The sequence below is a fragment of the Mycobacterium sp. NPDC050853 genome (assembly GCF_040653875.1).
Lineage (GTDB): Bacteria > Actinomycetota > Actinomycetes > Mycobacteriales > Mycobacteriaceae > Mycobacterium.
This window is the reverse complement of the sequence record NZ_JBFAGW010000009.1, coordinates 1-56,036: the sequence shown is the minus strand read 5'-3', so window position 1 is coordinate 56,036 and position 56,036 is coordinate 1. Positions and strand designations below refer to the sequence as shown.

General features: G+C 62.2%; 56 protein-coding genes and 1 pseudogene. 31 read left to right on the top strand and 26 right to left on the bottom strand.

Features of this window, described 5'->3' with window-relative positions; genetic code table 11:
* Window positions 1-311 precede the first annotated feature (311 nt).
* The 3 genes and pseudogenes from AB0H22_RS22615 to AB0H22_RS22605 form a co-directional block, all read right to left on the bottom strand.
* On the bottom strand, window positions 312-890 hold the full coding sequence (locus AB0H22_RS22615; protein ID WP_358149381.1) for an arsenate reductase ArsC: 579 nt from the start codon (window positions 888-890) through the stop codon (window positions 312-314).
* Window positions 794-1,840, bottom strand: a pseudogene (gene arsB, locus AB0H22_RS22610) (ACR3 family arsenite efflux transporter); the annotation flags it as partial. The gene AB0H22_RS22615 and the pseudogene arsB, both read right to left, overlap by 97 nt.
* Window positions 1,825-2,265: an ArsI/CadI family heavy metal resistance metalloenzyme gene (locus AB0H22_RS22605; protein WP_358149379.1), complete on the bottom strand. Its 441-nt coding sequence runs from the start codon at window positions 2,263-2,265 to the stop codon at window positions 1,825-1,827. The gene AB0H22_RS22605 and the pseudogene arsB, both read right to left, overlap by 16 nt.
* A 102-nt stretch (window positions 2,266-2,367) precedes the next feature.
* Between AB0H22_RS22605 and AB0H22_RS22600 the strand changes: the two genes are divergently transcribed.
* A complete protein-coding gene (locus AB0H22_RS22600; RefSeq protein WP_358149161.1) occupies window positions 2,368-2,727 on the top strand; it encodes an Rv2640c family ArsR-like transcriptional regulator in 360 nt (119 codons plus the stop codon).
* A 50-nt stretch (window positions 2,728-2,777) separates the two neighbouring features.
* On the opposite strand, the gene AB0H22_RS22595 is transcribed toward AB0H22_RS22600, so the two are convergent.
* Entirely contained in the window at window positions 2,778-3,761 is a 984-nt protein-coding gene (locus AB0H22_RS22595) for an acyl-ACP desaturase (protein ID WP_358149159.1), read from the bottom strand.
* Window positions 3,762-4,201: 440 nt separating this feature from the next.
* On the opposite strand from AB0H22_RS22595, the gene AB0H22_RS22590 reads away from it, so the two are divergent.
* Window positions 4,202-4,561 carry a DUF5994 family protein gene (locus AB0H22_RS22590; protein WP_180750384.1) on the top strand — a complete coding sequence of 120 codons (360 nt, stop codon included), beginning with the start codon at window positions 4,202-4,204 and terminating at the stop codon, window positions 4,559-4,561.
* 24 nt (window positions 4,562-4,585) lie between these two features.
* Here the strand turns inward: AB0H22_RS22590 and AB0H22_RS22585 are convergent, their stop codons facing one another.
* The 3 genes from AB0H22_RS22585 to AB0H22_RS22575 are packed head-to-tail and all read right to left on the bottom strand — an operon-like array spanning window position 4,586 to window position 8,174.
* Entirely contained in the window at window positions 4,586-6,073 is a 1,488-nt protein-coding gene (locus tag AB0H22_RS22585) for a glycoside hydrolase family 130 protein (protein ID WP_358149156.1), read from the bottom strand.
* Window positions 6,070-7,080: a glycosyltransferase gene (locus tag AB0H22_RS22580; RefSeq protein ID WP_180750218.1), complete on the bottom strand. Its 1,011-nt coding sequence runs from the start codon at window positions 7,078-7,080 to the stop codon at window positions 6,070-6,072. Before AB0H22_RS22580 ends, AB0H22_RS22585 begins: the two co-directional genes overlap by 4 nt.
* The gene (locus tag AB0H22_RS22575; protein WP_358149154.1) at window positions 7,077-8,174 is read right to left on the bottom strand and encodes a glycosyltransferase; all 1,098 of its coding nucleotides are present in this window, start codon (window positions 8,172-8,174) and stop codon (window positions 7,077-7,079) included. The genes AB0H22_RS22580 and AB0H22_RS22575 overlap by 4 nt, the downstream gene beginning before the upstream one ends.
* 363 nt (window positions 8,175-8,537) lie before the next feature.
* On the opposite strand from AB0H22_RS22575, the gene AB0H22_RS22570 reads away from it, so the two are divergent.
* The 5 genes from AB0H22_RS22570 (at window position 8,538) to AB0H22_RS22550 (ending at window position 15,639) form a co-directional block, all read left to right on the top strand.
* Window positions 8,538-9,623, top strand: a complete 1,086-nt coding sequence (locus tag AB0H22_RS22570) for a glycosyltransferase family 4 protein (RefSeq protein WP_358149152.1) — start codon at window positions 8,538-8,540, stop codon at window positions 9,621-9,623.
* Between the two features lie 142 nt (window positions 9,624-9,765).
* Window positions 9,766-13,893, top strand: a complete 4,128-nt coding sequence (locus AB0H22_RS22565) for a bifunctional nitrate reductase/sulfite reductase flavoprotein subunit alpha (RefSeq protein ID WP_358149149.1) — start codon at window positions 9,766-9,768, stop codon at window positions 13,891-13,893.
* A gap of 28 nt (window positions 13,894-13,921) precedes the next feature.
* Window positions 13,922-14,302 carry a nuclear transport factor 2 family protein gene (locus AB0H22_RS22560; RefSeq protein ID WP_180750221.1) on the top strand — a complete coding sequence of 127 codons (381 nt, stop codon included), beginning with the start codon at window positions 13,922-13,924 and terminating at the stop codon, window positions 14,300-14,302.
* A 63-nt stretch (window positions 14,303-14,365) separates the two neighbouring features.
* Window positions 14,366-14,830: an SRPBCC family protein gene (locus tag AB0H22_RS22555; RefSeq protein WP_180750222.1), complete on the top strand. Its 465-nt coding sequence runs from the start codon at window positions 14,366-14,368 to the stop codon at window positions 14,828-14,830.
* A complete protein-coding gene (locus AB0H22_RS22550) occupies window positions 14,827-15,639 on the top strand; it encodes an SDR family oxidoreductase (RefSeq protein WP_358149146.1) in 813 nt (270 codons plus the stop codon). Before AB0H22_RS22555 ends, AB0H22_RS22550 begins: the two co-directional genes overlap by 4 nt.
* Before the next feature lie 9 nt (window positions 15,640-15,648).
* On the opposite strand, the gene AB0H22_RS22545 is transcribed toward AB0H22_RS22550, so the two are convergent.
* Together AB0H22_RS22545 and AB0H22_RS22540 are read right to left on the bottom strand one after the other, a co-directional pair.
* The gene (locus AB0H22_RS22545) at window positions 15,649-16,260 is read right to left on the bottom strand and encodes an FKBP-type peptidyl-prolyl cis-trans isomerase (protein WP_358149144.1); all 612 of its coding nucleotides are present in this window, start codon (window positions 16,258-16,260) and stop codon (window positions 15,649-15,651) included.
* A 145-nt stretch (window positions 16,261-16,405) separates the two neighbouring features.
* Entirely contained in the window at window positions 16,406-16,699 is a 294-nt protein-coding gene (locus AB0H22_RS22540) for a hypothetical protein (protein WP_358149409.1), read from the bottom strand.
* Here AB0H22_RS22540 and AB0H22_RS22535 point away from each other — a divergent pair.
* The 6 genes from AB0H22_RS22535 (at window position 16,683) to AB0H22_RS22510 (ending at window position 22,066) form a co-directional block, all read left to right on the top strand.
* Window positions 16,683-17,594 carry a hypothetical protein gene (locus tag AB0H22_RS22535; RefSeq protein ID WP_358149141.1) on the top strand — a complete coding sequence of 304 codons (912 nt, stop codon included), beginning with the start codon at window positions 16,683-16,685 and terminating at the stop codon, window positions 17,592-17,594. The genes AB0H22_RS22540 and AB0H22_RS22535 overlap by 17 nt on opposite strands.
* A 103-nt stretch (window positions 17,595-17,697) precedes the next feature.
* Window positions 17,698-18,150 carry a TIGR03618 family F420-dependent PPOX class oxidoreductase gene (locus AB0H22_RS22530; protein WP_180750226.1) on the top strand — a complete coding sequence of 151 codons (453 nt, stop codon included), beginning with the start codon at window positions 17,698-17,700 and terminating at the stop codon, window positions 18,148-18,150.
* Window positions 18,151-18,280: 130 nt separating this feature from the next.
* Window positions 18,281-18,508: a hypothetical protein gene (locus AB0H22_RS22525; RefSeq protein ID WP_180750227.1), complete on the top strand. Its 228-nt coding sequence runs from the start codon at window positions 18,281-18,283 to the stop codon at window positions 18,506-18,508.
* Window positions 18,509-18,814: 306 nt separating this feature from the next.
* Window positions 18,815-19,576, top strand: a complete 762-nt coding sequence (locus tag AB0H22_RS22520; RefSeq protein WP_358149136.1) for an alpha/beta hydrolase — start codon at window positions 18,815-18,817, stop codon at window positions 19,574-19,576.
* A 244-nt stretch (window positions 19,577-19,820) separates the two neighbouring features.
* Window positions 19,821-20,945, top strand: coding sequence for an acyl-CoA dehydrogenase family protein (locus AB0H22_RS22515; protein WP_358149376.1), 1,125 nt, complete (start codon window positions 19,821-19,823; stop codon window positions 20,943-20,945).
* Complete coding sequence (locus AB0H22_RS22510) at window positions 20,945-22,066, top strand: CaiB/BaiF CoA-transferase family protein (RefSeq protein WP_358149134.1); 1,122 nt, start codon at window positions 20,945-20,947, stop codon at window positions 22,064-22,066. Before AB0H22_RS22515 ends, AB0H22_RS22510 begins: the two co-directional genes overlap by 1 nt.
* Here AB0H22_RS22510 and AB0H22_RS22505 read toward each other — a convergent pair.
* Window positions 22,063-23,055: an AraC family transcriptional regulator gene (locus tag AB0H22_RS22505; protein ID WP_358149132.1), complete on the bottom strand. Its 993-nt coding sequence runs from the start codon at window positions 23,053-23,055 to the stop codon at window positions 22,063-22,065. The genes AB0H22_RS22510 and AB0H22_RS22505 overlap by 4 nt on opposite strands.
* A 141-nt stretch (window positions 23,056-23,196) precedes the next feature.
* Here AB0H22_RS22505 and AB0H22_RS22500 point away from each other — a divergent pair, with 141 nt between their 5' ends.
* From AB0H22_RS22500 to AB0H22_RS22470, 7 genes are read left to right on the top strand one after another with little or no spacing between them, the layout of a single operon-like run.
* Entirely contained in the window at window positions 23,197-24,051 is an 855-nt protein-coding gene (locus AB0H22_RS22500) for a MaoC/PaaZ C-terminal domain-containing protein (RefSeq protein WP_358149129.1), read from the top strand.
* Between the two features lie 13 nt (window positions 24,052-24,064).
* The gene (locus tag AB0H22_RS22495; RefSeq protein ID WP_180750233.1) at window positions 24,065-25,264 is read left to right on the top strand and encodes a lipid-transfer protein; all 1,200 of its coding nucleotides are present in this window, start codon (window positions 24,065-24,067) and stop codon (window positions 25,262-25,264) included.
* Window positions 25,265-25,311: 47 nt separating this feature from the next.
* Window positions 25,312-25,746, top strand: coding sequence for an SRPBCC family protein (locus AB0H22_RS22490; RefSeq protein ID WP_180750234.1), 435 nt, complete (start codon window positions 25,312-25,314; stop codon window positions 25,744-25,746).
* A gap of 33 nt (window positions 25,747-25,779) precedes the next feature.
* The gene (locus AB0H22_RS22485; protein ID WP_358149125.1) at window positions 25,780-26,667 is read left to right on the top strand and encodes an SDR family oxidoreductase; all 888 of its coding nucleotides are present in this window, start codon (window positions 25,780-25,782) and stop codon (window positions 26,665-26,667) included.
* 4 nt (window positions 26,668-26,671) lie between these two features.
* Window positions 26,672-27,532 carry an alpha/beta fold hydrolase gene (locus AB0H22_RS22480; protein ID WP_358149123.1) on the top strand — a complete coding sequence of 287 codons (861 nt, stop codon included), beginning with the start codon at window positions 26,672-26,674 and terminating at the stop codon, window positions 27,530-27,532.
* 8 nt (window positions 27,533-27,540) lie between these two features.
* Window positions 27,541-29,064, top strand: a complete 1,524-nt coding sequence (locus AB0H22_RS22475; protein ID WP_358149121.1) for an aldehyde dehydrogenase family protein — start codon at window positions 27,541-27,543, stop codon at window positions 29,062-29,064.
* Window positions 29,061-29,897, top strand: coding sequence for an SDR family oxidoreductase (locus tag AB0H22_RS22470; RefSeq protein WP_358149118.1), 837 nt, complete (start codon window positions 29,061-29,063; stop codon window positions 29,895-29,897). Before AB0H22_RS22475 ends, AB0H22_RS22470 begins: the two co-directional genes overlap by 4 nt.
* Window positions 29,898-30,106: 209 nt before the next feature.
* Here the strand turns inward: AB0H22_RS22470 and AB0H22_RS22465 are convergent, their stop codons facing one another.
* The gene (locus tag AB0H22_RS22465) at window positions 30,107-30,961 is read right to left on the bottom strand and encodes an alpha/beta hydrolase (protein ID WP_358149116.1); all 855 of its coding nucleotides are present in this window, start codon (window positions 30,959-30,961) and stop codon (window positions 30,107-30,109) included.
* 25 nt (window positions 30,962-30,986) lie between these two features.
* Complete coding sequence (locus AB0H22_RS22460) at window positions 30,987-31,823, bottom strand: alpha/beta hydrolase (protein WP_358149114.1); 837 nt, start codon at window positions 31,821-31,823, stop codon at window positions 30,987-30,989.
* Between the two features lie 116 nt (window positions 31,824-31,939).
* On the opposite strand from AB0H22_RS22460, the gene AB0H22_RS22455 reads away from it, so the two are divergent.
* Window positions 31,940-32,530 carry a TetR/AcrR family transcriptional regulator gene (locus AB0H22_RS22455; RefSeq protein WP_180750241.1) on the top strand — a complete coding sequence of 197 codons (591 nt, stop codon included), beginning with the start codon at window positions 31,940-31,942 and terminating at the stop codon, window positions 32,528-32,530.
* A gap of 27 nt (window positions 32,531-32,557) precedes the next feature.
* A complete protein-coding gene (locus tag AB0H22_RS22450; protein ID WP_358149111.1) occupies window positions 32,558-33,559 on the top strand; it encodes an NADP-dependent oxidoreductase in 1,002 nt (333 codons plus the stop codon).
* A gap of 96 nt (window positions 33,560-33,655) precedes the next feature.
* Here the strand turns inward: AB0H22_RS22450 and AB0H22_RS22445 are convergent, their stop codons facing one another.
* The 3 genes from AB0H22_RS22445 to AB0H22_RS22435 form a co-directional block, all read right to left on the bottom strand.
* Window positions 33,656-35,059, bottom strand: a complete 1,404-nt coding sequence (locus AB0H22_RS22445; protein ID WP_358149109.1) for an aldehyde dehydrogenase family protein — start codon at window positions 35,057-35,059, stop codon at window positions 33,656-33,658.
* 170 nt (window positions 35,060-35,229) lie between these two features.
* Complete coding sequence (locus AB0H22_RS22440; RefSeq protein WP_358149106.1) at window positions 35,230-37,233, bottom strand: fatty acid desaturase; 2,004 nt, start codon at window positions 37,231-37,233, stop codon at window positions 35,230-35,232.
* A gap of 120 nt (window positions 37,234-37,353) precedes the next feature.
* Window positions 37,354-38,604 (bottom strand): helix-turn-helix domain-containing protein, encoded by a 1,251-nt coding sequence (locus tag AB0H22_RS22435; RefSeq protein WP_358149104.1) that lies wholly within the window; start codon window positions 38,602-38,604, stop codon window positions 37,354-37,356.
* A 452-nt stretch (window positions 38,605-39,056) separates the two neighbouring features.
* Between AB0H22_RS22435 and AB0H22_RS22430 the strand changes: the two genes are divergently transcribed.
* Window positions 39,057-39,485, top strand: coding sequence for a cellulose-binding domain-containing protein (locus tag AB0H22_RS22430; protein WP_358149102.1), 429 nt, complete (start codon window positions 39,057-39,059; stop codon window positions 39,483-39,485).
* Window positions 39,486-39,530: 45 nt separating this feature from the next.
* Here the strand turns inward: AB0H22_RS22430 and AB0H22_RS22425 are convergent, their stop codons facing one another.
* A complete protein-coding gene (locus tag AB0H22_RS22425) occupies window positions 39,531-40,121 on the bottom strand; it encodes an FKBP-type peptidyl-prolyl cis-trans isomerase (protein ID WP_358149099.1) in 591 nt (196 codons plus the stop codon).
* A gap of 221 nt (window positions 40,122-40,342) precedes the next feature.
* Between AB0H22_RS22425 and AB0H22_RS22420 the strand changes: the two genes are divergently transcribed.
* Both AB0H22_RS22420 and AB0H22_RS22415 read left to right on the top strand, forming a co-directional pair.
* Complete coding sequence (locus AB0H22_RS22420; RefSeq protein WP_358149097.1) at window positions 40,343-40,948, top strand: hypothetical protein; 606 nt, start codon at window positions 40,343-40,345, stop codon at window positions 40,946-40,948.
* A gap of 310 nt (window positions 40,949-41,258) precedes the next feature.
* The gene (locus AB0H22_RS22415; RefSeq protein WP_180750247.1) at window positions 41,259-41,684 is read left to right on the top strand and encodes an SRPBCC family protein; all 426 of its coding nucleotides are present in this window, start codon (window positions 41,259-41,261) and stop codon (window positions 41,682-41,684) included.
* Between the two features lie 335 nt (window positions 41,685-42,019).
* Here AB0H22_RS22415 and AB0H22_RS22410 read toward each other — a convergent pair whose 3' ends face one another.
* Entirely contained in the window at window positions 42,020-42,202 is a 183-nt protein-coding gene (locus AB0H22_RS22410) for a hypothetical protein (RefSeq protein ID WP_358149094.1), read from the bottom strand.
* 39 nt (window positions 42,203-42,241) lie between these two features.
* Entirely contained in the window at window positions 42,242-42,793 is a 552-nt protein-coding gene (locus AB0H22_RS22405; protein ID WP_358149092.1) for a YaeQ family protein, read from the bottom strand.
* A gap of 708 nt (window positions 42,794-43,501) precedes the next feature.
* Between AB0H22_RS22405 and AB0H22_RS22400 the strand changes: the two genes are divergently transcribed.
* Window positions 43,502-43,750 carry a DUF3297 family protein gene (locus tag AB0H22_RS22400; RefSeq protein WP_358149089.1) on the top strand — a complete coding sequence of 83 codons (249 nt, stop codon included), beginning with the start codon at window positions 43,502-43,504 and terminating at the stop codon, window positions 43,748-43,750.
* A gap of 175 nt (window positions 43,751-43,925) precedes the next feature.
* Here the strand turns inward: AB0H22_RS22400 and AB0H22_RS22395 are convergent, their stop codons facing one another.
* The 4 genes from AB0H22_RS22395 to AB0H22_RS22380 form a co-directional block, all read right to left on the bottom strand.
* On the bottom strand, window positions 43,926-44,687 hold the full coding sequence (locus AB0H22_RS22395) for a hypothetical protein (RefSeq protein ID WP_358149086.1): 762 nt from the start codon (window positions 44,685-44,687) through the stop codon (window positions 43,926-43,928).
* A gap of 1,148 nt (window positions 44,688-45,835) precedes the next feature.
* Window positions 45,836-46,180 carry a heme-binding protein gene (locus tag AB0H22_RS22390; RefSeq protein ID WP_358149084.1) on the bottom strand — a complete coding sequence of 115 codons (345 nt, stop codon included), beginning with the start codon at window positions 46,178-46,180 and terminating at the stop codon, window positions 45,836-45,838.
* A gap of 957 nt (window positions 46,181-47,137) precedes the next feature.
* On the bottom strand, window positions 47,138-47,998 hold the full coding sequence (locus AB0H22_RS22385; protein ID WP_358149082.1) for a metal-dependent hydrolase: 861 nt from the start codon (window positions 47,996-47,998) through the stop codon (window positions 47,138-47,140).
* 261 nt (window positions 47,999-48,259) lie between these two features.
* Window positions 48,260-48,928, bottom strand: coding sequence for a helix-turn-helix domain-containing protein (locus tag AB0H22_RS22380; protein ID WP_358149079.1), 669 nt, complete (start codon window positions 48,926-48,928; stop codon window positions 48,260-48,262).
* 87 nt (window positions 48,929-49,015) lie between these two features.
* Here AB0H22_RS22380 and AB0H22_RS22375 point away from each other — a divergent pair, with 87 nt between their 5' ends.
* Window positions 49,016-49,423 (top strand): DUF1761 domain-containing protein, encoded by a 408-nt coding sequence (locus AB0H22_RS22375; RefSeq protein ID WP_358149077.1) that lies wholly within the window; start codon window positions 49,016-49,018, stop codon window positions 49,421-49,423.
* 70 nt (window positions 49,424-49,493) lie between these two features.
* On the opposite strand, the gene AB0H22_RS22370 is transcribed toward AB0H22_RS22375, so the two are convergent.
* The gene (locus tag AB0H22_RS22370; protein WP_358149075.1) at window positions 49,494-49,991 is read right to left on the bottom strand and encodes a DinB family protein; all 498 of its coding nucleotides are present in this window, start codon (window positions 49,989-49,991) and stop codon (window positions 49,494-49,496) included.
* A gap of 273 nt (window positions 49,992-50,264) precedes the next feature.
* Window positions 50,265-51,077: a hypothetical protein gene (locus tag AB0H22_RS22365; protein ID WP_180750254.1), complete on the bottom strand. Its 813-nt coding sequence runs from the start codon at window positions 51,075-51,077 to the stop codon at window positions 50,265-50,267.
* 129 nt (window positions 51,078-51,206) lie between these two features.
* Between AB0H22_RS22365 and AB0H22_RS22360 the strand changes: the two genes are divergently transcribed.
* The gene (locus tag AB0H22_RS22360) at window positions 51,207-51,428 is read left to right on the top strand and encodes a hypothetical protein (RefSeq protein ID WP_180750255.1); all 222 of its coding nucleotides are present in this window, start codon (window positions 51,207-51,209) and stop codon (window positions 51,426-51,428) included.
* A gap of 42 nt (window positions 51,429-51,470) precedes the next feature.
* A complete protein-coding gene (locus AB0H22_RS22355) occupies window positions 51,471-52,148 on the top strand; it encodes a response regulator transcription factor (protein WP_180750256.1) in 678 nt (225 codons plus the stop codon).
* Here AB0H22_RS22355 and AB0H22_RS22350 read toward each other — a convergent pair.
* Both AB0H22_RS22350 and AB0H22_RS22345 read right to left on the bottom strand, forming a co-directional pair.
* The gene (locus AB0H22_RS22350; protein WP_358149072.1) at window positions 52,109-53,521 is read right to left on the bottom strand and encodes a HAMP domain-containing sensor histidine kinase; all 1,413 of its coding nucleotides are present in this window, start codon (window positions 53,519-53,521) and stop codon (window positions 52,109-52,111) included. The genes AB0H22_RS22355 and AB0H22_RS22350 overlap by 40 nt on opposite strands.
* A 112-nt stretch (window positions 53,522-53,633) precedes the next feature.
* The gene (locus AB0H22_RS22345) at window positions 53,634-53,837 is read right to left on the bottom strand and encodes a hypothetical protein (RefSeq protein WP_358149070.1); all 204 of its coding nucleotides are present in this window, start codon (window positions 53,835-53,837) and stop codon (window positions 53,634-53,636) included.
* 501 nt (window positions 53,838-54,338) lie between these two features.
* Between AB0H22_RS22345 and AB0H22_RS22340 the strand changes: the two genes are divergently transcribed.
* Window positions 54,339-54,746: a YciI family protein gene (locus AB0H22_RS22340; RefSeq protein ID WP_358149067.1), complete on the top strand. Its 408-nt coding sequence runs from the start codon at window positions 54,339-54,341 to the stop codon at window positions 54,744-54,746.
* Window positions 54,747-55,925: a sigma-70 family RNA polymerase sigma factor gene (locus AB0H22_RS22335; RefSeq protein WP_358149065.1), complete on the top strand. Its 1,179-nt coding sequence runs from the start codon at window positions 54,747-54,749 to the stop codon at window positions 55,923-55,925.
* The last annotated feature ends 111 nt before the right edge of the window (window positions 55,926-56,036 follow it).

Below are 56,036 nucleotides of genomic sequence, written 5' to 3'. Positions count from 1 at the left end.
GCGAATGAACATACTGCATATTTCCGAAGGCATTACGGCTAGCCCAATCCAGAAATGCCGACGCTCTGAAGCCCGAGCCGGACTTGCGAACCCTGACATCTTTTCTGAGATAGCACGGGCGAATTGCATTGGAACACAAGGAGCTTTACGAGTTTACGTCCGGCGGAAATCCATCGCGTTTGATTAGGCGGCATTCGACAAGATCAGGAGCGTCGAGCGCAAGATGTCACCTTTGGGCATCCGTCGGCGAACGCGAATTCCAGAAAGATGCGGCGTCGATGCATTCATTTGCTCTCGCCAGGAGAGCAGGTCTATTGGGTGACAGTGATGTTGAGTTCGGTGAGTAGGCTGCGTACCCGTTGTTCGATGTCGTCCCGGATAGGACGGATCGCCTCGATGGGCCGGCCGGCGGGGTCGGGCAGGTCCCAGTTCTCGTAACGCTTCCCGGGGAAGTACGGACAGGTGTCGCCGCAGCCCATGGTGACCACGACATCGGCGCCTTGCACGATCTCGTTGGTCCATGGCTTGGGGTACTCACCGGTGATATCGATGCCCACCTCGGCCATGACTTCGACGGCGGCAGGGTTGATTTCATTTCCGGGCTCCGAACCGCCCGACCACCCAACGGCCCGATTACCGGCCAAGTGCGCGAAAAATCCGAGGGCCATCTGCGAGCGGCCCGCGTTGTGGGTGCACAGAAAAAGCACGGTGGGCTTATCGTCAGTCATCGGGCCGCTTCCTCGCGCACGGTTTCGGGCGAATTCTGTTATGGTACAGGCATAAATCGGCGTCGCAGCGCCAGAGACACATAGACGAGGGTAACCAGAACGGGCACTTCGATCAGGGGACCGACGACGCCGGCAAGGGCCTGGCCGGAGGTGGCACCCCAGGTGGCGATCGCGACGGCGATGGCCAGTTCGAAGTTGTTGCCGGCAGCGGTGAAGGCCAGCGTGGTGGTGCGCGGGTAGCCCAGCCTCAGGGCAGCGCCGAGCAGATACCCGCCGCCCCACATGATCGCGAAGTAGGCGAGCAGCGGCACCGCGATCCGGGCCACATCCCATGGCCGGGAGGTGATTTGGGCGCCTTGGAGGGAAAACAGGATCACGATGGTGAACAACAGCCCGTACAACGCCCAGGGACCGACGATCGGCAAGAACCGCGTCTCGTACCAAACGCGCCCCTTGGCTCGTTCACCGAGACGCCGGGACAAGTATCCGACTGCGAGCGGGATACCGAGGAAGATGAGCACAGATCTGGCGATCTGCCACGGCGAGATGTCGATAGCGGTTTGCGGCAGGTGCAGCCAACCGGGCAGCACCGAGAGATAGAACCAACCAAGCACCGCGAACATCACCACCTGAAATATCGAGTTCAACGCGACGAGCACGGCAGCGGCTTCACGGTCACCACACGCAAGGTCGTTCCAGATGATCACCATGGCGATGCAGCGGGCCAAGCCGACGACGATCAGACCGGTGCGATATTCGGGCAGATCCGGTAACAGCAGCCATGCAAGACCGAACATCAACGCCGGGCCGAGCACCCAGTTCAAGGCCAGCGAGCCGATCAGTAGCTTGCGGTCGGCGGTGACGGCATCGAGGCGGTCGTAGCGCACCTTCGCCAAGACCGGATACATCATGACGAGCAGCCCGACCGCGATCGGCAGTGAGATCCCGTCAACCTGAACCTTTTCCAGCGCAGAGTTCAGTCCGGGTATCGAACGGCCCAGCAGCAGTCCGGTGATCATCGCCAACCCGATCCAAAGCGGTAAGAACCGGTCCAGCGTCGACAACCTCCCAACCGCAGCGGGCGTGGGTACTCGGTTCACCGTGCCTGGCAGCACGACGGGGCGTCCGCGGTGGCGGTTTGAGCGAGGAGCTCAGGACTCGTGCCGAAGGTCTCCGAATCGGCCAAAACCGTGTAGATTTCCCACTTCTCGTGATCGGGCGCGGTGACCCACACCTTGTCCTGCGTCGCGAAACAACACGTGGTGCCGATCTCTTCCTCGGTGAACATGCCGACCTCGGTCAAGCGGCCTATCTCAGCGTGCACCTGCTCACTGGACTCGACCTGTACCCCCAGATGATTGATCGTGCCGCCATGACCCCGGTTCTCCAACAGCACCAGCTTCAGCGGCGGGGAATCGATCGCGAAATTCGCGTACCCCGGCTTGCGTTTAGCCGGCTGCACACCAAAGAGCTTGGAGTAGAAGTCGATTGCCGCATCAAGATCGTCAACATTGAGAGCCAGCTGCACACGGGACACTGGGTCCACCTCCGGAACTAATGAGATATTCATCGAACTTGTCTGATGCGCTCAGTGTGCCACTTCTTTGACATATGTCAAACCATTCGGGATGCTGTAGCCATGCCCAAGACTCTTCCCGTGGTCGACACCACCGGTCCCGTGTGCTGCGCTCCCGTGGCGGCCGGCCCGATGAGTGACGAGCAGGCGCTAGAGGTCGCGTTGCGGCTCAAAGCGCTGGCCGATCCGGTGCGGGTCAAGATCATGTCCCAGCTGTTCGGCGCGCCCGGGGGGGAGATCATCAGCGGTGACCTCGCAGGGATCCTCGGACTCGCCGAATCAACCGTCAGTCACCACATGAACCAACTACGTAAGGCAGGGCTGGTCGAATCGGACCGGCGCGGCATGAATGTTTATCACCGACCGGTCCCGGATGCACTCACGGCGCTGTGCACAGTTCTGGATCCCACCTGCTGCCAGTGAGGTTCGCTAGTCGAATCGATTAGACGCACAATAGATTCGGCAACCCGGAGCTAAACGAGGACTTTGGCGGCGTTGCGCTCGGCGCGCTTGGCCTGACGCTCCAAGTACTTGGCCTTGACCTCCTCGAAATCACAGGAAGTCTTCTTGAGGTCACCGACAATGCGGGCGAGGTCTTCGCGGTACCACTCGCCCTCACCGGTGATGTCGTCACGCTCGAAGATGCGCCACTTGCGCAGCACCGGCAGTACGACCTCGTCGAGGTGCGACTGCGGGTCGTAGACGCCACCGGTGGCGATGGTGACGGCATTGCGGCGGAATCCCGGAATGGTGTAGCCCGGCATCACGAAGTTATCGAGCACCTTGTGGACGGACCGCACGGCCTGGTTAGGGGCCATCTCCAGACCGGCCGCCACCATGTTGCGGTAGAAGATCATGTGCAGGTTCTCATCGGTCGAGATGCGCTTAAGCAGCTCGTCAGCGATCGGTTCATTGCAGGCGCGGCCGGTATTGCGGTGCGAGACGCGGGTAGCCAGCTCCTGGAAAGTCACATAGACGACCGAATCGAACAGCCCATCCGCGGACGCTACGTTTTGCCGGTTCTGGCCGGGGGAGAACCCACTGGTCATCTGCTCGACGCGGAGCTTCTCGAGCTCCACCGGATCCACCGACCGGGTCACCACGAGATAGTCACGGATGGCGATGCCGTGACGGTTCTCCTCGGCGGTCCACCGGTTCACCCAGGTACCCCACGGCCCGTCCATGGTGAAATTCATGGCGATCTCGCGGTGATACGAGGGCAGATTGTCCTCGGTAAGCAGATTGGTGATCATCGCTACCCGGGCCAGCTCAGAGAGCTTCGACTGCTCCGGGTCCCAGTCCTGGCCCCCCAGCGCCTTGTAGTTCTTGCCATCGGACCACGGCACGTAATCGTGCGGGTTCCAATCCTTGGTAACCCCGAGATGACGATGGACATTCTCCTCGACCACGGGCTCGAGCTCATGGAGCAACTCGAGGTCGGTGAAGTCCTTCTGCATCGATATGTCCTCACATCGGGGAGCCAGACAGAAACCGCAACTAGCAGTACCCGTATCCAGCAGTTACAGAAATCTAGCATGTCAGAATCGCCTATGCGTGACTACAGGGATTGCTCGCCCAATTGAAAGCATTCCGTGACCGCCCATGGGTTCGGCGGGCAAACCCTCCGGTCGCCAAACCTAACCGGCCGATTGCCATTTCGATATCCAAATTCATTGGACACCAACCACTTACAAATCATGGCCGGCGGACCCACCAAAGGGGGGTATTGTCAGTGAAGTATCTATCGCCGTGTGGCACCTAGTTAGCGCCAACTGTTTTGGCTCATACGAATTCCGTTGTCTGAGTCCCACTGAGCAACAAGGGAGTACGTATGACACAACCTGAGTACCCCGGCCCGCCGATCCGCTTTACGTTAGGTCCGCGCAAGACCGGCAGGATGAACGGGGCGTGGTGGCCACAGGACGACGGACTGATTGCGCGGGAGCTGTCGCCTTTGATCGACGAGCTGGCCGAACACATTGGCACGGTCAGCCAAGTATCGCTGAACTGGAAGGCAGGGTCGCCTCGGTCAAGCATGAGGTCAGCGGCCATGCCTCCGCCCCTCGCGAACCGTTCGTTCCACTGGGTAGTCACGCTGCGCGGTGAGCATCGGACGATCCAGATGCTCATGGTGCCGGCGCGCACCAACCGCCTTCTCGCAAGGATGATCATGCGCCTGGCTGCGCAAATGCCTCTGCTCGACTCTCCTAAAGAGGACGAAGTCAGCGCGGCGCTCCGCATCATCATGGCGGCCTGACAGGCTAGCCTGCCATCACCAGGATCACGCCCTGAGGCTCTCCAGCAACGCGGGCAGATGGACGAAGGCGAACCGGACCGCAGAGTCGCTGCATCCGTAGGGCAGCACCAGAGTGTCTCGGTGAACCAGCGCGCCGCAGGAGTACACGACGTTGGGCACGTAGCCGTCGCGCTCGGTTTCGTTCGGCACCAACAATGGTTCGCGCAACGCGCCGACGACCGTGGCCGGGTCGTCGAGATCGAGCAGAATCGCGCCAATCCCGTAGGTCCGCATCGGGCCAACACCGTGAGTCAGCACCAACCAGCCATCCGCTGTTTCGATCGGTGGCCCGCAATTGCCGAGCTGGATAAGCTCCCACGGGCGGCTCGGACTGTAGATCGTGACCGGGTCGCTCCACACCAAAGCATCCGGTGAGCTGACGAGGCTGATGCTTTCGCGATCCCAGCGGGACAGCATGAGATAGGCGCCGTGTACCCGGCGGGGGAATAGTGCCATGCCTTTGTCCTTGGCTGCAGGACCGGTTAGTTGGGTGCTGTCGAAGGTGACGAAGTCGCGGGTATGCAGAAGCCTCGGTCCGACTTTGGAGCCGTCGAAGGCCGTATATGTCGCGTAGTAGCTGACGGTGCCATCGTCGTCCCGGAATTGAGTGAAGCGCGCATCTTCGACTCCGTGGCTCTCGTCGGGGCTTGTCGGAAAGATGACTCGCTCGGATACCGGGCGGTCGGGCGGAAACGTCAGCCGGTAGCTGCAGGAGGCAATCCACCGGATGTGTTCGATGATGGCGTCTGTACTACCGCGGGTGAGGCGATCACGGCCGACGGAGGCCAGCGCTTCCCCGAGGGCTGCCGAGTCGAACTCCTCTGGCAGCAGGCTGAGTACATGTGTGGCGGCCTCGGCGTCGCCGCGCTCGGCGAGTGCGGCATGCAGGAAGTTGCGCGATAGCGCCGCAGGGGAGTACCGACCGGCATCCGCGAAGTGCCCGGGTGCGTCGATGCGTACTGAATCGTTAGGCGCGAGCACGCCGGTTCGGAACTCGACGCTCGAAACATGTCCCTCGCCGATTGCGCGCAGGCTCATGATGAAGCGGCATTCGTCGGCCTCCAGACCTGACTGGTCGGGGTGCGCGACCATCGAAGGATTAAGCAGTGCCGCAGCTTCAATGGCGTATTCCTGGGTGAAACAGGCGCCGATCAGCTGCTGGCGTTCGTGCGTCAGCGATGCTGTCTGAGGGAGACGATGTTTGACGAGAGCAAAATGCGCCGCAAACGTGGCGTCGAGCTCGCGGTGCCGCTCGCGGAACCGACTCACGATGTCGGCAAGGGTTGTCTGAGCTTCCTCCGGCGTCAGGCGCAGCACGCGGTCGATGATGACATCGGCGCGTGAAATACCTTGGGCCCGAATCTCTTGACCGGGGAGGAACAGCTTCGTCAGCACACGGCTTGCATCGGGATAGAGGACCTGCGAGCCACGTCGCACCGATTCGTCCAGTGCGGTCGTGGCGTGGCTCGTCATCGTCCCAACTGCCGGAGGCGGCGAGCTTGTTGGAGGGTGGAAATCAGGGCCAAGGTCGACTCAGCGCCCTGGTTCTCATTCCTGCCGTATCGCTCGAGTCCGTCGCAGCCGCCCCCACTGACGGGGTCCAACAGTGAGATATTGGTGTCGTTGACGCCGAGAAACCAAGCCTCGCAAAGCATAACGGCGTCGTACCACCGACGGTCGCTAGTATCGTCGTAGGCACGAGCACAGGCGTCGGCCAAGCTTGATACCTCGATGGGCTGCTGATCGAATCCCGGTCGCGGTTCTCCGGTCGCCCATCCGCCCACCGGGGTCACCGAAAGATGGTCCCCTGAGGTCTCGATCGCGAGCAGCCAGCGCAACATCGCGAGCCCGTCAGCGTGGGTCCGCCCCAAGCCGAGCCCAGTGCCCACCGCCAGTAAGGCTTCCGCCAGCGCCGCGTTGGCGTAGTGCAGGCGTGGCTGTGGCCACCGCCAGTCGAATCGGCGGGTCGGCGCCCCAATCAGCGCACTGGCACTCTCGAGCAGGGCCCGGGCGCCTTTGTGGCGAGGGCGCGTACGCAACACTTCGGCCGCGCCCAGCGCCGCGAAAGCCATCGGCCTCGGCCACGGTGAGCGGCACGTGACACTGATATCAAAGTGCACCAACGCTTCCTCTGCCAGCTCCGGGATCTGGTTGGTCACCGAGCCCAGCGCCCAGATGGCACGGCCCCAATGATCGGCGAGGCTCGGATCGTCCTCCCAAACAAGGTCGACCGTTTGTCGGTTGCGGAACCGCCCATCCGGGCTCTGCGCACCCACGACGAAACTTAGGTACGTCCGTGCGAGTGCGCGCAGTCGCTCCGAGGGCTCGGGCTCGCGTCCTATGACAATGAGTGCACGCGACACATCGTCGAGGCAGTAGCCGTGATCAATGCGGGGCTCGGTGAACTTCGCGTGCTCGAAAATGCCGCACGTATCGCTGAGTCGGGCTAGGTGCGCATAGGAGATGGCGATGGTGCTCATGCCGACACCATGACGGAATCGGCATCATGTATTTCGGTGGCCAGCTCGCGATACTTTCGACCGACCGCAGGCCAAAAAAGTTCGGGAGCAATGCGATTAGCCTCTGCGCTCATGCGGGCCGCGAGTTGTGGCTCAGTGAGTACGCGGCGCAATGCGGAGGCTATCGCTGCGGGGTCTTGTCGATCGACCAATAGACCCGCGCCGGTTGACAGCAATTCCTGTGCATGTGGGAAGGCAGTTGATACCACCGGCTTGCCCGCCGCGACGGCTTCGATCAGTACGCCGGATGTCACCTGCTCGCGCGAGTCATAGGGGAGCAGGACAACATCTGCCTGACGAATCAACCGGCGTAGCTCTACGTGGTCAAGGTAACGAGCATCGAAGTGCACCGCGTTGGCGACGCCGCGACGGTGGGCACGCTCGATGAGACGGTTTCGGTAGGACTCGCCGTGCCGCTCCAGGACCCTGGGGTGGGTCTGGCCGACTACCTGGTACTGCGGTGCCGGTCGCAAGTTGGCGATCAGGGCCATCGCATCGATGGCCCATTCAATACCTTTGCCATCACCAAGGAGCCCCCAGGTCAAGATCACCGGGGTCCGCGGGATCGGCTGATGCTGGTCTTCGGGCTGGGATCGGATGTTGGCCGCGCCGTGCGGTATTACCCGGATTTTCGCCGGGTCAACCGCGTAGTGATCTATGAGACGTTGGCGAGCCGTGCTTGTCATTGTGACGATCGCGGTGGTCGCATCCGCGAGCTTCTCCAGGATTGTCCGCTGGTGTGCGGTCGGGGTGACCAGCACGGTGTGGAATACGGAAATAGTCGGAACCCTCAGTGCCCGAACAGTTTCCAATACATCGGCCCCGTCCCTGCCGCCGAATATCCCGTACTCATGTTGGATAATCGCGACGTCGTGGCGATTGAGCACGACCGCGGCGGCCGCGGCACCGTTCCTGGCGCTGCGTACCCATTGATGCACGACGCCGGGCGGGAGTGTCTCGAAGACCGCATCGACCAGCGCGACAACTCCGACTGAAGGCGCCCTTTCGGTCGGAGCACGATCGAAATCACCTGGCGCAGAGACGCTATCGTCCATAGCGAGTGACTCGACCAGTGACCGGGTGAAGGTCGCCAAACCGCACTGAGTAGGGGGATAAGTACTCAAAACTCCGTAGGACAGAACTGACATGTGCCGGCCTTCCTGCTGCGGACAGCACGAATCGCGCCACCGCTTGCCGCCACTCAATTGGCTGTCCGTGCCGCGCTGAAGCGCTTGAGAATCCGCCCAGGCTTCACGCGGGCAGACCGACCACCATAAATTGGGGTAGATCAGAAATTGTTGCTCCACAGAGTGAGCAACAGACGTCAGCGTAGCATTTTTTCGAGAAATGCGCTGGCAGAGAGACTGTAGAACCCGGAACTAAACCGAACTCATCACCGAGTCGCTTTCCCTGATACCGTGAATTTGGCACCCAACCTGTCGAAAATAATCCCTGTCGACAAGATCGCGCCGGAAATCGAGGATCTGGTGAAAATTGGCGTCATCGCGTCCGTGGCTCACCGTTTACCGCCGCTGAACTACGGGCCCTGGGAACAAATTGCGTCGACACTGACCGAGGGGTTTGTGGCCCATGGGCACGAAGTCACTTTGTTCGCCACCGCGGACTCAGCGACATCGGCGCGACTGGTCGGCACGGTGCCATCTGGGTATGAGGAATCCGCCGGAGTTGATGCAAAAGTCGCTGAGGCACTGCATAATTCGATCGTCTTCGAGCATGCCGGCGAGTTCGACATACTGGCCAATCACTTCGATTTCATGCCGCTGACCTACAGCCGCCTGGTGTCCGTCCCAGTGGTCACGACAATTCACGGCTTTTCATCGCCAAAAATCGTGCCGGTCTATCAAGCCTTCGACGATATTGCGCACTATGTAGCGATCAGTAATGCGAACAGACATCCGGATCTACATTATGAGTCGACGATTTATCACGGCGTAGACTTGTCAAGTTTTACGTTCAAACCTGCTGGAGGAAAATATCTACTATTTCTCGGCAGGATTCATCCCGAAAAGGGAACACATGTAGCGATCGAGGTGGCAAAACGCGCGGGCCTCCCGCTTATTATCGCGGGAATCATCCAGGACGAGGAATATTTTCGTGCCGCCGTTGAACCGCATATCACCGGCACCGAGGTGACATATGTCGGTCCGGTGGGACCCGCGAGACGTGATGAACTATTGGGTGGTGCGCGAGCGCTGCTTCACCTGATCAGTTTCTCCGAACCGTTCGGGCTATCGGTTGTCGAATCCCTCGCAACGGGCACTCCCGTTATCGCGACATCGTTGGGGTCGATGCCGGAGCTTGTCCGGCACGGCTCAACAGGATTTCTTGTTTCCGATATCGAGAGTGCCGTCACGGCAGTAGCGGATGTCGACAAGCTGGACCGCCGAGCATGCAGGGCCGATGTGAACGAGCGTTTCACCGCAGACCGATGTGTCGAGGAGTATCTGGCGCTCTTCGAAAGGATTTGTCAGCGGCGTTCCTAGGTCGGCAGGTACCAGCTGGGAGACGGTTGCAACGGGCCAATCCCAGTGCTGACATTCACCTCGAAGGCATTGTGAGGGGAGTTTTCCTCGCCCTAACATCGCCCGAAACCCCCTGGAAACACTTGCTGACGACTGTTATGGCATGGCCGGCCCAAGCGACACGGGTAATTCCACGCGGACAGCGTGCTCGTACTGCGGTGTCGGCTGTGGCATCGAGGTTCACACGAAGCCGGGTCCCTCGGGCACGGTGATCGCTCGGGTGTCGGGGGACAAGCTTCATCCGACGAACTTCGGTCGGTTGTGCACGAAGGGCGCCACCCACGCCGAACTGATGGATGCCGTCGACGGACGCATGACGAGCGCTTTGGTTCGTCCTTCGCGCGGTGCGGAGTTCGTAACGACGCCGGTGGATGCTGCGGTGACCGAGGCGGGTCAGAGGTTGCGGGCGATTCTCGACGAGCACGGGCCCGATTCGATTGCCTTGTATGTGTCGGGCCAGATGTCGATCGAAGCGCAGTATCTGGCGAACAAGCTGGCCAAGGGATTTGTTCGCACGATGCATATCGAGTCGAACTCGCGGCTCTGCATGGCCAGCGCCGGGACGGGCTATAAGCAGTCGCTGGGGTCCGATGGACCTCCTGGCTCGTACACCGATTTCGATTGTGCTGATGTGTTTTTCGTCATCGGCGCGAACATGGCCGATTGTCATCCGATCCTGTTTTTGCGGATGGCCGATCGGTTGAAGGCTGGCGCGAAGCTGATTGTCGTCGATCCACGCCGTACTGCGACCGCCGACAAGGCGGATCTGTTCTTGCAGATCAATCCTGGTACCGATCTGGCGCTCTTGAACGGGCTGCTGCATCTGCTGGTGGAGTCCGGTGCAATCGATGAGGAGTTCATCGCCGAGCACACCGAGGGCTGGGCGGCGATGCCGGAATTTCTGGCGGACTATCCACCTGACGCAGTGGCCGAGATCACCGGCATCCCCGAATCCGATATCCGTGCCGCGGCCAAGATGATTGGCGAGGCCGGCGAGTGGATGACCTGCTGGACGATGGGCCTGAACCAGAGCACGCACGGTACCTGGAACACCAACGCGATCTGCAATCTGCATTTGGCGACCGGCGCGATCTGCCGGCCGGGCAGTGGACCCATGTCGCTGACGGGTCAGCCCAACGCGATGGGCGGCCGCGAGATGGGTTACATGGGACCGGGCCTGCCCGGGCAAAGGTCAGTGGTCAGCGCCGATGACCGGGCGTTCGTGGAAGAGATGTGGGAGCTGGCTCCAGGATCCATCCGAACCGACGTGGGTCCGGGCACCGTCGCGATGTTCGAGCGCATGGCGGCAGGGGAGATCAAGGCCTGCTGGATCATCTGCACTAATCCTGTTGCGACAGTGCCAAATCGCGGAAACACCATCACCGGGCTAGAGACTGCCGAGCTTGTCATCACACAGGACACCTACGAAGCCACGGCGACGAATCGGTATGCGGATATTGTGCTGCCCGCTGCTTTGTGGGCTGAAGCCGATGCGGTGATGATCAACTCCGAACGCAATCTCACCTTGCTCCAGCAGTCCGTCGAGCCGATCGGCGAGGCACGGCCAGATTGGCAGCTGATCTGCCAGGTGGCCGCCGCGATGGGGTTCGGGGAGCACTTCACGTATGCCTCCAGTGAAGAGGTGTTCGATGAGATCAAGCAATTCTGGAATCCCAAGACCGGCTACGACCTTCGCGGCGCGAGCTACGCGCGGTTACGCCAGACCCCATTGCAGTGGCCCTGCCCTCCGGACGACACCGATGATCGACACCCGATCCGCTACCTCAACGACGGCATCAGCCAGAACCTTTTTGTCGACGAGAGCGGACAGCAACCGCGGCTCGCCTTCGCGACCCCGTCGCGCCGTGCGGTCTTTCACCCCCGCCCGCACATGGATGCTCGCGAACTGCCCGACGATGACTACCCGTTCATCCTGAATACCGGCCGCCTGCAACACCAATGGCACACGATGACCAAGACTGGACAAGTTGCCAAGCTCAACAAACTCAACAGTGACCCATTCGTTGAAGTGCATCCAGACGATGCCGCCGAACTAGGAATCGCCGACGGCCAGCCGATCGAATTGCAGTCACGACGGGGTAGGGCGGTGCTGCCCGCTGTCGTCACCGATCGTGTGCGACCCGGGAACTGCTTTGTGCCGTTCCATTGGAACGACGAGCACGGCGAATACCTAGCCATCAATGCCCTCACCAGCGATGCCGTTGACCCCGATTCGTTGCAGCCTGAGCTGAAGGTGTGCGCGGTGAGTATGCGTCCCACCAAGACTGTCCATGTACCTATTCGGACGGAGGCACCAGCTATGCACCCTGTCGCCGAGGCGATCGGCCTGACACCACAGCCAGCGCCATCACTTTCCGGCGATGAGCGGCTTTATCTCACAGGCTTTTTCGCAACTGTCGCCAGTGGTGCCGAAGGTGTCCCAGTTCTGCCACCAGCGGCACCGCTGAGTGCCCAGGTTCGGCTGTGGATCGACGGAGCACTGGCAGGGATGTACTCCCGTTCCGATGGAGCCACCATCGCGCCGACGGTCCCCGCAGTGGCTTCCGCTGTTGCACCTACGCCCCTGGTGCTGTGGGCATCACAGACCGGCAATGCCGAGGAATTCGCGGGTAAGCTTGCCGCACAGTTCGATACCTCCGGGACCCCTGCGAAAATCGTCAGCATGGACCAATGCACGCTAGATGATCTAGCCACGGTTCGTGATGTGCTGGTGGTAACCAGTACCTTCGGCGACGGCGGCCCGCCAGATAACGGTGCGGACTTCTGGGAACGACTCCACGGACCGCAGGCACCGGCGTTGCACGGAACGCGCTTCGCCGTACTGGGGATTGGGGACCGCGCCTACGACAACTTCTGCGGCCACGCCAAGTCCATCGACGAACGAATGGCAGCACTCGGCGCCAGCCGCCTGATGGATCGACTGGACTGTGAGATCTACGACGACGAGCCGCTAGCGCATTGGGCGCGACAGGTCACCACTCTGATCAAGGCACAGGAATCCAACACCGGCCAGCCCAACCCACAAGCCGTTGCCCCAATGACAGAGACGGTCGCTCCCACTTCACCGTCCAGTGCACCCGCCGTGACCACCGAGACGTTTACGCGCGCGAACCCCGTCACGGCGCGGCTATGCCGCAACATGGTCCTGACACCTCAATCCTCAACAAAAGAAGTGCGCCACTTCGGTTTCGATATCTCCGGACACGGCGTGACCTACGGTGTAGGCGACGCGCTCGGGGTCTATCCGACCAACAACGCCGAGGCCGTTGACGCATGGCTTGCCGCGACCGGCCTAGACGCAGAGGAGGTCGTCGAGGTCGACGGCACCGAACAGACATTTCGCCAGGCGTTGACCACGGCCTACGACATCGGCCGTATCACCCCGAATCTTCTGAGCTTCCTAGCCGACACAACCCAGGACACCGCAGCCGCCAAGGCTCTGCGCGCCGCGCGCGCCGACCTGAGTACCTGGGCATTCGGGCGCAACGGAGTCGACGTAGTGCACGACTTCCCCGTCCGGGCCGACGCCCAACAGTGGCAAGAAGTCCTGGTTCGCCTGACCCCACGTTCCTATTCGATATCCTCCAGCCCGCTGACCAGCCCAGATGAAGTGCAACTGACAGTTTCGGTGGTGCGCTACCGAGGGGCGAACGGGGCAGAACGTGGCGGCGTGTGCTCAACATTCCTCGCCGACCGAGCGGGTGAGTCACCCACGCCGGTCTTCCTGCAAAAATCTCCTCATTTCCGACCGCCAGAAGACTCGCGTACGCCGATGATCATGATCGGTCCCGGCACCGGTATCGCACCATTTCGCGGATTCCTGCATGAACGTCGCGCACTCGGCCACACCGGCCCCAACTGGCTGTTCTTCGGCGATCAGCATGCCGCGCAACATTTCTACTACCGTGACGACCTCACCGACATGGTCACCGACAAATTCCTCACCAAGCTTGAGCTCGCCTTCTCCCGCGATCAGAAGAAGCGGATCTACGTACAGCACAAGATGATCGACCGTGGCGCAGAGGTATGGGCTTGGCTACAGGACGGTGCTCATCTGTATGTCTGCGGTGACGCAAGCAAAATGGCCAAAGATGTCGACACCGCACTGACCACAATCATCGAAACCCACGGTCGGCTCTCACCTGAGCACGCCCGTGATTACAAACGCGAACTCGTCGCCAACAAGCGCTACCTCCGCGACGTCTACTGAAAGTTGCCAGCGGCGCTAGTGTTCTAGCGTGGACGACGACAGCGTGCGCTCCGCACTGCAGCACCATTGGGCGGCTGCGGATGCCGATGACTTTGCGGGGGAACACCAGATCTACCGAGCTGATGCGGTGCTCGAGTATCCGCAGTCCGGCGAGCGCATCCGCGGCTTGCTCAACATTCAGGCGTCACGAGTCGCTCAACCAAACAAAAAGCGCTTCACAGTGCGGCGGATAGTAGGCGCAGGCGCTCTGTGGATCAGCGAACTTGTCCTGACCTACGACGAGCAACCGTTCTACGTGGTGAGCGTCATGGAGTTCGAGAGCGGGGAAGTGGTCCGCGAGACTCAGTACTTCGCCGAGACATTCGAGCCCGGGGCATCTCGCGCTCAGTGGGTCGAGCGAATGTACTGAGAGGTGGAGCCAGCGCACAGCGCATCGCCTCAAACACGCCTGCTGGTCTGTACCCTTCAGTGCATGAAGTCATCCCAGGTGGAAACGGTCGAGCGGATGATCGCGGCCGCCCCTGGGCCGATATTTGCTTTGCTTACAGACCCCAATCGGCATCGCGAATTCGATGGTTCCGGTGCGGTCCGTGCGGCCCGAGCCGACACCGGCCCCCTCGTCCTCGGCAGCACATTCAGCATGTCGATGAAGGCCGGCCTGCCCTATCGCATGACGAGCACGGTGGTCGAATATGAGAAGGACCGCAGGATTGCTTGGCAGACGCGCGGGCCGACAGCGCTCGGCAAGTACGTTGCGGGCCGGGTGTGGCGGTATGAACTCGAGCCCGTCGACGGCGGCACATTGGTGCGCGAGAGCTGGGATATATCAAGGGAATCCCCGCTTACCCGCCCGCTGATTAGCGGACTGGGGGCTCAGGCACGTCTCAACATGGAGGCAACCTTGGCCGGTATTGAAAAGCTGGTGGCGGATCGATGAGCTTGCCTGAACCCGTAGCTGGCCGCACGGCCGTGGTCACCGGCGCGTCGTCGGGAATTGGTTCGGCGATCGCGCGTGAACTCGCCTCTCGCGGTCATCACGTGACATTGGTGGCTCGGCGTGCCGAGAAACTACAGGAGCTTGCCTCAGAGATTTCCGCATCGGGCGGCCAAGCAGAAGTGCTGCCGACCGACCTCGCCGATCGCAATGCGAGGGCGGCACTGCACGGTCGTATCGTGAATCTCGGTGTGACACCTGACATCCTGGTCAACAACGCAGGGTTATCGACGCTTGGCGCCATCGCGGCGTCCGACCCCGATGCCGAGATGAACATGATCGAGGTCGATGCCGTTGCGGTCGCCGATCTGTGCAGCCGGTTCGTGCCGGGCATGGTCGAGCGGCATCGCGGTGCAATCCTCAACGTCGCCTCAACCGGTGCGTTCCAGCCTCTGCCCGGGCAGGCAGGCTACGGCGCATGCAAGGCATTCGTACTCTCGTACACCCAGAGCCTGTACGGCGAGTTACACGGGACCGGTGTCACCGCGACGGTGCTATGCCCGGGACCCGTCCACACAGGATTCGGAGAAGCCGCCGGTTTCTCCAAGGAGGACGCCGAGGCCGCCTTGCCTCCGGTCATGTGGGTCGACGTCAAGGACGTGGCACGCGCCGGGGTCGAGGGTCTCGATAAGGGTCAGATGATTGTGATCCCCGGTGTGGCTAACCGAGCCGCAGCGCTTCTCTCGCGGTTTGTGCCCAACCGCTTGCTAGTGCCCATCCTCGCTCGGCAACACCCCGCGCTGCGCCGCTGAATACCGCGCTCAGCTCGAGGCGCTGAGGATCTTGATCGCGAAGATGAGCGTGTCACCCTTTTGGATTCCGGCGCTGGGCTGACCGTTCGGGTAGCCGTCGGCGGAGGCCATTGCGACGGCGACGGTGGACCCGACCTTCTGTCCGGCGATGGCCTTCTGGAAACCGGGCACGACGCCGTCGAGCGGAAACTCGGCCGGAGTGCCCCGCTCATAGCTGCTGTCGAACACTGTCCCGTCACGCCCGTCGACGCCCATGTAGCAGACGGAAACCGTTGCGGTGTCTGCGATGACCGGTCCGTCGCCGGCCTTCAGTGTGTGCACCTGGGTGGTGGTCACGCTGAACGGTGCCTCCACCTTGACCTGCGGCGCCGTGCTATCCGTCGATCCGGTGACCGCGACACTGCCGGTTGCCCCGGGCAGCGTCCAGTCAACCGCACCATTCGCCGGCGCTGCCGTCGGACACCCGTTGGCGGCGGTGGGGGAGGACGTGGCCACCTCCGCGCCGGAGGGCGAGCTTGCCGAGGGAGTCTTCGTATCGGAGCCGCAGGCGGCGAGCGTCATGACGAATGGCGCCGCACAGGCGAGGAGCACTGCGGAATAGGACACGCGCGAGGAGTTCACGGTCGCCACGCTACAGCCGCGTCATACACGCGGCCGCAGTAACCTTGCTCGCCGCCCGGGCTCGGACTGGACATGCTGTTCTCAGCGAGGTCTCAGTGCCTCATCGGCAGTCTTGCATCATGTCCAACACATGCCCCGCCTGCAATCATCGGAAGTTGTCCTGCGGGAAGAGGATCGGGTCAGCCGCGGAGAAGAAGGTCAGCAGCGGGGAGAAGATAATCAGCGACAACCGCATGATCATTGAGTCGGTGATGGCCTGTGGCGCAGCGACAGCAGTCGTCGCAGTCCTCGGTTTGGTTGTTGAATCGGTTCTTTTGTAGTCACTGACGGGGAGCGGTTGCACTTCCCGGGGCGGTGCCGCCTGGACTCGGTAAATACAATCGAGCAATGCCGACACCCGACCTCCATGACGCGTCAGTCCCATGCTGATCGGCATCATGGCGGCGCTGCTCGCGTGCGCCGGGTACGGGACCGCGTCGGTGCTACAGGGCTACGGTGCGCGTAAATCCGCAGCGGAGGCTCACGGACCGCCGGGAAACGGCGGCCCGACGCTGAGGTCGACCGTCGCCGCCATGCTGACTCCCGCGTTCATTGCCGGTATGGCTCTCGATGTCGTCGGGTTCGCGGGCACCCTGGTTTCGGCGCGGTTGATTCCGCTGTTTCTCTCGCAGACGATCATGAGTGCCAACCTGGTGGTCACCGCGGTGCTCGGCATAGCGGTGCTGGGCGTGAGGCTGCACCAACGGGACTGGCTGGCGATCTCCGCCGTCCTGCTGTCGTTGTGTGTGCTGGGCGTAACCGCAGGCCATCGCGGCGCGGACGCCGCGGTGTCGGCCGTTCACTGGGGCGTGCTGCTGACGTCGGTGGCTGTGCTGGTCATCGGCATCGGTCTTATTCGCTTGCTCGGGACCCGTGCCGCGATCCCGGCCGGGTTGTCGGCAGGCATTCTGTACGGGGCAATGTCTGTCGCCGTGCGGGTGGTGGACGGGATTGATCCGGTGCGTATCAAGGTGCTGCTCGCCGATCCCGCGGCCTACGCCGTGATCATCGCGGGAGTGGGCGGCTTCTACCTGTTCACCGTTGCGCTGCAGGTTGGTTCGGTCACCGGTGCCGCGGCGGCGTTGGTTGTCGGCGAGACGGTAGTGCCTGGTGTCGCCGGGGTCGTGCTACTGGGTGACACTGCACGCCCTGGGCTGGGCTGGCTGGTTGCCTTGGCATTCCTCGTCGCGGTCGTCTCAGCAGTGGCCGTCGCCGCGTTCGGCGCCGTCGAGCACACACAGTCCGCGGCGACGGAGAGCGGGCTCGCTGAACCGGTGGGACCCACCGAGAAGTAGACCCGTGCACCGGAACGGACCTCCGCCACGATGCCTGCCAGTGGAAATCTCTAAGGTTGGATGGGTGACTACTCGTAGGGGAGTAGTGAAAGGAGTTTCGATCGTGACCGACTTTTCCCGGTTCACCGAACTGCTGGACCGCGATCACGGGCTCTGCGTGGTGAACACGATCCGAGGCGATGGCAGTGTCCAATCGTCTGTGGTCAATGCAGGCGTCATGCCACACCCACGAACCGCCGATCCGGTCGTTGCGCTGGTCGCCGCCGGCGGCACCCGAAAGCTGAGCAATCTGCGCGCAGATCCTCGAATTACCATCGTCGCCCAGGCCGGATGGCAGTGGGCGACCGTCGAGGGAACCGCCGAGATTATCGGCCCGGACGACCCGCATGCCGGTGTGGACAGCGAGACCCTACGGCTATTGCTACGCAGCATCTTTCAAGCCGCAGGCGGGACGCATGAAGACTGGGATACCTACGACCGCGTCATGGCCGAGGAACGACGGGCCGCCGTACTCGTCGCGCCTCACCGCTTCTATTCCAACCCTACGACTGGTTAGCCCAGACAAGAAGAGCGTTGACGCGCTCATCGAAGAAGAAGATGCCTCTGACCAGTGTGTATCTGCGATTCGGGTGCTAAAGTCACTATCGAGTCCTACGGCCCTCGCCTCCAGGAAGGGGGTGCAGACAATGCGTCATAGCGCGTGTGCCGCAGCGATATTGGCGGTAACAGCGATCGCGGTAGCCGGGGCCGCACCGGCCCGCGCCGAGCCTAACTGCCAGTTCTCTGGGGGGCTAGGCCCCGATTCGGCGTGCACGCAAGGACCCGACGATGACGACGTCACTGCGCCATGGATGTGGCCCGGCGACGACGAATTCGGAATCGGGTTTGGCGGCCCCGGTTTTGGCCGACGCTAAGCGCTGTCTCCGCATTGTCGTCACAGCGTTGCCTCCGCCTCACCGGCGGGCAGCTCGACGGACTCTCGGTCATCGAATCCCTCGCAACAGCCACGCCTGTTATCGCGACGCCGCACCTATCGTCAAAAATGGGTGGACGGGATTCAGATCGGATTGATAGCGTGCGCGAGACCGTGACATCACGCGAGGAGGTGAGACCCATGAACGCAGTAACCATGTGGGTGCTCCCACTCGTGTTCACAGTCGGGCGATAGACGTAGGTGTCGCCGGGAGCGCCTGAACAAGGCAATCCTGAAAGGCAACACCATGCAATTCACCTCTGAGACATCGTCGAACGGTGTCATCGAACGAAACTTCATTCTGGACGAGATCACAGGCGTGCTCTGGTCACCGACATTCGGAACAATCGGCTCACCACTGCTGCTGGCGGGGCACGGCGGCGGCATGCACAAGAAGGCGCCGGGGCTGGTCGCCGCTGCACTCCACAGCGTGGCCACCCATGGGTTCACCGTCGCCGCCATCGACGCGCCCGGACACGGCGACCGACCTCGAAACCTCCAGGATCAACAGTGGGCCAAGGCGATCCACCAGACCCGGGCGGCAGACGAACCGATCGCCCCGATCGTCATCGACTACAACATATCGCTGGCGAAGCGTGCGGTGCCGGAATGGCGGGCGACCCTCGACGCCCTGCAAGCGCTGCCCAAGATTGGCGTCAAATCGCCCATCGGCTACGGCGGCGTTTCGTTGGGAGTCGTGACCGGGCTGATGTTGACGGCGGTCGAACCCCGGATCGCTGCCGTGAGCTTCGGCGGAGTCATCGTCCACGACGCCCTGATCGAAGCTGCAGGAAGGATCGTTGTCCCGGTCGAGTACCGGATTCCTTGGGACGACAAGGAATTCGACCGCACATCCGGGGTCGCGTTATTCGACGCCTTCGCCTCGAAGGAGAAGACGTTGCACGCCTACTCCGGCAAGCACTACCCGGTGCCCGAATACGAGCGCGACAGCTCGGCTCGGTTCTTCGCTCGCCACCTCGGCCAGGCAGCCGACACGGCTTCGGACTGACGCGAACGGGTGGCAGCGTCCGGTGATGGTCCCCGCAACTGCCGGGGTTAGGCGTGAAGCTTTCGACAACCCTGAGCACAGTCGGCAGCGCTCGCGCTGAGGCGCTGCGCGGTCGGGTGCGTGAGCAGTCCGGTCAAACTTGTGGTCGTCGCGGTCATTGGCCACGTGAGCAGCTCGCCATAGCGTCGGTGGAACCAAATACCGACGAAGGAGTTCTGCTGTGGCGTTGCATCGCTCACCCTGGATGGACAAGGATCTGGACGCGCTTGCCGAGCTGGCGCGGCGCTTCTTCGAAAAGGAATGCACGCCGAACGAGCAGCGCTGGGGCCAGCAGCAGTCTGTCGACCGCGACGTCTGGACGCGCGCCGGTGAACTGGGCCTGCTGTGCTTGAGCATTCCCGAGGAGTACGGCGGTGGCGGGGGAACCTTCGCCCACGATGCGGTCGTTGCGATCGAGCAGATCCGCGCCATGGCACCGAGTTTCGGCGGCCTACTGCACAGTGCCATCATCGCGCACTACATCAGCTCCTACGGCACCGAGGAGCAGAAGCAGACGTGGCTGCAGAAGATGGCCTCGGGTGAGGTCGTCAGTGCGATCGCGATGACCGAGCCCGGAACCGGTTCAGATCTGCAGGCGATCAGGACGAAGGCTGTCAAGGATGGCGACGACTATCTGATCAGCGGCGCGAAGACATTCATTTCCAACGGGCACCTCGCCGATCTGGTCGTCGTGGCGGCGAAGACCGACCTAGACAGCAACGGTGTGGACAGTGTGTCGCTGATCCTCGTGGAGACCGATCGCGAAGGATTCCGGCGGGGACGCAATCTGGACAAGATAGGCCAGCACGGCCAGGACACCTGTGAACTGTTTTTCGACGAGGTCCGGGTGCCGCAATCGAATCTGGTGGGCGCGTTCGAGGGTCTCGGGTTCATCCAGTTGATGCAGCAGTTGCCGCAGGAGCGCCTGGTACTTGCTGTCGCCGCGGCCGCGGCGATCGAGGTGACGGTCGACGTCACCCTCGCGTACACCAAGGAGCGGGAAGCCTTTGGCCGGCCAATCTTCAAGTTCCAGAACACGCAGTTCGTGCTCGCCGAGAGCGACACCATCAAGTCCGTCGCGTGGAGCTTCCTGGATGATTGCATCATCAAACATCTCGCGGGTGAGCTGGATGTGCCGATGGCCGCGAAAGCGAAATGGTGGCTTACCGAGCAGCAATGCCGGGTGGCCGACGAATGCCTGCAGCTGTTCGGCGGGTACGGGTACATGCAGGAGTATCCGATCTCCAGGCTCTATACCGATGCGCGCATTCAGAAGGTATACGGCGGCACCAACGAGATCATGAAGACGATCATCGCGAAGTCCCTCTGATGGGGCCGCTCGCAGGAGTCAAGGTCGTCGAAATCGCCAGCCTGGCGCCAGCGCCGTTCGGGTGCATGGTGCTCGCCGATCTGGGGGCCGACGTGTTGCGCGTCGAGCGTGCCGGCGCACCCGGTGACGGACTCGCCCCGCCGGACGGTCCGCTCGACCGAGGCAAACGCACCGTCAAGCTGAACCTAAAAGACCCTGATGACGTGGAAGCGCTGTATGCGCTGGTAGAGCACGCCGACGTTTTCGTCGAAGGATTCCGACCCGGGGTGGCTGAGCGCCTTGGTATCGGACCTGCAGATCTGGAGAGCCGCAACCCACGCCTGATCTACGGCCGGATGACTGGCTGGGGCCAGCAGGGCCCGCTGTCCAGCACCGCTGGGCACGACATCAATTACATAGCACTAACCGGCACCCTCGATCTCATTGGACGCTCGGGTGAGCGCCCGATACCACCGGGCAACATTATCGGCGACTTCGCCGGTGGCGGAATGCTATTGGCTCTTGGCGTGGTGTCTGCGTTGTACGAGCGTGGGCAGTCCGGCAGAGGACAGATCATCGATGCTGCGATGGTGGACGGTGCCTCGCTGTACACCGCGTTCATGCACGGAATGCATGCGGTCGGCTTGTGGAACCAGCCCCGCGGGGAGAACGCACTGGACGGTGGCGCACCGTTCTACGACACCTACGAATGCGCGGACGGTCGCTATCTCGCCGTCGGGTGTGTGGAATTTCCTTTCTATGTAGAACTTTTGGCTGCGCTCGGCATCGACGATCCGGACTTGCCGTTCCAGATGGACGCGTCCGGATGGGCGCAGCTCAAAGAGGTGATTGGGGCGAAGATCAAGGAACGCACGCGTGACGAGTGGGCCGTAGTATTCGCAAACTCCGACGCCTGCGTGACACCGGTGTTGAGCCCCTGGGAGGCACACGAACACGAGCACAACCAGGCTCGTGAGGCATTCATTGAGGTCGCGGGGATACGCCAGCCGGCCCCCGCGCCGCGGTTCAGTCGCACCCCGGCGGCCCATCCCCAACCACAGACCGCGGACTCGTCGGCAGTCGCTAAGCTGCTGTCCGACTGGGGGATTGCCGAAAATCAGATCGGGCGGCTAACCAGTTAGTGCTGGTAGGACCCGGGCGGGCTGCCGGTCCAACGACGGAAGGCGCGAGAGAAGGCGCTGGGCTCGGAGAATCCGAGCCGCCGCGAGAGCGCGGCGACCGTCTCCTCACTGCGCACCAGGCTGGTAATCGCCGCGTCCCGCAGGATCTCTTCTTTGATCTCCCGCGGAGACGTGCCCTCGTCGCGGAGCTTGCGGCGCAATGTTTGTGGGCTCATCGCCAGTTGGGTGGCGATCTCGTCGAAGCTCAACCAGTTTCCCGTCAGCCCCTGCGCAAGCAGCGTACGTACCTGGCTGGCTGTCGACGTCGCGTAGCTGCGATAGGTGAGCACGCTCGCAGGCGCGTCACGAAGATAGTTCTCCAATGAACCTTCGTCACGGACGATAGGCGCCGACAGGTGATCTCTGTCGAACACCAGTGCCGGCCGGTCAGCCGAAAAGATCACGGGAACTCCGAATATGAGGTCATAGTCATCGACCTCTACACGCTCTGTGTAGGGAACCTCGACCCGGTGCAACGGTATCCGCTTCCCGATGGCCCACCCAATGAACCGGTGCACTGTGGCGAGCAGGGTATCGATCAGAAGATCGACCGGCTGCTCAATACCGCTGATATCGACCGACAGCCGGGCGATGTCGCCCTGAACCGTGAGCTCGACGGGCGGGATTCCAGGCACCGCCCGGTTGACATCCTCGAACCGCTGCATGGCAGCACCGAGATCCGGCGCGCTGATGAGGGCATAACAGAGAAGCCGAAACGTGCCGCGGGGGACCGGGGTGAGTCCGAGTCCCAGTAGTTCGTCGTCTGTTTGGCGCCATAGCTCCCGGAACAGGACGCCGGCTTGATCCATCGTCACCCGAGAGCGGACCTCTACCAGCAGCGTCGGCGAGACTCCAGCGGTGCCCAGCATCGCCTCAACGTCCCAGCCATGGCGCAACGCCAGTCCGGCGAAGGCCTGAACCCGCTGGATCGGGAGCGTATATGCGGTCATCGCATCGACAGGAGGCACATAGATGAAACTACCGTGCCGACGCGAGCAGTTCGGTCAAGAAGGCGAGAACTTCGGTCATCGCCTCGCAGATCTCGGCCACATAGCGTCTTAACCAGATTCGATGCTGCGCAAGGAGAATGCATGGTCAACCACAATGGATTCAATCTCGACCGCCTCGGTCAGTGGACCGGTGAACAGGAATTCAAGGTCGAGCGGGAACAAACAATTGCCTATGCCCAGGCAACAAACGATCCGATCGCCGCCCATCTGGACGGCACCTATGCACCACCGGTGTTCGCGGTCGTACCAGTCACCGCGATGATGGCCGACGCGACCATGAGCGTGGTCCCCGACGAACTGATGATGCGGATCCTGCACGGTGAACATGACTTCCGCATCCACCGACCGATCGAGCCGGGCGAGATCCTGACGGTACGTGCGAAGCCGATCGGTATCGAGGGCAAGGATTCTGGCGTTGTCGTCACGAGCCTGATGGAAACCCGCAGCGACCGCGGCGATCTGGTGAACGAGCAGTACTTTATCGGCTTCTTCCGTGGCGGCTCGTTCGACGGCACCGCGGGGGAGAGAAGCCCTGAACACAGCTTCGACGCGTCGCTGCGTGACAACGAGCCGGCTTTCAGCGCGGTCCAAACGTTTGACGAGGACCAGACGTTCCGCTACAGCGAACCGGCGGGCGATCCGATGCCAATCCACCTCGATGATGACTTCGCGAAGGCAATGGGATTGCCGGGCATCATCATTCACGGCCTGTGCACGATCGCGTTCACCTCGCATGCCCTGCTGTCGCAGTTGTCCCCGGATGATCCGGCCCGTCTGAAGCGGCTCGCCGTGCGGCTCAGTAAGCCCGCGCGGCCTAACGAAACGATCACCAGCACGTTCTGGAACACACGTGAGGGCACCTACGCGTTCGAAACCTCTGGTGACGAGAAGCCCGGGAAATTCGTCATCACTGACGGCTTGGCCGAATTCGCCTAGAAAGGCAAAAATTATGAGTAACAAGGTATTTGTGGTCGGCGTCGGCATGACCAAGTTCGAGAAGCCCGGACGGCGCGAGGGCTGGGATTACCCGGCGATGACGCGGGAATCGGGCACCAAAGCGCTCGATGACGCAGGAATCGCGTACGACCTGATAGAGCAGGCCTACGCGGGTTACTGCTACGGCGAATCGTGTTCCGGGCACCGCGCGGTGTACGGCCTCGGCCTGACCGGCATCCCGGTGTTCAACGTGAACAGCAACTGTTCAACCGGTTCAAGCGCGCTATTCCTTGCCGCACAAGCGATTCGCGGTGGACTTGCGGACTGCACGCTGGCGATCGGATTTGAGAAGATGCAGCCGGGTTCGCTCGGCTCCACATACGACGACCGCGAGCAGCCGATGCAGCAGCATCTGGCGGCAATGGCCGAACTTCAGGAATTCGCATTCCCCGTCGCGCCATGGATGTTCGGTGCGGCAGGCGTGGAACACAACCAGAAATACGGTTCCACTCCCGAGCATTTTGCGCGGATCGCGGTCAAAAACCACAACCATTCGGTGAACAACCCATACTCGCAGTTCCGGGACGTGTACACCGAGGAAGAGATCGCGGGCGCCAAGATGATCTACGCCCCGGCCCAGCTCACCCGCCCGATGTGCTCGCCAACCTCCGACGGCTCCGGCGCGGCGGTCCTCGCCAGCGAGGCATTCGTCGAGAAGCACAACCTTGCGGCGCAGGCAGTCGAGATCGTCGGTCAGGCGCTGGTTACGGATGTGCCGGGGACGTTCGAATCGGGCAGCATGGCAACCCTCGTCGGCGCCGGTATGAGCCGTACCGCGGCGAATCGCGTATACGAGCAGGCGCAGATCACCCCGGACGACATCGATGTAATCGAACTGCATGACTGCTTCGCACCCAACGAGCTGCTCACCTATGAGGCGCTCGGCCTCGCAGCGGAGGGGGAGGGCCACAAGCTCATCGACAACGGTGACACCACCTACGGCGGTCGCTGGGTCGTCAACCCGTCCGGTGGTCTCATCTCCAAGGGGCATCCCTTGGGTGCGACCGGTCTTGCGCAGTGCGCCGAACTGACCTGGCAATTGCGCGGCACCGCGGACAAGCGTCAGGTCGACGGTGCGAAGGTTGCGCTGCAACACAATATCGGCCTGGGCGGGTCCGCCGTCGTCACCGCATACCGGCCCGCTAACCGCTGAATTCTGTTATCCGGCAATTGTTTCCTACCAAAGAGGAGTAATGCATCATGGCTAAGGCCAACGTGTCCAAAGAGATCGCCGCACCGCAAGAAAAGGTGTGGGCAACCATTTCCGACCCCGCGCGTTTCGCGGAGTGGCTGACTGTCCACACCAAGTGGAAGGAAGCCCCACCAGCACAGTTATCCAAGGGGGCAACCATGAGTGAAATTCTCACGATCATGGGCATGGCGAACACCATCACGTTCACCGTCGACGAGTTCGACGCCCCGAGCAGCACCAAGTTCTCGGGCACCGGTATGGCTGGCGCGAAGATCAGCTTCAAGCTGACGGTCGAACCCAAGGGTGACGACGCCTCCATCGCGACTGTCGATGCCGAGTTCATCAGTCAGATGATGGTCGGCGCCATCGGTGGAGCGATCGAACGCGCATCGACGAAGGAACTCAACGAGTCCCTCGACAAACTCGCCGCCCTCGTCTCCTGACATCCGATCATTCACTCTGAGAAGGAAACTCATATGGGTTCAATGAAGAACCGCGTCGCGGTCGTCACTGGTGCCGGGCGCGGCATCGGGCGAGAGCACGCGTTACTGCTCGCCGAGCTGGGCGCGAGCGTCGTTGTCAACGATCTCGGCGGCTCCAACGAGGGCGCCGGTACCGATGTCGGCCCCGCGCAGGAAGTCGCAAGCGAGATCGTGGCTGCCGGCGGTAAGGCCGTAGCCAATACCGACAACATTGCAACCTGGGACGGTGCGAAGGCACTTGTTGAACAGGCAATTTCGGAGTTCGGTGGACTCGACATCGTCGTCAACAATGCAGGCATTCTGCGTGACGGCTTCGTCGCGGCGATGGAAGAATCGCAGTGGGACAGCGTCATTGGGGTGCACCTGAAGGGACATTTCGCGGTACTGCGGCATGCCGCCGGGTACTGGAAGGATCAGTCGAAGTCGGGCAAGCCCGTCAACGCCTCCGTGATCAACACCGCATCCGCGTCGGGCACCTTCCTCACGAACGCGGGTCAGGCGAACTACGGCGCCGCCAAGGCCGGTATCGCGGCGATCACCCAGGTCGCCGCCCTGGAGCTCGAGCGCTACGGCGTGCGGGTGAACGCCATCGCCCCCGTCGCGCGAACTCGCCTGACCCTGGCGACTCCGGGCATGAGCGCGATCTTCGCCGAAGAGGTTCCCGAGGGTGAGTTCGATGCGTTCAGCCCGGCCAACATCGCGCCGATCGTCGCCTACCTGGCAGACGAGAAGTGTCCGCTGACCGGCAAGGTTCTCGCCGTCCAGGGCGGTGCCATCACCCTGCTCACGGGCTGGACATCCAAAGAAACCGTCGAGACCGAAGGTCCGTGGCTGCTCGACGAGCTGCCCAACCAGCTGGATCATTGGGCGGCTGAGGGCTGAACGCATGATCAATGAGCGACGCGCTGTCCACGCCGGTGTGAGCACACGCGAACTGTTCGTCGAAGGGGAGGGGCCGACCGTCGTGCTTCTGCACGGGTTTTCCCACTCCGCAGATGCATGGCGGCCGGTCCTGAATCGGTTCGCCGAAGCCCGGCAGGCCGCCGTCGCGGTCGACCTGCCAGGCTTCGGTGCCGCCGGCCCGGCTCGGCCGGGCGCGTGGCTGCCGCAGGGGGACCGCTTCGTCGGGGAGGCGATCGCACGGCATGGTCAACACGCTCCGGTCGTCGTGATCGGCAACTCGCTCGGCTCCTTCCTGACCGTCCGCGCCGCGGCCTCACCCCTGCGGCTTCCGATCCGCGGCATTGTGCCCACGGCCACTCCAGGCATGGGGTGGACGCGGTTGGTCCGGGCAGGCCTCGCCGGGAACGTTCGCTTTCTCCTACGGGCGGCGACTGTCTGTGCTCCCCGGTTCATTCGGTCTCGCGGCGCCGACACGATCGTCGGTCACCTGATCTACGGGGACCGGGCGGCGCTGGACATGACCTTGGTGCGCACCCTCAGTTCGCAGTTGCACAGTCGTCGCGGCGCCCGCGAACTGCTCGCACAGGCACTTCATATGAAGGCCGAAGTCGACGCCGAACCAACGATCAACGGTATCTCCTGTCCTACGGTGCTCGTGCACGGTGGCCGGGATCGACTTGTGGCACTCGCATCGAGTGAGGGCTGGCACCAAGTGATTCCGCACAGCCGACTGGTGGTGCTCAAGCGGGCGGGACACTGTCCGCAACTGGACGCACCCGATGTGATCGTGGGCTTCGCGCGCGGCCTGACCGCGGTTGCACACAACGAATCCAGACCTGCATGAAGGAGCTCATGGCGCAGACCGCGGTCAACGTCTACAACCCTGCCGACGGCAGGCTCGTCGGCAGGGTTGTAGACGAGACTCGGGAATCGGTTGCCGAGAAAGCGCGTACGCTGCGCGGAGCCCAACCCGGATGGGAAGCGTTGGGACACAAGGTCCGTGCCTACTGGCTCTTCGAGTTACAGACCTGGCTACTCGACCACTCAGCGCATATCGCCGATGTTCTGCAATCCGAAACCGGGAAGCCGCGCGCTGAAGCCGAACTCGAGGTGCCGGCGTGGGTCGATCTGATCAACTACTTCGCGCGCAACACGGGCAAGTTCCTGGCAGACGTGCGGCCGCGGCCGCACGGCCCGCTGGGCTGGACCAAAAAGCTCACGACCACGTTCCGGCCGTATCAGCTGGTTGGCGTGATCACTCCGTGGAATTTTCCACTCGGCATGGCCGCAATGGACATCCCGCCCGCACTCATGGCCGGTGCTGCCGTGCTACTGAAGCCGTCTGAGGTCACTCCGCTCAGCGCTCTTGAACTCGCTCGCGGCTGGGACGAGATCGGCGCGCCAAAGGTTTTCGCCGTTGCCACCGGCAGCGGTGATACCGGTGGGGCAGTGGTCGACGCTGTCGACTACGTACAGTTCACCGGCTCGACGCGGACCGGGCAAGCTGTTGCGCGGCAATGCGTCGACCAACTGAAGCCATACAGCCTTGAACTCGGTGGCAAGGATCCTGCGCTGGTTCTGGCCGACGCCGACATCGACCGCGCCGCGCACGGCATCGCTTGGGGAGCATTGTTCAACGCCGGCCAGGTCTGCGTGTCGATCGAGCGTGTGTACGTCGAAGCTCCTGTCTATGACGAGTTCGTCACGAAGCTCACGCAGCGTGTCGGCGAACTGCGTCAGGGTCAGGACGATCGAGGCTTCGGCTTCGATATCGGGCCCATGGCGAACATGGACCAGCGTGACATCGTCCAGCGCCATGTCGAGGAGGCAGTGGCGGCTGGTGCGCGGGCGACCGTCGGCGGTAACCCCACTGGCATCGGCGCCTTTTTTCAGCCGACAGTGCTCGTCGACGTGGACCAGTCGATGTCCTGCATCCAGGAAGAAACATTCGGCCCGACGATCCCGGTGATCAAGGTCGCCGATGCGGATGAAGCGATTCGACTCGCGAATGACTCACGCTACGGATTATCGGCATCGGTGTGGACGCGAGATAGCGCCCAGGGGCAGCGAGTAGCGCGTCGACTCGACGCCGGTGCGGTCAATATCAACGATGCCGTCGCGAACTTGTTCAGTTTCGCGCTGCCGATGGGCGGTTGGAAGCAGTCCGGTATCGGGTCGCGGTGGGGCGGTAATGCAGGCGTTCGCAAGTACTGCCGCCAGACCGCCATCACCGAGCCACGCCTGCCACCGGTGATCAATGAGCCCATGTGGTTTCCGTATTCCAAGGCCCGGATTCGGTTCGTCTTCGGTGCCATGCGTGCCGTCGGCGCGCGCGGCCTGCGCCGGTTCGGTCTACCAAAGGAGAAGGACAGATGACGAATAGATCAAATCTCCTGCACGGCAAGGTGATCGCAATCACCGGCGGGGCTCGCGGTATCGGATTCGCGACCGCTTCGGCCTTGCGCGCGCTTGGCGCTCGGGTGGCCATCGGTGACGTCGACGAGACGGCGGTCAAGCAGTCGGGTAGCGATATCGACGTGTTCGCATCCAGGCTGGACGTAACCGATCTCGGGTCGTTCACGTCGTTCCTCGACGAGGTGGAACGTGAACTCGGTCCACTCGATGTGCTGATCAACAATGCGGGCATCATGCCGGTTGGCAGGCTCGTCGACGAGCCCGATGCGGTGACCCGGCGAATCCTGGACATAAATACGTATGGGGTGATTATCGGGACGAAACTCGCTGCGCAGCGGATGGTTCCGCGCGCATCGGGACACGTGATCAACGTGGCCTCGCTGGCCGGCGAGACATACACGGCCGGGCTCGCCACCTACTGTGCAAGCAAGTACGCGGTGGTCGGTTTCACCGACGCGATGCGCGTTGAGAATCGGACGACGGGGGTGCATTTCTCGACGGTACTGCCGTCGTTCGTCAACACCGAACTGACCTCGGGCACAACAGGTATCAAGGGCATTAAGAACGCTGAGCCCAGTGATATCGCAAGCGCCATTGTTGATCTCATCATCGCGCCACGGCCGAAGGTGCGAGTTACCCGGTTGGCCGGCGCACTGGTGGCCTCGCAAAAGTTCATGCCGCGCGTCGTGGCGGAAAAATTGAACAGACTCTTCGGCGGTGAGCACGTATTCACCGACAAGGTCGACAACGTGCGGCGCAAGGCATACGAGGACCGTGCCCGCGGTGAAGTGTGAAGGCAGCAGCTCGATCTCGATGAACACCGTGGCCACTGTTGTCTTGGCAGCCTCTTGCTTAGGGTTCGGTGCCGTCAGTTTGCGACGGTGCACCGGGTGCTCGAGTTCGTCGGCCACCGCCACGGCGAATAGCTGGGTGCCGTTGATCCAAACTGGGGTAATTCCCTTCCGTTTTCGTCAGCTGACTTTGTCGCTGAGAGGCCGCCCGGTCAGCTGTCTAGGAATTGGATTGCCGCAGGGGTGAACTCGCGGTTGTACTGAAAGATCCCGCCGTGGCCGGAGTTAGGGTAGATGGTGAGTTTCGAGTCGGCGATCCGGCGATGCATGTCTTCGGAGAGTGTCGTGGGGACCATGCGGTCGTTGTCGCCGTTCGCGATGAACGTCGGCTGAGTGATTGCCGACAGGTCGGCGGGAGTTGAACGCCCCCAACGTTTGATCGCTTTGAGTTGGGTTCGGAAGGCCTTCACTGTGATCGGCGCGTCTCGATCGTCAGTGCGTTCTTTGAGGCGCTCGACGAATGCCCGTGCGGCGCGTTTCCCGATCCCGTCGCGGTTGAAGAACAGAAACTCTTTAGGGTCCACCCGGGTGAGGGTGGCACGCATCATGTCGTAGTAGGTGGTCCCAGCGACCTTGTCGATACCCTTTCCACCTGCGGGTCCGGTCCCGGCGAGGATCAGCTTGCGGACGAGTTCGGGATGTTTCAGCACGAGCGCTTGGGCGATCATCCCGCCGAGCGAGAAAGAGAAGACGTCGATGGTGTCGAAGCCGAGTGTTCTGATGAACGTGTAGGCGTCGTCGGCCATCGATTCAATAGTGTCGGGCACGGTGCCGGTGGTGGCGCCGACGCCGCGGTTGTCGAAGGCGATGACGTGATGCTGCTGCGCGATCGGGTCAATAATCCGGGGGTCCCAGTTGTCCAGCGTGGCGGCGAGGTGGACGAAGAAGATGACGGGAACCCCTCCCTTCGGCCCTAATTCGCGGTAGGCATATGTCACGCCTGAAGCGGTGACCGTGCGAGTTGGCGCTTGGACGTAAGACGTGATGACGGTGTGATTGGTGTTCATTTTGTGCTCCTAGTGGTGTTGGCGTTCAGTGCTCGGCGAGAAATGCCAGTGCGTCGGGTACGAAGGTTCGGTGATGCTGGAACACTCCGCCGTGGCCGGAGTTGGGATAGATCTTCAGCAGTGCGTTCGGCAGTCGCCGTGCCATGTCGGTGGAGTGGCTGCTGTCGACCATGAGGTCGCGGTCACCGTTGGCGACGAGGACGGGCTGGGCGATGACCGACAGGTCATCGGGCTGGCTTAGCCCGGCGTGCCGGATGGCTTTGAGCTGAGCGATGCGGGCCCGGGCCGAGATTCGTTTGTCCCGATGCAGGGTGCGTTCTTTGAGCCGGTGGAGGTAGTCCGATGCAGCGCGTTTGCCCTCGACAGTGCGGGGAAAGAACAGAAAGTTTCTGGGGTCGCTGAACGTGAGTGCCGCTTTCAGATAGGCGATTCCGACGATGGTTGCCATTTTGTCGATGCCGCCGGCGCCGCGAGGACCGGTGCCGGCAAGGATCATGCGCCGCACGAGTTCTGGCGCCTGGAGAGCGACCATCTGCGCGACACCGCCGCCGAGTGAGAACCCGAAGAGATCAACACGTTCTAGGCCTAGTGCGCGTATGAAGCCGATCGCGTCAGTGCCCATCTGTTCGACCGTGGTCGGCACCGACCCGCCGGTGGCGCCGACACCGCGATTGTCGAAGGCAATCACACGGTGATACGCGGCGATGCCATCAAGGACGCGCGGGTCCCAATCATCGAGGACCGCGGTCAAGTGGTGCAGGAAAATCACCGGAACATCTGAGCTGGAGCCGAATTCGCGGTATGCGAACTCGACACCGTCGACGTTGATCTTGCGAGTCGGAGTGTCTTTCCAGGTCGCCATCTCATGTCCTTCCTCGCCGTTGACACCATTGGCATACGATCGTACTATTATGACTGTAAGTTAATTGGATATGATCCGCAAGGACGAGCTTCAGGTGACGACGGAGGAGACAAGCTGTGGCGAGATACGACGCGGAGCACAAAGCCGACACTCGACGTCGGATCATCGAGACGGCTAGCGGGCGCTTCAAGCAGGACGGCATCGATGGTTCCGGTATCGCGACACTGATGTCCGATGCGGGCCTGACGAACGGCGCGTTCTACGCACACTTCGAGTCCAAAAACGATCTGGTCGCCAAGGTGATCGCTGACCAATTAGGCGGCCAGCGTGCCGTCCTGGCGTCACTACCTAGGGGCCAGGCAGCAGTGGAGGAATTCGTGCGCGAGTACCTCGCGCCACATCACCGCGATAATCCGGGCATGGGCTGTCCGTCGGCCGCATTACTCGACGAGATTGGCCGCTGCGATGACGCGATCCGCGATTCCTACACCGCCGGAATCCAATCCGTCGTCGACGTAATCGCGACGCACTTGTCTTCGTACGACCCACCCGCCGCCCGAACCAGGGCACTAGGACTGATCACGGTCCTCGTCGCCACGCTGCAACTCGCGCGCGCCGTCTCCGACCGGAAACTCTCCGACGAAGTTCTTGATGCAGGCATCCGCAATGCGCAGATCATCCTGAACGGTGAGCAGTCTCTTCAGTAAAGCCCCTCTTAGGCAAGGAAAGACCATATGAAGGCATTCGTCGTCGCTCGATACGGCAAGAACGAGGTCCACGCCGCGGACGTACCTGAGCCGAGCGTTGGCGACAATGACGTTCTAGTTCGGGTCGGCGCGGCCGGCATCAACCCACTGGACATCATGGTCCGTAACGGTGAGTTCAAGCAGCTCCTCAAGTACAAGACACCCTTCGTGCTCGGCCACGACGTTGCCGGTGTGATCGTCAAGGTTGGTGCGGGCGTCCGCGACTTCACCGTCGGCGATGAGGTCTATGCACGCCCACGCGATCTTCATATCGGGACGTTTGCCGAGTACATCGCCATCGACCACGAGGATGTCGCACTTAAGCCGGCCACCCTGTCCGTGTATGAGGCCGCTGCGGTCCCGTTGGTCGCGCTGGCCGCCTGGCAGATCCTGGTCGAGCAGGCACACGTCAAGCCCGGGCAGAAGGTTCTCGTCCACGCCGGGGCTGGGGGACTGGGGTCCACCGTCATCCAGCTCGCCAAGCATCTCGGTGCGCACGTGGCCACCACCGCCAACGGCGCCAGAGAGGAGCTGGTCCGCGACCTGGGCGCCGACGTCGTCATCGACTACACCACGCAGGACTTTTCCCAGATCCTGTCCGGCTACGACCTAGTACTCGACTCGATCGGTGGCGAGAACCTCATGAAATCGCTCACCGTGCTCAAGCCCGGGGGCCTGGCGATCAGTGTCACTGGCCCGCCCGACGCCGGATTCGCCAAGCAACTCGGCGCACCCAAACCTTTCGAGTTCGTGCTGTCGTTCCTGAGTCGCAAGGTCCGCAGAGTCGCCAGGAAGCTCGGCGTCCGCTACTCGTTTTTCTTCATGCAGGCCAGTGGCACACAGCTTCGCGAGCTCGCCGCGCTTTATGACGCGGGTCACTTGCGGCCGGTCCTCGACTCAACCTTCGCCTTCGACCAGACAATCGAAGCACTCGCCTACGTCGAGAACGGCAAAGCCAAAGCCGGAAAAGTCGTTGTCACGCTCGACTGACGAGCCCGTGCCGAGGTCCGTCCAGTGAGTCACTGAGCGGCGCGGTCGATCGGATCCTCGCTATGCCGAGCCACCAGCACCGAATTCAGCGGCCTCTTAGAGGATCTTGCGTAGGATCTTCAGCGTCCGCTCGCTATACGGGGGATAGATCAGCTGTAGGTCCGGGCGGAAGGTCTTACGTAGCACCGATTTCCTGTGACTGAGTGCTTCGAATCCCCAGCGGCCGTGGTAGGCGCCCATCCCACTGGCGCCGACACCGCCAAACGGCAGCTGCGGCACCAGGCAGTGCATCGCAACATGATTGATCACCGCACCGCCGGACGGAATCTCGTCTACCAGACGCTCACCCACCGCTGCCGATTTCGTAAAATAGTACCCGGCAAGCGGTTTCGGTCGGGAGTTCACGAACGAAATCGCGTCGTCGAGGCTTTCGTACGCCAGCACCGGCAGGATGGGTCCGAAGATTTCCTCCTGCATGACCGCATCACCGAGATCCGGGTCGACGATCACGGTCGGCTCGATCGACAAAGTCGCCTCGGTGACCCGTCCGCCCGTCGCGATCTTGCCGCGAGTCTGCGCGAGATAGGCTGCCAGCCTGGCAAATTGGCGCTCGTTAACGATCCGGCGGCCGTCTGCGCCCCCCGCCCGCTCGAACTGCTCGATTACCGCAACGATCTTGTCCACCAGCTGATCGCGGATACGGTAATCGGCCAGCACGTAGTCCGGCGCGATGCAGGTCTGCCCCGAGTTCGCGCACTTGACCCAGGCGATCCGGCGGGCCGCGATGTCCAGATCGGCATCAGCAGTCACAATCACCGGGCTTTTACCGCCCAGTTCCAGAGTCACCGGAGTCAGCGTCGCCGCAGCGGCGGCCATGATCTTCTTTCCGATTTCGGGGCCGCCGGTGAACAGTACGTGGTCAAAACCCTGCGCCAGCAGCTCCTGGGTGACCAGGGCGTCGCCCTCGACCACGACGACCGCCTCGGAGTCCAGGTATTCGGGAACCAACCGTGCCAGCAGGGCCGACGTGGCCGGTGCCAGCTCGGAGGGCTTGAGCACCGCGCAGTTGCCCGCGGCCAACGCAGCCACCAGCGGCGAAAGAGTCAGGTACACCGGGTAATTCCACGGGCCGATGATAAGAATGGCCCCGAGCGGCTCGTACTGCACCCAGGCCGAACCCGGATACTGCACCAGCGAAAGCGACTGTCGCCGCCGGCGCATCCACCGGCGCAGGTGTTTCAGCGCGAACGCGGCCTCACCCCTGGTGGACGATATGTCGCCGATCCAGGTTTCAGCCCGGCTGCGTCCAAGATCACTAGCCAGCGCGGCGGCGATTTGATCCTCCTGCTCGTCCAGCAGCCGAATCAGGTTCCGCAGCTGCTTCTCACGCCAAGCGCGGTCTCGGGTCCGGCCTGAGGCGAACTCGCGGCGAACCCGTGCCACGGCATCGGGAATGTCGGGCAAATTGGAGACCACTGGTGCAGTAGTCGGTGTAGACATCTGTTTACCTCCGAGAAGTTCCGTGCCGCCTTGGGCGACCGATCAGGCCGTGTTGAATGAGTTGTTCCACGCCCGCGGTGCTGGCACGAAAGTGTTTGTCGTGCAGGATGTGCCGTCAATTTGGTGTGCGAGCAGGACCTCTAGGTGGCGGCGCCAATGCATGTGTTGGCTCAGCTGTCGTAGTCGACTGCGACCGTTGCGGTGGTGGGATGGGACTGGCAGGTCAGTACGAAACCCGCCTCGATCTCGGCTGTGTTGAGTGCAAAATTCTGCTCCATCGATACTGCGCCCCATGTGATCTTGGCTTTGCACGTGCCACACGCGCCGCCAAGACAGGCATACGGCGCATCAATGTTGTTTTTCAGTGCGGATTCGAGAACGGTTTCACCAGCGGCGAGTTGCACGGTGTGGTCCGCCCCGGACACGGTGATGGTCACTTCTGAATTGGGGAAGTCATCGAGGTGTGTGGGTCGGTTCGTGGCACGGAACAGTTCAAGGTGTATCTGCTCGGTCGGCACTTCTTTGGATGTGAGCCCGCGGCGCATTGTGGTAACGAGATCGCCAGGGCCGCACAGGTACCACCGATCGATTGAAGTGAGATCGCGGGCAAGCAGTCGTTGAACCATCGCCAGGTCGATATGGCCGCGAAGGGGAGCGGGGTGATGCGCGTCGGCGGAGCGGATGTGGAAGATGCGTAGCCGGTCTGCGTATCGTGATTCGAGCTCATCGAGTTCGATGGCGAACATGGTCGACTCAGCGGTTCGGTTGCCGTAGAACAGTGTGAAGCGGCTCTCGGTCTCGATCTCCATCGTGGTGCGCAGGAGCGACAGGACGGGCGTAATACCGCTGCCCGCCGCTACGGCGACGTATTCGCGCCGAGCCAGTGGATCAAGAGGTGCACCGAAGCTGCCCGTGGGTGTCATCAGCTCCAGGACGTCACCGACTCTCAGTGTTTCCACCGCGAAGGTCGAGAACATCCCACCTGCGACATGCCGCACTGCGATCGCGAGTTCACCCGATGTGGCCGAGACGCAAATCGAGTAGTTTCGCCGCACCTCCCGGCCGCCGATGCGATGTCGAACGGTCAGATGTTGTCCCGCCTGGAATTGAAACTGATCGCTGAGGTGATCGGGAACGTCGAAGGTGACTTTGACGCTGTCCGGTGTCAGGGGCTCAACGCTTTTGACGGAGATCGGGTGGGTGCTGGCATGGCGTGCCTCCGAAGGCCGCGGAATTCGGACTGGGAGCAGCGCAGCGAGTTTGCCGTTGAGACGTTTCCACTCGCGGTACTGCGTGGCGTCGAGCTGCTGCCCGAAGACGGTGCTGATCGCCGAATCCCGCTCGAGGTAGGCGGCCTCGTTGCGTCGCCAGGCTGCGACGTAGCGGTAGAAGGGCACCGAGGGGTGCAGGTGGTGGACTAGGTGGTAGTTCTGCGACAACAGCAGCGGTGTCAGGATCCACTCGGAGCCGACGCGGTTGCGGGTCGCGCGATAGCGGTTCTCGCGCTGGGTGTCATTCAGGTCGTGGTGGGGTAGCCAGTCGAACCACCATGCCAGCACAAACATGGCGACCCGCTCGGGAATCAGGTAGATCACCGCGAGCATCCACAGATGCCCGGCAAAGGCGGCCGACACGATCACCGCCACCGACAAAATCATCAAGGCCCCGGTTTCGAGAATCTCAGCGCGTGGGCGCCGCCGCACATGACGCACCAGAAAACTGATGTACGGCAAGTCCATCGCAGGGAAGCGGATGGGCAATTGCCACCAGGGCGCGGAGCTGACGAAGTGATCGGGATCAGACGCACCGTCATTGGTGTTGCGGTGGTGCTCGATATGGATGAACGCGAACGACTTGAACGAGATCAAAGGCGAGACGAAGAACATCGCCACGCGGCCAAAGGCGACATTGACCCAGCGATGCGAGCTGATCGAATAGTGCGAGGCGTCGTGCAACACCGTGAACAGGACGAAGATGGCCGCAGAACTCGCGGCGACGGTCACGATCACCGGCAAAGCCTCGGTGAGGACAGCCCAGGTTGACGCGCCGAAAACCGCCAACGCGAATGTGAAGATGCCAACTATCGGCCAGGACAGCGCCGGTACCTGCTCGCCCGAATCAGGCAAGGCATAGTGCGGGGCCGCCACCGGGAGTTCGGGCTGTTGAGTCGTCATCGACTGCTCCTTCGCGCTTTGGGATGCCTCGCAACCTACAAACAGCCGGTGTCCGTCAACAAGACCCTCCCAGCCCTCTCCGGTGTGCTGTGAGCACATCCCGGCGCGCCCGGACTTTGGTCAGCGAGGCGATGACTCGCGCAACACCGAGGCGCCCAGCACGTCGCAAACGAGCAGGGCAGCATGCAGTTCGGCGATATTGATCGTTGCGGGCCGGCCCCGGCGTTCTTCGGCACGGCGCACCCTTTGCAGGACGGTGTTCCGGTGGATTCCCAAGGTGCGTGCTGCGGTAGCCAGACTTCCTTGGGCGTCCAGAACAGCCAGCAATGCGTCGCGCTCGCCCCGCTCTTTCGCGTCGTCCCGCGCGAGATCGCCAAGCTGGGCGGCAACGAAGGCCCTTGCCGCATCCAGGTCGCGCGAAATGGCATCCACCAACGCAACATCGCCGAACTCAGTGATCGATGGCGCCGCGCGCCCAGACAATTCGATGACCCGACGAGTGCGGAGAGCCTCCAAGTGGGAGGCGCGGAAGCCTGCAGCCCCCGGATGAGGAGAGCCCACCGCAATGTGTACGTTTTCAGATTTACCGGCAAATTCCGTCGCCTTGCCCGCGAGCGAAGTCCTCGCGTCACCCGTGATCGATGCCCATCCCCACACCGAGAGGGGGCCATCCGTCACCACGAGCGAGTGACCCGCCCCGAAAAACCTACCGACCCGCCGGGCGAATCCCTCAAGGTCGACACCGCGGTCCTCGACCCAACACACGAAGCCGATCTGCTTACCGGTTAGCCGGTGGCTGAGTACACGTTCGGCCCGAGCAAGGTCGACACGTTCCCCGGCCAGCAGCGCCCGCACGACATCGGCGCGCTCGGCTCTTGCCTGGTTCTGGCGTCGGTCAAGCTCGGCGACGTACTCGGCGGCCACGAGACTGGAGATGCGGTCGATGTAGCGAAATCCGAACCGCTCCAGATCGACAAATGTCCTGAGCGCGACGGCGGGGTCCGCGACCCGGTCAGTGATCGAATCGGAAAGTTTCTCGGTGAAGAACTCATGGCCCAGCCGATAGAACCGCAGCATCACATCGACGCTGTGTCCCCGTGATGCCATGGCTCGCGCGTGTTCGAGCGCCGTTACCGGCGCCTCGACAGCCGCAATGTCGATCCCATAGCGGACCATCGAAAGCACCGCTTCAAGATTCGACGAGCACGACCCCAGCGTCAGGCCGAGAAGCTCGGCATCTGCACCGATCTCCGGGATCCGGTCGACCAAGTACTTGAGCATGTCGTCTGCCAGGCTGGACGTATTCGCCAGGAGAGATGCAGCGACGGCCCTTCCAGCGACCGCGCCGTCAGCCGGCTCTAGCACGTCCATATCTGCACACTAACGCCCGACTAAACCGCCACAGCCGACCATTCGCGATCGATGCAGCACGAAAATCACTACGCCGTATCACCTGTCTTTGGAACGCGTCTTCTCTGGTGCAGGAGAATTGCCCCGATCGAAACAAATACTTGCCAAGCCGTCAATTGGAAGGCGCACTGCAACTCGATGACCGCGTCGTCATCGCAAACGAACTCACCCGAGCTGGACGGGCAACTGAGATCCGTGAGTGGCGACGACAGGGGAGTGGTCGGTGGGCAATACCGCGGGCGGCGCCCTAGCAGTGACGCACAGACCGCAAGTTCGCATTCGGCCCGGACCGCGACAAGATTGGGGGTGGATCGAGACCTAAATTTCATGACGGTCTCAGTTGAGCAAAGGTACTGCAGCTTACTGGCGATGCGAGGACCGTTATCGCCTGTCTGGCTTTAGTGTTGTCCGCTATGGCGGCACTTGACAATTACGTGAAGCGTTGGCGTGCAGCGCTTCACGTAACCGTGTCGGCGTTGATGCTTGTCATCCTCGGACTTCCCATCGCCCCCGTAGCTCATGCGGCTGCGGCCACGGCCACGTTGTCGGTGACATCGACGTGGCAGACCGGTTTCATCGCCGGCTTCACCATCACCAACTTAAGTACGGTGCCGCTAAACGATTGGAAGCTTGAATTCGACTTGCCGATGGGAGAGTCCGTCCGGCACACGTGGAGTAGCACCCTTGCGCAATCTGGCACGCATTACGTTCTCGGTCCCGCGAATTGGAATCGCACCATCGCACCAGGTGGTTCAGCCACAGGTGGCATGAGAGGCGTACTGAGCGGTTCCTACACACCACCGTTGAATTGTGTACTCAACGGGCAATACCCTTGCAGCTAAGGGCAACTGCGCAGCAAGGTTCGACCGGTGGACCGCTTCGGCCAGTCAGTTTGTGGCGTTGAGGATCTTGATCGCGAAGACGAGCGAGTCACCCGCGCGAATGCCCGCGCTGGGCTGACCGGCCGGATAACCGTCGGCAGAGGTCATCGCGACAGCCACAGTGGACCCGACCTTCTGTCCCGTGATCGCCTTCTTAAAGCCCGGCACCACCCCACCAAGCGGGAACTGGGCCGGCGTGCCGCGTTCGTAGCTGCTGTCGAACACGGACCCGTCGCGCCCGTTGACACCCATGTAGCAGACCGAAACCGTGGCCAAGTCTCCGACGATCGTCCCGGTCCCAGCCTGCAGTGTGTGTACCTGGGTCTCGGTCACACTGAACGGAGCAGTCACATTGATGGACGGCGCCGCCGTATCCGTGGATCCGGTGACCGCGACATTGCCGGTGCTCCCTGCCAGCGTCCACTCGGGTGTGCCACCGACCTGCGGTGCTGCCGTTGGGCACCCGCTGGCCGTGGTGGGCGGGTCAGCAGGTGCTGATTTGGCCTCCGCATCGGATCCGCAAGCTGCGAGCGCCACAACGAATGAGGCGGCACAGGCCGCAAGTGCAACAGAAGGGGACACACGCGAGAGGTTCACGGTTGTCACGCTACAGCTGCGTTGCAATGTCCGTCCGGTGCAATAACCAGACTTCTCACCAGCGGCCAATAGGGGACCCGACAACTGGAGCCTTCTTCCGCCTCTGGGCGCCAGCCCTTCCAGATCGCCTTATCGGTTGCCCCCGGCTGGGTATAGTCCGGCCGGGCAAGGGGTTTAGCTGTAACTTGACCAATACCGCAGGAAGACGCGAGAGGAAGTCCATGGGGACCATCGCATACCGCTACACCGCAGTCGTCGGTCTGGCCGCCGTCGCTTTGATCACCGTGGGCTGCAGCAATGGCAAGAGCGTCGACACGTCGTCGCCTCAGGTCGGGTTGATCGCCACTACCTCGTCTGCAGCGCCGACGCAGCCCACTGAGGTCAAGCTGATCGGGGACAGGGACGTCGAGGTGACGCTGACTGGCCCGATCGCTGCCAAGTATTCGTCGGCAACCGAGGATCAGAAGCAGGCTCTCGGCAAGGCACTGACGGGTGACCGCAACGCGGGCACACGGGAGAGTGGCGCGGTGTTCCAGCAGTTCCAGGGCGGCGCCATCATCGCCAAGAACAACCAGGCGGGCACACCTGCATACATCGTCGTGGGCAAGATCCGCGATGCCTGGAATATCCAGCGCAACCCGGACGGCACACCGTCGGTAACTGGCAGTAACGGCTCGGCAGGTCCGCTGGGCCTCCCCACCAGCGACGAGGACGCCGTCGGAGATCTACTCGTGTCGACGTTCGAGCACGGCAAGATCGAGTGCAACGCGAAGAGCGGCCAGGTCGAGGTGACGGTCAACGGCAAGGTTGTACCGTCCGGGCTGTAGACGGCAGCGACTATTCGTGCCGAGGATGTGCGGCATCATCACGAGGACGCGACTGCGTTGGCCGACCCAGAGATGGCTGCCCTCGTCGTCAAGAGCGGCCAGGTTGTGAAGGACGTTCGATGAACGGCATGTTGCACGGTTGCCTGGCGGACGCTGAATAGTTCGAAGTCACCGCGCGACACCGCGATTGTCGAAGGCGATCGTACGATGGTGTGCGGCGATGCCGTCGATGACGCGCGGGTCCCAGTCGTCGAGGACATCGAACGCGGGGGACTGTGAACCATCCCTTCATGCCCTAGCATCCGAACCCATGACAACACCGCAACGTGTCCACATCACTCACGAGTTCAAGTCCGACCCGCAGACCGTGTTCAACAAGCTCGCCGAGCACGAGAACCTCGGCCCGGTCTTCGGCGCCAACGTCACCCGCGTCAGCGACGGCACCACCTCTCGCAATGGCACCGGCTCGGTCCGTCGCCTCAAGATTGGTCCTCTTCCGGCGTTCGAGGAAACCACCACAACAGCCCAACCGAACACGCTCATCGAGTACAAGATCACCAAAGGCAGTCCACTACGCGGCCACTGGGGCCGCCAGGAGCTCACACCGACTGCGAGCGGCGGCACCACGCTCAACTACACGATCGGTTTCGACTCAGCGATCCCCGGGCTCGCCGCCTTGGTCGGCAAAGTGCTCACGTCCGCGATCACCAAGGGGCTCCCGAAACTCACCGACTGACCACGCGTAGACCAGGCTCGGGCCCTTGGAAATACAGAGGGGCCGGCCTCCGACGATCTCGGAAACGGCTCCCAGCAAGACTTCGCCCACCGTCGGGCTGACAGGGTTGAGTAGAGCCGGATCTCCGCGAGAAAACTACCGTCTCAATTGAGAACGGACAGTGGAGGACTGGCCTGATTCATCAGACGAAGACGGAGTAGCCTAGCGGTAACCCTGCATATTCGAATCCTGCATATTCCTCAGCGTTGACGCGACGGATTATGCCAGTCGTTACGTCTCGGGGATTCTGATTCCGAGGGCCCCAGGACTGAATCACGGCGGAGAAGATGCGCCGTCTACACAAGTTTGGCTCGGATTGCAGTGTCGATGGCGATGTCGTCACGCGCGATAGCCCGCAGATCGTCGCCACCCATGAGGATGAGGTTGAGTCGCTTACCTGCGATGAGGGCGTCGATGGCGTCGGGAGAGGCGACCAGTCCGGCCAGGCCCGCCCCGACAACGATGACGTCAGCGTCCATGGCGCTAACGCTATCGGCTAGCACCTCGGGCTCAGACGTTCACTTCAATGGCTCGAGCGTGAAGGTGACGTCGACACCGCCCACGGTCATCGTCACCTGACCTTCCATCACCATCACCTGCGCCGCGACCCGTCGATCGACAGTCTGAGCCAGCTGCTGCACCGGCTCATGCGGTATCTGCACCACAGACAGGTTCGGCAGCCCCGCCACTTTGGGGCCGACGGTGCGCCACCAGGTGGCCACTCCGGCGGCGAACGGGAACAGCACCACCTGGTCGGCCTGGCTGGCCGCCTTGCCCAAGGCGCGTCCATCGAGCTGGCCAACGTTGATCCACTCTAGGATCCGGCCCGTGTAGTCCGCGAGCCGCAAGTCCGGTACACCAGGGGTGGACAGGCCCGCCCCGAACGCCAACTCACCGTCGACGTCGCTGAGCCGGTGTGCGCGCAGCCCAAACGCCAACAATCGCACCACCATCCGCTCATCGGTCTCACTGGGATGACGGGCCACGGTCAGCGTGTGATCGGCGTAGTAACCGTGATCGACATCGGAGACGCCAAGTTCGACTTTGAACACTGTTGCAGAAAGAGCCACGTCATATTGTCCACCCAGGTGGTGTTCCCCGAGCAGTCAGGCCGCTTGGAGTGGTCAGGCCGCGGCGCTAGCCGTCGGATCGAGTCGCCACCGATAGACCCCTGGCACGCATCATGCAGCAACGCCAGGTCAACCGCGTCGAGGACGGCCCGCCGCGGCCCCGGCTTGGGGCGGTGGCCTACGTGCCGTAGCGCCAAGGAGGCAGCGTGTCCCGTCGAACGGTGCGAAAGACGAATTACCCTTGTCTGCGGCTTATCCCGCGTCACGGTGGGGCAGTATCAGAAGCGGACGTGTCCGCACTTCGTGTGAATAATTAACTACTACTGGTAACCCGCCATATTCGATCCCGCCGTATTCCTCGCGATGCGCAGCTGTGAATGGGAGATGTGACAGGGGATAGGCGCGGACTGCTGGCCAGATCGCCACCAGCGGCCGGACCAGAACTGGTATCGCTCTGCGGCTTTAGGGTCGCTGGGGTCCGCTCACGGGATCGGCGCGTCGTGGGGGAAGGTCTTCGAGGGACTACCTCCGGGTGGTTGCCGGACCCCGCCAACCACCCGGAGTTCACCCTGGCTGCGTTGTGACGGTTCACGCGACACTGCTGGCGATCGCGATAACCAGCCCGCCCAGATTCAGCACTCCGACAGGGTCGCGTAGATTCTTCGAGAACGATCCGAGCACCCAACGCAGCATTCAACGAAGGCCATCATGTCCGAGGATCAGAACACAGACATTCCACCGAATCACCTCTCCATCGATCCGCGCAGCGCCTTCTATAGCGAAGAGGTGCTTCGCCGCGATGTGGGGATTCGCTTTAATGGCGCCGACAAAACCAATGTTCACGAATACAACGTGGCCGAGGGTTGGGTGCGTGTTGAAGTCCCTACCGCGAAGGATCGCCACGGAAATCCTATGATCGTCAAGCTCAGTGGCACGGTTGAACCTTACTTCCGCTGAGCGGAATAGCCGACGCCCAGCAGGAGAACGAGGCCCAGCCCCAGAGACGCGCATTCACCAAGCGCGAACTTCAACACTTCTTCGACCATGCCAGCGGTGGCCGGCAACAGGCCAGGCACGGCCTGGACACGGGCAGAATGGCCTACCGGCGGCGAATCGGTCAGGACCGGCCACATCAGTGCTTGGATCTATTTAGCGCATACTCAACCTTGGTGACGATCCACCGGTTCTTCTGGTACTCGAGAGTGGTGGCCCAGGTCCCGTGCGTGGTCTGCGGTGCAGGGTTTCTAGGTGTCGTTACCGACCAGGCGATCTGTGACTCAACGCGGGCGTTGGTACCGGAGCACTCGACCTGCTTGCTGGTCAGCTCGGCGATATGCGAGACGTATCGATCTGCGCCCGGAATCGTGCTGACGGAGCGAAATGCCTGTTCGGACTGTGTGTAGACCTCAGGGGATAGACGCTCCTTGAGCGCGGGCAGGTTCTGATCTGCGAGACCGGTGAACTCGAAGCTCAGGTGGGCAACCTCCTCGGCGGCGGCGACCGTGGTGTCGCAGTGGTTCGAGGCGCGTCGGATCACGAGGTAGGCGGTGGTGCCCCCCGCGATCACTAGTACTGCGACAGCTGCGACTACCGCCCATCGCATCCGGCGGTTCCCGGACGACGCGGCTGAAGGCGTCGGTGCCGGCAAGGTCGAGGCAGCGTTCTCCGATTCAGCAGGCTGGCCAGACTGTATGCCCGGCACTGCGGGTCCGCCGGCAGCTAGCGGTGCAGCAAGTTCTGCTACCAGCGTGCGCAGCTGGCCATCGTCGTCGAGATCGATCTGCTGCTTGAAGGCCTGGTCGGCCACTGCCGTCACCTGGTCGCGGCTGATGGTTTGCCCCGTCAGCGCGATGATCCGCTGGGAAAGCTCAGCGAGCCGGTCGTGCACAGTCATGCGCGCTACCCTAACCACTCCTTCACCGTCCCTGCGGCCACCGGGATCCATTTGAAGGGGCAACCTGTGTCGACACGATGCTTACCGATCCGGAGCACGACCAAAAACATTGCGTTACAGGGCAGTGGGAGAAGCAAGACTCAACGGGCCGCCGATAGACCCAGATCAACCACCCAATCTCGGAACCGTCAGCCGCCAGCCAGGGCAGGGGTCGATCATGTATCCGCTCCAACAACCAGACTTCTAACTGACATAATGTGTCTTATCGGCATTAGATATGCGCAGAACAGGCGCGCACCTGCGCATATGGCGCACGCACGCGCCCTACCCTCCTGGTCGGACACGCACCGTAGCGGCTCCCACCGATGGACGTCGCACTGACTGCGCCTAGCGCAGCCACGCCGGCGCCAGCCGGCACCCACCCTGCGCCTTGGATTCCGGAAACCTATCGGGCGCAACAGAATTGACGGTTTAAACCACTCTTGAATGGTCCAGCCTACACACCCTCAAAACGTCACTGTGACGATATTCCAACGCCGGAGTTTCAACGAACCCAAGCCGTTCGCAAGCAGAACAACCGCGCCCGACGATCAACCAAGGCGGAACTCGGACTAGCCAGAAATGACATCAACACAAACCTTTTCGCGATCCCAGTTCCCTCGGTGACTCATCTGCCGCCCAACAACGTTCCGTTGTGCCCGTTTGAATACTTCGAGGAATCGCACCCGGTGTTTGTCATATGCGAGCCGGTCCGTGAACCTAAGCTTGAGCCATCGCACAAACCGTCACAGAACTACGCTACCCCACCGCCAGCCCTCCCCTACACGCCCGGCAGTATTACGTCACAGTGACGAATATATCCCGAAGGCACTTGCCCCACAACATCTTTGGCCGCCAAAGTTTCAACGACACCACAGAAGCCTCGGGCACCACACGACCTGTCGGACCCTCAGCGGAACGGCGGTACGTTCACCATCCGGGCCCCGGAAGCCAAGCCCACCGGAAAATTGACAATCAGGATCGGCGTGGGCAGGCGCAACCTCTGCTGCCGCGATCGCCGTAATTGCCAATATCGCTGCGATGTAACAGGTTCGGGACATTTCCTTGCTGCGGCCGAATAGTGAAGAAAAGGACGTGTGCCGCCCGGACTATCCACAGCGCTCTTTGAAATCAGCTGCTGGTTGCCGGATACCTTGAAGGTCCTCTTTGACTTGGGGATTGGCCTCGGCGTAGTCAGCCATCGCAGCGCGAATCTGGTCTTTGGGGCGCCCTTTGAGTGTCGTGAAAAAGTCATTAACCTCCGGGTGAGTGAAGAGGTAGGCCGAAGTAGCCGCGGAGACCCCGGACATGACACCAGCCAGATCAGCGGCGGTACAGTTCGGCGGCGGTTCGGCCTGAGCGCTTACCGCGATGCCGATCAGCATGGCGCCAGCCGCCGCACCGGCTGTGAGCGCTCCGACTATGCGACGGGCCGGATGGGTTGGGTGCATCATGATCACTCCTTGTCGGATTCGATTGGCGTAAAAGATTTTTCGCTATTCTCGAATGCAGGTCACCGTGGTCCGATTCCTCCGCCAGGACGGTTCGGGCCGCCAGGCCCGCCGGGACGGACAGGCCCGCCGCCGGGATAAGGCGGCCGGACCGGCGGATTTACCTCGGTGATGACGCTGAGGCCCCAATCGTCGCAGTACCAGTCGTACTCGCAGGGATACGGGACCATGGGACCCTGAAACCCGGGCCCGTTCCCCCCGCCGGAGCCGCGCACATCACCTTGCGCGCACAACGTGCCGCCATCGGTGTTCACGCACTCTGCGGAAGCTGGCGAAGCGATCGCGATCCAGAACGGCGCGACGACCGGTACCAGTCCCAGAATTAGGTAGCGACGTATCCGCATTGCTTTCCCCTCTCACTCTTGAAAGATCAGAAAGGCCAGAACATCGTCGTAAAGCACAATATCTCTTAATGTGCGAATGCGGCGGCGGAAGGATGTAGAGGCTGAGAATCCTCAAAAACGTCGCTACCTTCAACTTCCAGATCCCGGACTAGGGCCATCGATCGTCCCCGGTAACCACCATCAACGGGCATCCGTGCTTACCTCGGCCATGGACCGCAGCAGGTGACGCAGAATGACGGCCCATCCAGAAACGAAACTTCTCCACGGTTCCAATCTGCCCCGCGACTCATCTGCCGCCGCTAACGGCGTTCCACCATACTCGTTGAACACTTCGAGAAACCGTGCTTAATACCTGTTGCGTGCAGTTCGATGGGTAAAACCGAAGCTGTCCAACCTAATACACCGCCATTGGCCGAGGCTTACCCCACCAGGACATTACGTCACGGTGACGAATGGATCTCGAATCACGTTGCCCCACAAGATCTTCAATACAATCATGGGGCTCTGCTATCCGTTGTGCGATGCAAGGCGGCGCTGAACCAATTGCAAAGCGAGCCTATTTGAGGTGGTCGGCAAGTGCGCCTTCCTCGCCAAACAGTTTCTCTTGCCATGTGCGGACTAGCTCGGTGCGGTCGATGTCATTGGGGTGGAATCCAACTCGGTTGTATTCACGTATCCGTACTAGGAACTGGCGACTAAAGAACGGTGAGTGCCATACCGTATTGATACTCCGGATCAGCCGAATCGGATTGTACGTAGCACGATCCCTCAGCATGGAGATCGCGGTGGCACAGAACAGAGTCGCCATGCCACCGGCAATTAGCAGTCGCATCGTCCAGATTCGCATCGTTTCGGTTCCGCCGGCAACGCGGTAAACATCGAATGCCACCGCCTTGTGTTCGCTCTCCTCCAACGCATGCCACAGCAAGATTGAGCGAACCTCGGTGTCACCCAAAAGTTCCCGAGCTTCCGGGTCTTCCAACAGGGTTTCCGCACCGGCCGCAGTGAAGTGTTCCAATGCGGCGGTCAACGCCAAGGAGTACAGCTTCGGCATGTGCCGGAATACTCGCGAAAGGTACTTCTGCACAAGCCATTCGATCCCGCGCGTTGGGTAACCCATCTCGTACAGTTGATCATTCAGAATCCGATGTTCGCGTCCGTGGGTGACCTCTTGTCCGGTGAACCCCCGCACTGCAGCCTGCAACTCCGGCTCCGTGACCTGAGCCGAGAAATGCTGCACCGACCGGATGAAGAACTCCTCCCCCTCGGGAAACACCGCGGAGAGAACGGCAACCATGTGACTCATGATCAGGTCGCCCTTGACGTAGTGACGATCCAACGTCCCAGCTGAGTATCGGAACGCGACACGGCGAACTCTAATCTGATTCTGCGTAGCCACACCACACCTCCACACCATTGGCCGCGCTCCAATATTCTGGTATCGACGGTATATCTAACTTGAACAGTGCACAAGCGTTCACCGAAATCAGATGCCGATGTGCACCAACACTGAGGCGGAAGACGGCCTCAGTTTTGGCCCGCGTGGAGTTAATCATCTGATACTTCTGGACTCCTACCGGACGATGAAAGATGTTCGCCCCAAGTCGATCTCACGCCACCCGCTTATCGAAGTTTGCCCACGGCCCACCGCCCGACGAGTCGGCCCAGGGGCGGCCGGTTAGCGAGGATCGGGCACAGCCGTAGCGGTTACTCGCGCGAGAGGAAAGACTTTGCGGAGGATTTGGAGGTCACCTTGGAGGCTGCTCGCAGCGAGCGCCTGCTCGATCGTGAGGGCGCCGGCCGCGAGCCCAAGAACGATCTCTGGTGCGGCCGTGAGAATTGCGCCCGGCTGGCAGTGGTCCTGGACTACACGCGGGCCGTCCCTGTCGACCCGCAGGACGGTGAGGGAACCCTCGATTTCGAAACCGAGTTCGATCGAGGGCTTCGCGGTTACACCGCGAAGCAGCGCCGGCAGCGCGACTGCCAGCCAGCGCGGTTGAAACGAATCGCCGTCACGTCCTCTCATCATCAATGGGGCGCCCCACCTAGCAAGCGCTTCGATGGGTTCGCGAAGCCCCGCGCCCCACGGCGTCAGGGTATAGAAGACTCCTACGTCCCCTAGGCGCCGTTCGACAATCCCGACGGCCTCCAGGGTTCGCAATCGTTCCGCCAGGAGGTTGGTGGCTATTCCCCGTAAGGACGCAACGAGCTCGTTGAAGCGCATCGGACTGGCGAGCAGCTCGCGCACGATCAACAGGTTCCAGCGGTCGCCAACGATATCCAAGGCCCGCGAGACACCACAGAACTGTCCGTAGGAACGACCGACATTGTGCTTGACCTTTTCCATTTGAGTTGATTATATCAAGTGACGCTGAGATGCCGCCGCGCAAAGCGAACATCTCCCCCGGTGTTCCGACGATCAAGGAGCCACGACATGGAAATCAACTGGCTGGCCGCCGCGCCCGCATTGGTGGTCGGCATGGCCGTAGCCGCCGCGTGGTACAGCAAGATCGGCTTTGGACTCGTTTGGTGGAAGCTGACAGGCATAACTCCGGAACAGTCCAAGAAGGCCAGCAGAAGGAACATGGTCCAGCTCCTCGTCGCGAACGGCGTCACAGCGGTCGGGCTGGCGGCCGGCATCGGGATCGCGGCGGCGGCGTTTGGTGATGATTCAGTGTGGCTGGCGTTGTTTGTTGGGTCCGTGGCGTGGTTGACCTTCTCGGCCACCACGCTCCTGCAGCACAACGCTTTCGAGCTGAAACCCCCGAAGTTGACCCTCCTCAACAGCGGCTATCAGCTGGTGTTGTTCCTCAGCATGGCGCTGGTGATTGGGGCGCTTTAGACACGTACCCCCACCGGCAGCCCTCCCCCACAGCTGCGGTCATTTGTCACGGCGACGAATGTACAATGAGTTATACTGCCCCACAGCCATTTTGATGAATCTGCTCCCGGAGGATGTCACCGTGACCTGCGTGCCTGGCGAATTCTTCGATCATGGAGAGCAGGGTCCACCGCATGCTGACCTTGCCCTCACGGGGATTGTCCTTGGTGTCGTCGAGATCGAAGCGGGACGCGATCACACGTGATCGTTCACTTGCGCGCTCGAACTCGGCGATGACGTCGGTCAGCGACTCATCGTCGGCGACGGCGAAGGTACCCTCGTCTCGCTTGGAGTATCCGTCGCATTCGAATTCCTCGAGTCCTGCCCAGAACCGTTGGAACCAAATCCGTTCCGCGGCGGCGGCGTGCTTGATCAATGAAATCGGTGTCGTCAGCGACGTCACCAGTCGTCGACGCGCGTCGGCATCGGTCAGGCCGCGGACGGTTTCGATCAGCGCTTCACGGTTGTGGTCGAGCATGTCCTCGATAATCACTCGCTCAGTGCCGTCGGTAATTCGGTTGGTAAACATGGACTTTCACTCCATTCTGTTGTCTGATTGAGACCCATTCGGTCGGTATTGGTGAGGCTGAAACGCGAGGTGGCGGTTCGGCGATCGATCTCCGAAGAGCGACGATGCATCGGTCGTCAGAGAGAACCGAGAAGTAAGAGGGGCATACGATCCGCTCGCCGCGCGGATTGCGGACTGAGCGTGGGTATTACGGGCCTGCATCGACATGGCAGCCCGTGCCTGCCCGGCGGCACTGCCGCTTAGAGTGAGTGTGTCATAGATTTTGGTGCAGCCCTAGTCGCGGGCAAGCTCGCGTAGTTCCGGCTCTGGGTCCCCATCGAGTGCTGTAGCACGAATATTGCGGTACCCGAAGGCGATACCGACGATGATCGCGGCCAGGAGCGCTGCAGAAGTACCCCAGGTTCCGAGTGCCAAGCCGCCTTTCTCCAACGGCTTGGACAGGAAGTCGCCGACCGTAGCCCCCAGGGGCCGTGTCAGGATGAATGCCGCCCAGAACAGGAGAACGCCGGAGATATTGGTGAGATAGTGGGCGGCCAGGATGGCAGCCATGATGGTGCCGATTAGCGCGGCGCTGCCCCAGTAGCCCAGCCCGGAGCTGTCGGCAAGGTAGTCGCCCAATGAGGTACCCAGGGTGTTGGAGAGCAAGATGGCTGCCCAGTAGAGCCCTTCACCGCGCAGGGTGCTGATGTTGGCGACGTTGAAGGTTTCGCGGGTTAGTTTCCAGACCAGGAACACGACGGCCAATCCGGTGATCAACAGAGCCGCCCCAACGCCGTAACCCAGGCCGCCATCGGTGTCGGTGTCCGAGCCGGGACCACGGTTGATCAGGTCGGACATCGTCGTCCCCGCGGTACTGGTCGCTGCGATCACCGTCCAGTACAGGGCGGGATGAAACTGGCGGGCACGCAGCTGAGCAACCAGACTCACCAGGAAGATCGCGAGGAACAGGATCGAGGCGGCCGCATAGCCAAGCCCCAGGGTTTGGGCGATCAAGTCTCCGCCCGTCTCCCCGAGCGTGGTCGCGGCAATCTTCAGGACCCAGAACAACACTGTGACCTGAGGAAGCTTGTAACTCGATACAGCCATGAACCCGCCAAGTCTGTCGTAGGTATCAACGATTTCCGTCCGCACCGTAGCCGCGGGGCGCTGAGGATCCGCTGAGAAGCAAGAGGTTGTCGACGCTCAGCGTCTTCACAGCAACCAGGTGCGAACCTGATGTCATCACCGGGCGATTTCAACCCGATAAACCAGGTATCCACGGAAAGGCCAGATGTCATGAATTCCCGGCGAGAAGCAGCAACCTTGATCGTTGGCGCCCTGATGCTGTTCGGGGCGGCCGCGACCGTGGCCGAAGCACAAGAGCGGGCACACGAGCGCGCAACTACATCGGTGAGTGAACCTGCACTGGCGCCGAGCACCACGCATCCCGGACTGTAAGACTAACGGCGGCGGCCAGGTCGGCTCCCGGAAAGGTGCACGGTGCGGGTTCTGCTCGTCGAGGATGAACCGCTGCTAGCGGAAACGGTAACCGCCGGTCTGCGGGCCGAGGGGTTCGTCGTGGTCACGGTCGGCAACGGGGTGGACGGGTTGTGGCAGGCCACCAACGAACAATTTGACGTGATCGTGTTGGACATCATGCTTCCGGGCCTCAACGGCTACGAGGTGCTGCGCAAGATGCGGGCCGCCGAAGTGTGGACTCCGGTGCTGATGCTCACCGCCAAAGACGGCGACTACGACCAGACCGACGCCTTCGATCTAGGCGCCGATGACTATCTCACAAAGCCTTTCTCGTTCATGGTGCTCACCGCGCGCCTACGCGCTCTGGTGCGCCGCGGAGCACCCAAACGCCCGGTAGTGCTCACCGCAGGCGAGGTGTCGCTCGATCCCACTCGCAAGGTCGTCGAGCGGGCCGGTATACCGGTGTCATTGACACCGCGCGAGTACGGTCTACTGGAATACCTGCTGCGCAATAAAGACACCGCGGTCACGAAAACCGATATCCTGCAAAATGTTTGGGATAGCCACTACGACGGCCCGGACAACGTGGTCGAGGTGTATGTGGGCTATCTGCGCCGCAAGATCGGCGCCCACTTGATCATCACAGTCCGCGGTGCGGGCTATCGGCTCGAATCGGGCGAATTCGCCAACGGCAACTGAACGGTCATCACCGTTCCGCCGCCAAGGCGGTCACCAATGTCCACCGTGCCATCATGTGCGGCAACGATTTCGGCGACGATCGCCAACCCGAGCCCGCTGCCACCGCCCTGCCGTGAGCGATCGGCATCCAGGCGCACGAATCGTTCAAACACCCGGTCCCTCTCGGCAAGCGGGATACCCGGCCCGTCATCGGACACCTGCAGATATGCGCTGCCGCCATCGGCATGCACCACAATCGAGACTTCCGTGGCGGCATGCCGAGCCGCGTTATCGGCAAGATTGCGCAGCAGCCGCGACACACCAAGCGCATCACCGACCACCTTAACCGGCGCCAGCCGCGCCGAAACCTGTAGCGGGGTTTCACGTTTAAGCCGCGCCACCTCGACCCCGGCCAAATCATCGAAGTCGATCTCGGCGCGGCGCATCGGCAGCCCATGCTCATCGGCCCGGGCTAGCAACAGCAGATCCTCCACCAACGACTGCATACGGTGAGCCTCGGGCAACAACGCCGTCTGCACCAGGGTTCTGTCGAACACCTCGGGGTGTGTCTGCGCGATCTCCAGCGCCGAAATCACCGTCGCCAACGGGCTTCTCAACTCATGCGAGGCGTCCCCGACGAACCGACGCTGTGCCGCGTGCCCGGCTTCGATCCGGCTGAGCATCTCGTTCATCGTCACGGCCAGCGCCGAGATCTCATCGGCACGGTCAGGCACCGGCACACGCTCACCCAGATCAGAGGTGCTGATCTGGGTGACTCGGGAACGAATCGCGTCCACGGATCGTAATGACCGCCCCACCAGTAGATACGTCGCCACCGCCGCGACCACGGCGACGACCGGTGCGGTGATCGCCAGCATCGTCGCGACCGTCGACACCATCGACTCGATCGGCTCAATACCGCCACCCACCAACACCGTGTACTGGCCCTTACGGCCACTGACCGTCGCGGTGGCGACCCGAATGTCATCGTCGGAAGTGGCCGGAACACCCACCTGGGGATCACGAGATTTGCTGTCTTGCAACGTCATCAACGGCTCTTCGGATGCCGATCCCGAACGTCGCACCACTTCGCCGCTGCTGTCGATGACCTGAACAGCCACGATCCGCTGATCGGTGGCCAGCAGCACCGATTCCAGCTCATCCGGCGGTTCCTTACGCAGCCGCTCAGCCACTGCAGCGGCGCGAGCCTTGGCCGCATCATCGACATCAGCACACATCGAGCGATACAACAAAGCCACCGAGGCCGCGCCCACGATCACCAGGCTGGCCAGCACCACCACCGCCGCCACCAGCGCCGAACGGATCGCGATCCCACCACACCAACGCCGCAACCGACCGAGCACTGCAAGCATGACCATGCGGACTTTCACCATCGGTCCAGACCTCGCGCCGTCGTGTCCGGATGCCGCATCACGCACAACGACCACATCCAACAATCATGCAGGTGCTAAGACCGCCCAGGTACTGGCGGTACCGGCATAGGCGCTACCGGGGACGTGGCTGACGGCCGGTCACCACGATCGGGAGCCGGGCGTACATCATCACTGGACTTACTGTCGTCATCGTTCCGGCGTTCGACCTCATCGGAGTCGCGGCCTCGATGTTCGCCACCTTCACGTTCACGGTCTGCACCATCGCGTTCGTATGAACGAGACTCGCCATGGCCGTGACCATCTCGGCCATACTCATCCCCGAACTCGCTACCGGCCCACACGCCCGCACCAAATGTCAGCGCCAACACGGCCACAACGGCGGCCGCAGCTCCCGCGATCGTCAACGACCGCACGAGCGGCCCACGCCGCCTCGTACCAGGTGCCTGCGCCGGACCGGTGGTGCCAGCGGTCGGTATCGGGTCGCTGGTATCGAGATTCGGATCAGCAGGTTGTTCAGGCGATTCGCTCGCATCATCGATATTGGACATGCCGCAACAATGCCCACGAGCCGCTGAGACTTCGCTGAGAACGGGCGCCCGGCAGCACGCCAGCTAGTTACTGCGTTTGGTACCCGTGATCGTCATGAAGGACGTGCCAGGGATTCGCCTGACGGCGGTTTCGCCTGGTCAGACGGCCCAGCCAGCGAGAAGCCTAGAAAGTTCAACGGCGGATGTCGAGAACGACGCGATGGCTCCGTCCTGGGGGTGAACGACCAACTAGGGTCAGTGGTCCGGAGGGACAAGATTGGAGTGAAGTCATGGCGAAGTACCTGTTGCTCAAGCATTATCGAGGTGCGCCGGCGGCCGTCAACTGCGTGCCGATGGACCAGTGGACGCCAGCCGAGATTCAGGCGCACATCCAATACATGAACGACTTCGCGGAACGGTTGGAAGGCACTGGCGAGTTCGTCGACGGCCAGGGCCTGGCACCGGAAGGTGTCTGGGTCCGCTCCGACGGCGAGGGCAAGCCCCCGGTGACCGACGGCCCATTCGCCGAGACCAAGGATTTGATCGCGGGCTGGATGATCATCGATGTCGACTCCTACGAGCGCGCCGTCGAGCTTGCCGGGGAATTGTCCGCCGCGCCCGGCGCCGGCGGCGAACCTATCCACGAGTGGCTCGAGGTTCGGCCGTTCTTGACCGCCCCGCCGACCGTCACCGACTAGATGGCTGCTGACGCGGTAGACGAGGGCCAGCTGCGGGATCTGATCCCGGGTGTCCTGGCTGCCCTCGTCCATCGCGGTGCAGACTTCGCGACAGCCGAGGACGCTGTGCAAGAGGCACTGATCCGTGCTTGGGAAACCTGGGTGACGGGGTCCGCTCAACCTCCCGACGAACCCAAGGCTTGGCTGATCACCACCGCGTGGCGTCGGTTTATTGATCTCGCCCGATCCGACACCGCGCGGCACCACCGCGAAGTCCTGGCCGCCGACGATCCGCCACCCGGACCCGTTGCGTCCGTGGATGAGACGCTGCGGCTCTACTTTCTGTGCGCGCACCCGAGCCTCTCCCCTACGTCGGCTGTCGCGCTGACGTTGCGGGCCGTCGGCGGCCTTACCACCCGTCAGATCGCACAGGCGTATCTTGTGCCCGAAACAACGATGGCCCAACGGATTTCGCGAGCCAAACGGATGCTGAACGAGGTCCGGTTGGATCGCCCCGGGGATCTGCGCACAGTGCTTCGGGTGCTGTACCTGGTGTTCAACGAGGGGTATAGCGGGGATGTCGACCTCGCCGCGGAGGCTATCCGGCTGGCGCGGCAGCTGGCCGCGACTACAGATGACGTGGAGGTCGCGGGCCTGCTCACCCTGTTCCTGCTCCACCACGCCAGACGCCCGGCTCGCACCCGCGCCGACGGCAGCCTCGTGCCGCTGTCCGATCAGGATCGCGGCCGGTGGCGGCGTGACCTGATTACCGAGGGCGTGGCCGTGCTCCAGGCCGCGCTGGCCCGCGATCGCCTCGGGGAGTATCAGGCGCAGGCCGCGATCGCGGCCCTGCACGCCGATGCGCAGACCGCCGAGGAGACGGACTGGGTGCAGATCGTCGAGTGGTACGACGAGCTGGTCCGACTCACCGACAGCCCGGTCGTACGGCTTAATCGCGCGGTCGCGGTCGGCGAAGCGGACGGACCACGGGCGGGACTCGCCGCGCTCGACGAACTCGACCCGGCGCTCCCCCGGTTCACCGCATCATCCGCCTACCTCCACGAGCAGGCCGGCGACCTCGCCATATCGGCGCGGCTCTACGTTGAGGCCGCCGAGCAGGCGCACAACCTCGCCGAGCGCAACCACCTGACGCTCCGAGCGGCCACACTCCACCAGCGACTCTCGGACGGAGACTGCTGAAAGTCGGTTCTCCGTCTCAGATGGGGTCGCTGCTGGAGTAGCTATCGGTCTGTTGGCGCGCACCGTAGCGCTCGGCATATGCCTCATGCTTGCGTGCGTTTTTCTCGCGGT

Coding starts and splice junctions, on each gene's coding strand:
- AB0H22_RS22600 (WP_358149161.1), top strand. CDS start 2,368: ATGCCCAAGACTCTTCCCGTGGTCGACACCACCGGTCCCGTGTGCTGC.
- AB0H22_RS22595 (WP_358149159.1), bottom strand. CDS start 3,761: ATGCAGAAGGACTTCACCGACCTCGAGTTGCTCCATGAGCTCGAGCCC.
- AB0H22_RS22590 (WP_180750384.1), top strand. CDS start 4,202: ATGAACGGGGCGTGGTGGCCACAGGACGACGGACTGATTGCGCGGGAG.
- AB0H22_RS22585 (WP_358149156.1), bottom strand. CDS start 6,073: ATGACGAGCCACGCCACGACCGCACTGGACGAATCGGTGCGACGTGGC.
- AB0H22_RS22580 (WP_180750218.1), bottom strand. CDS start 7,080: ATGAGCACCATCGCCATCTCCTATGCGCACCTAGCCCGACTCAGCGAT.
- AB0H22_RS22575 (WP_358149154.1), bottom strand. CDS start 8,174: ATGGACGATAGCGTCTCTGCGCCAGGTGATTTCGATCGTGCTCCGACC.
- AB0H22_RS22565 (WP_358149149.1), top strand. CDS start 9,766: ATGGCCGGCCCAAGCGACACGGGTAATTCCACGCGGACAGCGTGCTCG.
- AB0H22_RS22555 (WP_180750222.1), top strand. CDS start 14,366: ATGAAGTCATCCCAGGTGGAAACGGTCGAGCGGATGATCGCGGCCGCC.
- AB0H22_RS22550 (WP_358149146.1), top strand. CDS start 14,827: ATGAGCTTGCCTGAACCCGTAGCTGGCCGCACGGCCGTGGTCACCGGC.
- AB0H22_RS22535 (WP_358149141.1), top strand. CDS start 16,683: ATGCTGATCGGCATCATGGCGGCGCTGCTCGCGTGCGCCGGGTACGGG.
- AB0H22_RS22540 (WP_358149409.1), bottom strand. CDS start 16,699: ATGATGCCGATCAGCATGGGACTGACGCGTCATGGAGGTCGGGTGTCG.
- AB0H22_RS22525 (WP_180750227.1), top strand. CDS start 18,281: ATGCGTCATAGCGCGTGTGCCGCAGCGATATTGGCGGTAACAGCGATC.
- AB0H22_RS22520 (WP_358149136.1), top strand. CDS start 18,815: ATGCAATTCACCTCTGAGACATCGTCGAACGGTGTCATCGAACGAAAC.
- AB0H22_RS22515 (WP_358149376.1), top strand. CDS start 19,821: ATGGACAAGGATCTGGACGCGCTTGCCGAGCTGGCGCGGCGCTTCTTC.
- AB0H22_RS22510 (WP_358149134.1), top strand. CDS start 20,945: ATGGGGCCGCTCGCAGGAGTCAAGGTCGTCGAAATCGCCAGCCTGGCG.
- AB0H22_RS22505 (WP_358149132.1), bottom strand. CDS start 23,055: ATGACCGCATATACGCTCCCGATCCAGCGGGTTCAGGCCTTCGCCGGA.
- AB0H22_RS22500 (WP_358149129.1), top strand. CDS start 23,197: ATGGTCAACCACAATGGATTCAATCTCGACCGCCTCGGTCAGTGGACC.
- AB0H22_RS22495 (WP_180750233.1), top strand. CDS start 24,065: ATGAGTAACAAGGTATTTGTGGTCGGCGTCGGCATGACCAAGTTCGAG.
- AB0H22_RS22490 (WP_180750234.1), top strand. CDS start 25,312: ATGGCTAAGGCCAACGTGTCCAAAGAGATCGCCGCACCGCAAGAAAAG.
- AB0H22_RS22485 (WP_358149125.1), top strand. CDS start 25,780: ATGGGTTCAATGAAGAACCGCGTCGCGGTCGTCACTGGTGCCGGGCGC.
- AB0H22_RS22480 (WP_358149123.1), top strand. CDS start 26,672: ATGATCAATGAGCGACGCGCTGTCCACGCCGGTGTGAGCACACGCGAA.
- AB0H22_RS22475 (WP_358149121.1), top strand. CDS start 27,541: ATGGCGCAGACCGCGGTCAACGTCTACAACCCTGCCGACGGCAGGCTC.
- AB0H22_RS22470 (WP_358149118.1), top strand. CDS start 29,061: ATGACGAATAGATCAAATCTCCTGCACGGCAAGGTGATCGCAATCACC.
- AB0H22_RS22465 (WP_358149116.1), bottom strand. CDS start 30,961: ATGAACACCAATCACACCGTCATCACGTCTTACGTCCAAGCGCCAACT.
- AB0H22_RS22460 (WP_358149114.1), bottom strand. CDS start 31,823: ATGGCGACCTGGAAAGACACTCCGACTCGCAAGATCAACGTCGACGGT.
- AB0H22_RS22450 (WP_358149111.1), top strand. CDS start 32,558: ATGAAGGCATTCGTCGTCGCTCGATACGGCAAGAACGAGGTCCACGCC.
- AB0H22_RS22445 (WP_358149109.1), bottom strand. CDS start 35,059: ATGTCTACACCGACTACTGCACCAGTGGTCTCCAATTTGCCCGACATT.
- AB0H22_RS22440 (WP_358149106.1), bottom strand. CDS start 37,233: ATGACGACTCAACAGCCCGAACTCCCGGTGGCGGCCCCGCACTATGCC.
- AB0H22_RS22435 (WP_358149104.1), bottom strand. CDS start 38,604: ATGGACGTGCTAGAGCCGGCTGACGGCGCGGTCGCTGGAAGGGCCGTC.
- AB0H22_RS22430 (WP_358149102.1), top strand. CDS start 39,057: ATGGCGGCACTTGACAATTACGTGAAGCGTTGGCGTGCAGCGCTTCAC.
- AB0H22_RS22420 (WP_358149097.1), top strand. CDS start 40,343: ATGGGGACCATCGCATACCGCTACACCGCAGTCGTCGGTCTGGCCGCC.
- AB0H22_RS22415 (WP_180750247.1), top strand. CDS start 41,259: ATGACAACACCGCAACGTGTCCACATCACTCACGAGTTCAAGTCCGAC.
- AB0H22_RS22410 (WP_358149094.1), bottom strand. CDS start 42,202: ATGGACGCTGACGTCATCGTTGTCGGGGCGGGCCTGGCCGGACTGGTC.
- AB0H22_RS22400 (WP_358149089.1), top strand. CDS start 43,502: ATGTCCGAGGATCAGAACACAGACATTCCACCGAATCACCTCTCCATC.
- AB0H22_RS22395 (WP_358149086.1), bottom strand. CDS start 44,687: ATGACTGTGCACGACCGGCTCGCTGAGCTTTCCCAGCGGATCATCGCG.
- AB0H22_RS22390 (WP_358149084.1), bottom strand. CDS start 46,180: ATGATGCACCCAACCCATCCGGCCCGTCGCATAGTCGGAGCGCTCACA.
- AB0H22_RS22385 (WP_358149082.1), bottom strand. CDS start 47,998: ATGGTGTGGAGGTGTGGTGTGGCTACGCAGAATCAGATTAGAGTTCGC.
- AB0H22_RS22380 (WP_358149079.1), bottom strand. CDS start 48,928: ATGGAAAAGGTCAAGCACAATGTCGGTCGTTCCTACGGACAGTTCTGT.
- AB0H22_RS22375 (WP_358149077.1), top strand. CDS start 49,016: ATGGAAATCAACTGGCTGGCCGCCGCGCCCGCATTGGTGGTCGGCATG.
- AB0H22_RS22370 (WP_358149075.1), bottom strand. CDS start 49,991: ATGTTTACCAACCGAATTACCGACGGCACTGAGCGAGTGATTATCGAG.
- AB0H22_RS22365 (WP_180750254.1), bottom strand. CDS start 51,077: ATGGCTGTATCGAGTTACAAGCTTCCTCAGGTCACAGTGTTGTTCTGG.
- AB0H22_RS22360 (WP_180750255.1), top strand. CDS start 51,207: ATGTCATCACCGGGCGATTTCAACCCGATAAACCAGGTATCCACGGAA.
- AB0H22_RS22350 (WP_358149072.1), bottom strand. CDS start 53,521: ATGGTGAAAGTCCGCATGGTCATGCTTGCAGTGCTCGGTCGGTTGCGG.
- AB0H22_RS22345 (WP_358149070.1), bottom strand. CDS start 53,837: ATGAGTATGGCCGAGATGGTCACGGCCATGGCGAGTCTCGTTCATACG.
- AB0H22_RS22340 (WP_358149067.1), top strand. CDS start 54,339: ATGGCGAAGTACCTGTTGCTCAAGCATTATCGAGGTGCGCCGGCGGCC.
- AB0H22_RS22335 (WP_358149065.1), top strand. CDS start 54,747: ATGGCTGCTGACGCGGTAGACGAGGGCCAGCTGCGGGATCTGATCCCG.